Source organism: Leptospira abararensis, assembly GCF_016918735.1.
Classification (GTDB): Bacteria; Spirochaetota; Leptospiria; order Leptospirales; family Leptospiraceae; genus Leptospira_A; species Leptospira_A abararensis.
The window spans coordinates 57,672-115,342 of sequence record NZ_JAFFPR010000054.1 but is presented as its reverse complement, the minus strand read 5'-3'; the positions used below and the strand labels follow the sequence as shown (position 1 = coordinate 115,342).

Below are 57,671 nucleotides of genomic sequence, written 5' to 3'. Positions count from 1 at the left end.
ATCGTATTTTTGGTTCGCAAATCCAATCCTAAAAAAATTAAAGATTGGGATGACATAGTAAAACCAGGAGTTTCTATCATCACTCCCAATCCAAAGACCAGTGGTGGTGCTCGTTGGAATTATTTGGCAGCATACGGATTTGCAAAACGCAAATACAAGTCAGACGAAAAGGCAACAGAGTTTATCAAAGCACTTTTCAAAAATACATCGGTTCTTGACACAGGGGCTCGCGGGTCCACAACTACTTTTGTCCAAAGAGGAATTGGTGATGTGCTTATCACTTGGGAAAATGAAGCAAAACTTTCCCTAGATGAAGAAAAAAGATCAGGAAAAAACACTTTAGAAGTTGTGTATCCATCAGAGTCAATCAAAGCAGAAACACCGGTTGCTGTTGTGACTAAAACTGCTATAGAAAAAGGCAATTTGGAAAAAGCGACCGCTTACTTAGAGTTCTTGTATTCAAAAGAAGGACAAACTATCATTTCCAAACATTTTTTTAGACCTACTGACCCTGCGACTGCAAAAACTTCTGCCAAAGAATTTCCTAACATCAAACTATTTACCCTATCCGATTTAGGAGAAACTTGGGATTCTGCACAGAAAAAACATTTTGCAGATGCAGGTGTCTTTGATGCCATCTACAAAACTAAGTAAAATATGATAGAGACGCGGCCGTATAAAAAATTACATTTTGGAATCAGTTTAGGACTGACAGTTTTTTACTCGTCCGCGGTTGTCATCATCCCCCTTCTAGGACTCTTCTTTCATTCTCTCGGGATTGGAGTTTCAGGAATCCTAGAAGTGTTTTCGGATGAAAGAATTCGCTCTGCCCTTTTTTTAAGTTTCAGTGTGGGAATCATTTCAGCCATTCTCAACCTCTTCATAGGATTTTTATTTGCCTGGGTTCTTGTCCGTTATAACTTTCCTTTTAAAAAACTCCTCGATACCTTAATCGATTTACCTTTCACTCTGCCGACAGCAGTTGCCGGAATTGCCCTGACCACCATCTATTCGCAAAAAGGAATCATTGGATCTTTTTTTGATTTATGGGGAATCAAAATTGCATACACTCCCATTGGCATTGTCATCGCACTTGTCTTTATAGGATTTCCTTTTGTGGTGCGAACTGTGCAACCTGTAATCGAAGAGTTACCGAAAGAATTAGAAGAAAGTGCACGTTGTCTTGGAGCCACTCCGTTCCAAACATTTTACAAAGTATTACTTCCAGAACTTTGGCCTTCTATCTTAGCTGGTACGGGAATGGCCTTTGCCAGAAGTATTGGTGAATATGGATCTGTTGTTTTTATTTCAGGAAACATCCCTGGCAAAACAGAAATCCTGCCTCTACTCATTGTCACCAAACTAGAACAATACGAATATGAAAAAGCAACTTCAATTGCTCTTGTGATGTTACTTACTTCTTTTCTATTTATGTTTTTGATTAATTTACTCCAAGACCGGGCATCTAAAAAATTAACATGAAAATTAAAATTTTGCCGATTTTCCTGGTATTTTTAGCTTATATCCTTGCGGGGATCATTCTACTTTTACCCATCTATACTGTTTTTTCGGAAGCCTTTTCCGAAGGGATCCCTAAATACATTGAATCCATCACAGGAGAATATGCCCTCTATGCGATTGGACTTACTGTAAAAGTATCCGTAGTTTCAGTCATTTTAAATACAGTTTTTGGTGTGACGGCAGCTTTTACCATCACCAGGTTCCAATTCCCTGGTAAAAATATTTTAGTTACGATCATTGATTCACCCTTTGCTGTTTCTCCCGTTGTGTCCGGGCTCATCTTTTTATTGTTATTCGGTAGGCAAGGTATCTTTGGAGACTTTCTTTCCACACATGGAATCAAAATTGTATTTAATACACCAGGCCTTATCCTTGCGACTGTATTTATTACCTTTCCCTTTGTTGCACGAGAACTCATTCCCCTTATGCAAAGCCAAGGAAGAGAAGAAGAGGAAGCTGGTCTTTTATTAGGTGCCAGTTTTTTCCAACTTTTGAAACGTGTCATACTTCCGAACATTAAATGGGGTCTGTTATACGGGATCATTCTTTGTAATGCTAGGGCCATGGGAGAGTTTGGCGCGGTTTCCGTACTCAGTGGACATATCCGAGGAAAAACCACTACACTTCCTCTTCATATAGAAATGTTATACAATGAGTTTGATTCGGTAGGTGCTTTTGCCTGTGCCACCTTACTTGTGTTTCTCTCTCTACTCACACTCATCTTTAAATTGATTTTGGAAAAACGAACCGCGAGTCAAAAAAATGCCGATTGAAATTAATAACGTTAATAAAACCTTTGGGTCGTTCACTGCTTTAAAAAGTGTCAACCTCACTATCCCTGATGGAGAACTTGTGGCCTTACTTGGTCCTTCGGGATCTGGAAAAACCACCTTACTACGAATCATTGCAGGCCTAGAAGAACCAACTTCAGGCAAGGTGGAGTTCGTTGGTGAAAATTTATCCAAGTCCAGAATTCAAAATGGGGAAGTCGGGTTTGTTTTCCAACACTATGCTCTGTTTCGCCACATGACCATTGCGGAGAACATTGGTTTTGGTTTGGAAGTAAGACCCAAAGTCCTCCGACCTTCCAAAAAAGAAATTCGGGAAAAAGTTTCGAAATTACTCACCCTCATCCAACTCGAAAAATTCCATAACCGTTACCCACATGAATTGTCAGGTGGGCAACGCCAACGTGTGGCCCTTGCCCGAGCCCTTGCGATCGAACCAAAATTTTTATTACTGGATGAACCCTTCGGTGCTCTTGATGCCAAGGTAAGAAAGGAACTCAGAAACTGGCTCCGCCGCCTCCATGATGAAATCCATATCACGAGTGTATTTGTCACCCATGACCAAGAAGAGGCACTCGAAGTGAGTGACCGCATCGTCATCTTAAACCAAGGCCAACTAGAACAAGTAGGAAGCCCGGACGAAGTGTACAACAAACCCAAGTCCCCTTTTGTTTTCCATTTCCTCGGAGATGTAAATCTCTTCCATGGCCGGATCGAAGAAGGGAAAACCAAAATTGGAAACTTTGCACTTGAGAGTTCGGAACACCAGGATGTAAAAGAATCCGTAGCTGTTGCTTATGTTCGCCCTTACGACGTTGAAATTGTCAGGGAAGCGGACCAAGGCATTGCTGCCGAAATCCAATACATCCATTCCACGGGAAGGAATGTGCGAGTGGAGCTGAAACGAATCGATACAGGCACTCTCATCGAGTCGGTTTTGGAACAGGAAATTTACCGGATTTTAAACCTTTTGCCAGGGGAAACGGTCTATTTAAGGATTAAAAAAGCAAAAGTTTACGTAGAAGACTTCTCTATCTAGTATTTTCCGCTAATATAGTTTACAAATCGTCCAATATACAAAACATTGGACGGTAGGATTGGAAAAAAATGGGAAATTTGGAAGTTTTGACAGAAACCTATACCTCCCTCTCGCTCGAACAGGGTTTACGACAATTGAGTTTGGACTATCCAAAAAAAGTCGTTTTTACGACAAGTTTCGGATTGGAAGACCAGGCCATCACGCACGCTATCCTCGAAAACAACATCGATATCCGCATTGCTACACTCGATACAGGACGCCTCTTTCAAGAAACCTATGATGTTTGGCAAAAAACAAATATGCGTTATGGGGCAAAAATCGAAGCCTTTTATCCAAGCGAAAAAGAAATTAAGGTCTTTGTAGAACAAAATGGTCCCAATGCTTTTTATGATTCTTTAGAATTAAGAAAAGAATGTTGTCGGATTCGCAAACTCGTTCCGCTTGATCTCATTTTAAAAGACACAGAAGTTTGGGTCACTGGTTTAAGAAAAGACCAATCGGGCTTTCGAACGGAAATGTCTATTTTCGAAACCGATTCACAAAGAAATTTAATCAAATACCAACCATTACTTTTATGGTCCTTTGAAGACACTTGGAAGTACATTCGCGAACACAATGTACCTTACAATCTATTACACGACAAAGGTTTCCCTAGTATCGGATGTGCTCCGTGTACACGTGCCATTGAACCGGGAGAAGACTTTCGTGCAGGGCGTTGGTGGTGGGAACAAGAATCAAAAAAAGAGTGCGGTTTGCACTGGGTAGACGGCAAACTCACACCGAAAAAAGGATAATACGTAACATGACCGACTTACATCGACTTTCTCATTTAGACCAACTCGAATCAGAAGCCATTTATATCTTACGAGAAGTGGCTGCCCAATTTGAAAGACCAGCATTACTTTTTTCTGGCGGTAAAGATTCGATATGTCTCGTACATCTTGCTCTCAAAGCATTTCGTCCAGGAAAATTTCCTTTTCCCTTAGTCCATATTGATACAGGGCATAACTTTGATGAGGCGCTCAAATTTAGAGATGATTTGGCAGAAAAAACGGGTGAAAAACTAGTGGTTCGTTATGTGCAAGATTCCATCGACCAGGGAAAAGCCGTGGAAGAAAAAGGAAAGTTTCCCAGTCGAAACGGAATCCAAGCAGTGACACTTCTCGATACCATTGCGGAATTCAAATTTGATGCTTGTATTGGGGGAGCTCGACGGGATGAAGAAAAAGCTCGTGCGAAAGAAAGAATTTTTTCGGTAAGAGATGAATTTGGATCTTGGGATCCAAAACTCCAACGCCCTGAACTCTGGAATATTTATAACGGAAAAATTCATGTAGGGGAAAATGTGCGAGTTTTTCCCATCAGTAACTGGACCGAACTTGATGTTTGGGAATACATCCGTAAAGAAAACATCGAACTTCCTTCTTTATACTTTTCTCACCAAAGAGAAATTGTATGGCGAGAAGACCTAGTGTTTCCGGTATCAAAATTCATTAGTTTGGACAATTCCGATAAAGTAGAAACAAGAACGGTTCGGTTCCGAACTGTAGGTGATATGACTTGCACTGCGGCAGTGGAATCAGAAGCCAATACTATTGATGATATCATTCGCGAAATTCAAGTTTCAAGAACCACAGAAAGAGGATCTCGTTTGGATGACAAACGTTCCGAAGCAGCAATGGAAGATAGAAAAAAAGGTGGGTATTTTTAATGGATATTTTACGTTTTATTACTGCAGGTAGTGTGGATGATGGGAAATCAACTCTCATCGGTCGATTGTTATACGATAGTAAATCTATTTTTCAAGACCAACTAGAAGCCATTGAAAAAGCCGGACAAGTGAATGGACAAATTAACTTAGCCCTTCTCACTGATGGACTAAAAGCCGAAAGAGAACAAGGAATCACCATCGATGTTGCTTATAAATACTTTTCAACACCGAAAAGAAAGTTTATCATTGCCGACGCACCGGGCCATGTCCAATACACAAGAAACATGGTAACAGGGGCATCTAACTCGGATCTGGCGATCATTTTAATTGATGCTAGAAAAGGGGTAATCGAACAAACCTATCGCCACTCCTACATAGTATCACTCCTTCGAATTCCATATGTCGTTGTATGTATCAACAAAATGGATTTGGTAGATTTTTCAGAAGAAGTATTTTTAAATATCAAAAAACAATATTTGGAATTTGCCAAAGACTTAGATTTAAAATCTATCCACTTCCTACCCATCTCGGCACTCAACGGAGATAATGTGGTAGATCTATCAGCGTCCATGCCTTGGTGGAAAGAAAAATCACTTCTTGGGTTTTTAGAAGACATCGAACTACATACAGAAGAAGAGTCTCCGGCTCCAAGATTTCCCGTACAAAATATAATTCGACCACAAACAACGGAATTCCATGATTACAGGGGTTATGCGGGACAAATCCGCAGTGGCCACTTTACTGTAGGGGATTCCATCACAGTTTTACCGAGTGGACTCAAATCCAAAATCAAAGCCATTGATACCTATGCGGGTTCTGTTCCAAAAGCCTTCGCCCCTATGTCTGTGACCATTCGATTGGAAGATGAAATCGATGTGAGCCGCGGAGATATGATCGTTGTCAGTGGTCAGGAGCCAACAACCTCTCAAGATTTGGAAGCTCATATATGTTGGATGGACCAGAAAGTAATGACTCCTGGATCTAAATATCTACTGCGTCAAACAACCAATTCCGTAAAAGCATCCATTCGTTCTTTGGAATACCGAGTGGAAACAAGCACTCACGAAAAAATAGAACAGGCAAACTTAGGTCTCAATGAAATTGGAAAGGTTACGATCCGAACAGCAAAACCTGTAGCTTACGACCCCTATTCCAAAATTCGTGGGACAGGAAGTTTCATCTTGGTCGACGAAGGGACCAACCAAACCGTAGCAGCAGGAATGTTATTGTAGAAATTTTGTTCAATATAACAGAATTTATCTTGATTTAAATCTACCCGGTTCGTTAAACTGGCAATTATATGAGCCAAACGACCTCGACTGCCACAAAATGGATCAGAAAATCTTTCCTCGGGGAGACCAAACTTCCCCTTGTTTATGAGCCCACAGAGGAAAAAGAATTACTCGATCTCACCAACTGGGTCAAAAAAAACCAGAAGGAATGGAGAGAGGACCTAAGGACTTACGGCGCCATACTACTACGTGGTTTTCCTGTCCACGAGGCAACGGACTTCCAATCCATCCTCTTTGCAACTGATGAAAAACTGGGAGAATTTTATTTAGGAACCTCTCCCCGAGATCAGGTCGTGAAACACGTGTTTACTGCAAGTGAACTCCCTCCCCACTATCCAATCATGCAACATGCCGAGATGAGTTTTCTCGACAATCCCCCGAAACTTTTATTCTTTTATGCAGAAAAGGCTTCGGAATTTGGAGGCGAAACACCCCTCACCGATCTTCGTGAAATTTATAAAGAGATCGATCCAAAGATCAAAGATAAAATTCAAAAACTTGGGATTCGTTACAGAAGGAGATACGATGGCCCGTCCACAACGGCGCGTTTCTCGTTATGGAAAACCAAACGTTGGGATGAAATGTTTGGTACGACCAATCTTACGGAAGTAAATAAAATCTCTGAAGAAAATAGATTTCAATTGGATTGGTCTGGAGTGGATTCCTTAACCATCACTAACGAACAATCAGGGTTTCGTATCCATCCAGAAGCAAAAACGATCGCCTGGCACAACCATTCCCAAACCTTTCATTACCAAGCAGCAGTGAGTGAAGTTTGGAAAATTTTCAAACGACAAAAAACATTTCGTTCTCTTGGTGTTGCATTGTTACTCACACTGCTCACTCTCATCAAACGAATTTCAGGTCAAGAATCACATGACGTTCATGTCACCTATGGAAATGGAGAGGAGATCACAACAAAGGAAATGAAATCAATTTCAAACTTATTTTGGAAACATCTAGTCGCGATTCCATGGCAAACAGGAGATGTTCTTATCATTGATAATTTTTCGGTTTCTCATGGAAGGTTGCCCTTCACTGGACCCCGCAGAATCCTTGTAGGTTGGTCTGAATAAATGGATATCAATGCAGTTCGCCTTAACTTTAACAAAGACTCAGTCTATTTAATCAATGCTCTTATTGGTTTTATTATGTTTGGAATTGCCTTGGAACTAAAGTTGCAGGATTTCCGTCACCTTTTGCGTTATCCCAAACCAGCGTTTGTTGGTCTGTTTAGCCAATACATCTTGTTACCAGTTGCCACTCTCCTCATCATTTGGGTAATCAATCCCCATCCAGGCCTTGCCCTGGGGATGGTGCTTGTAGCCTCTTGTCCTGGTGGGAATATGTCCAATTTTTTCACCCATTTGGCAAAAGGAAATTTAGCGCTATCGGTGAGTCTTACTACATTCTCTTCTGCATTTGCATTTATCCTAACACCACTTGGATTTTTCTTTTGGGGGAATTTACTGCCAGTCACTCGGGAATATCTAAAGTCGATCTCCGTTAGCCCATATGAGATTTTGGTTTCTGTCACTTTACTGTTACTCATTCCATTGATACTGGGAATTCTATTTCAAAAACTATTCCCCAAAATTACCCACACAGTTAAACGTGGGGTGCAAAGGATTTCCATTTTACTACTCGCTTTCTTTATCGTGGGAGCTCTTGCCACCAACTGGAAATTCTTTAAAGAATACATCCACCTTCTCTTTGGACTTGTATTCCTTATGAACTTAGCGGGGCTTTCTCTCGGGTATTACTTTGCGAAACTTTTCCGATTGCCTCTCGGAGATAGAAAGACTGTGGCGATAGAAACAGGAATTCAAAACTCAAGTCTTGGACTTGCCATTGTTTTTAATTTTTTTGATGGTTTGGGAGGAATGGCAATGATATGTGCTTGGTGGGGAATTTGGCACCTGATTGCCGGTGCCGCGATTGCTAGTTATTGGAACAAAACTTCTCCGAAGGAGTTGGAATCTTAATTTAAGATTCCAATTCGATTGATATAGTCTCCAAAGGATTCTTTGGAATTTCTTTCTTTCGAAAACCTGCCAAAGAGTCCATCTAACTCAAGTAAGATTGCCGACTCATCCAAATCATCTTTATACTTTTTATTGAGTCGGTATCCTTCGGCATCTGCACCTAAGTGTAGGTTATATTTACCGTAAGACGTTCCCACAAGACCAATCTCTGAGATATAAGGCCTTGCACATCCATTCGGACAACCGGTCATTCGAATCGATACTGGTTCCTCAGATAGTCCATGTTTTCCAAGGATGGGTTCAATTTTATCGATAAGGCTAGGAAGGTATCTTTGTCCTTCGGCAAGTGCCAAGGAACAAGTGCTAAGTGCCACACAAGCAATGGAATTTTTGCGAATGGGTGAAATTTCCTGAGTTTTGCGATGAACCCCAAACTTCACAAGAATGGACTCTATGAGATCCTTATCTTTTGGAAAAATATCAGAGAGAATTAGGTTTTGGTTACAAGTAAAACGGAATGTAGCCCTTCTTGTTTTAGAAACTTCGAGTAGTGCCGTTTTTAGGTTATATCCATGTTCGTCACATACACGACCATTCTCCACAAACAATGTATAATGCCAGTTTCCTGCCACATCTTGTTTCCAACCAAAATCATCCGATCTTTGTGTGAATTGATATTCTTTTGCTGGTTCAAAACTAATCCCAACACGTTTTTCCACTTCTCGTTTGTAAAACTCAACACCTAACCGATCCAAGGTGTATTTTAAACGAGAAAGTTTTCTGTCTTCGCGATTTCCAAAATCTCTTTGGACTGTTACAATTTCATAGACAACTTTTAAGATGTCTTTTTTAGGAATATAACCAAATACAGTTCCGACTCTTGGGTAGGTATCCGCATTTCCATGAGTGGTTCCAAGACCCCCACCAACTGCTACATTGAATCCAAGCAGTTGTCCATTTTCAATGATGGCAATAAGCCCAATATCATTGGTAAAAAGATCCACATCATTGTAAGGTGGGATGGCAATTGCGATTTTAAACTTACGAGGAAGGTATACATCCTTATACAAAGGGTCTTCCGGTTCTTCTTTTTCTGCTAAAAGATTTTCATCCAGCCATATCTCATAATAGGCTCTGGTTTTTGGTAAAAGAGAACGACTGATTTCTCCTGCGTATCCAAAAACTTCTTTGTGTAAGGGACTTGTGGCAGGATTGGAAGTACAAGTTACGTTACGATTCACATCCCCACAAGCCGCAATCGAATCTAAAAATACGGAATCAAAGGCTTTGATGGTAGGTTTGATTTTCGATTTTAAAATCCCATGGAGTTGGACAGTTTGCCGTGTTGTGATTTTGATAGTGCCAGTTGAATTTTCACCTGCAACATTGTGTAAGGCTTCCCAATGAACCGGACCAATCATTCCCCCAGGAATTCGTAAACGGATCATAAAGGAATACAAACGTTCTAATTTTTTGGCGGCACGTTCCTCTCTGCGATCCCTATCATCTTGTTGGTACATCCCATGAAACTTCAGTAATAGTTGGTCATCAGAACGTAAAGATCCAGTATGTTCGTCTTTCAAACTGTCAACAAGTGATCCTCTAAGACCTCGACTGAGGCGTTTTACTTTTTCTGCTAATGTTTCTTTTTTTTGTTCTGCCATGATTACCTCAGTAAACGTCCTTAATGTAGCGACCCATTTCTTCCAATTCTTTTAGATAATCGGAAGCATCTTTTTCTGTATCAAACGTTCTCTCTGTTAAAATTTCAATGAGTTTGCGGTCGACGTCTTTACTCATAGGATCTTTGGAGCCGCAAAGATAAATCACTGCTCCGTTTTCGATCCACTTCAAAAGTTCTGCTGCATTTTCACCCATACGATCTTGCACATACACTTTTTGTTTTGTATCTCTAGAGAAGGCGGCATTTAACTTATGCAATACGCCCGTATCCATTAATTCCAAAAGTTCTGTTTGGTAATAAAAATCGGAGACAAAGTTTCGTTCTCCAAAAAATAACCAGTTCCTTCCATTCCCAGAATTTTGTTCTCTTTCAAATAAAAAACTTCGAAAAGGAGCAATTCCTGTTCCTGGTCCAATCATAATGATATCTGTATCGGGACTTGGCAATCGGAAGGAATTGTTTCTTTGGATAAAGAAAGGAACCACATCCCCTTCCTTTAATTCCGCTAAAAATCCAGAACAAAAACCAGATTTAAGGCCAGTAAAGGTTTCGATTTCTACTTCAGCAACTGTTAGGTGGACTTCATCTTCACCATGGGCAGATGGACTGGAAGCGATAGAATAATATCGAGGTACAATCGGTTCTAAAATATCTACTAATGATTGTAGTTCTAGTTTATTTTCCGAAGTATGTAGGGTGAGAAGTACATCTAAGTCTGTTTTTCCAGAAGGGATTTCTTTTCCCACAAGTCCTGCATATTTCTGAATGACTCGATCAGGTAAAAAACGAACTGATACTTTTTTTCGGAACAAATCATAAGCCATCCATGTTTCCCCTTTATAGGTAACACGAGTCTCACGATCAGTTTTTAATAAAGATAGAATACGATTCACTTCTTCATCACGATTGTAAGCAAGAAAACCTGCACTGTCTCCTGGTTGGTAATCGATGGGAACAGTTGTTTTGATTTCGATATGTCTTGTGGATTTACTAGCCCCTACATCATTTAAAACAATATTGGTAACCACGGAACCTTCATAAACCACCTTTCCTCCAGACGCAGGTTTCGCAGCAGGAGCTTGTGTTGGTTTAGAAGTTTGTGAAGTGGCAGTTTTTGAGTGAGTATTTAGTTTGGAAATAAGTTCACTCATCCAAGGTTTAGCAACAAGATCAAAATCAACGTCACATTTTCCAAGAGGTTGGATTCTTTCTGCACCTAATTTGGAAAGCATCGAATCTACATCTTCACCGGTTTGGCAAAATAATGGATAACTCGTATCACCTAATCCTAGTACGGCGAATTTAACTTTTGATAAGGATTCTTTTGAGTCTACCAAAATTTGGATGAATGGTTTGGCTGCCTGCGGTGGTTCCCCGTCTCCATGAGTGGATACAATGACGAATAAATACTCTTCTTCTTTTAGGTCCTTGGCTTTGTATGTATCTGTACTTTTGAGTTTTGCCGATACACCTAGTTCTTTTAATTTTTTAACAAGCTCTGTTCCGAGTTTTTTGGAATTTCCGGTTTCTGTTCCATACACAACGCTGCATTGGATGGGTTGGGTTTTTAAATTTCCTTCCGTTCCCGAATCAATGCTTACTGGAGGGGTTAAAGAAACATCGACACTGCTCCCCGCAATGCTTGCTTGGGTAATGGCAGCCAAGTATCCAGACATCCATACCCATTCGTCTTTTGTGGATTCCTTCAGTAATTGTAAAAATCGATTGCGTTTCTCATCGGATAGCATAAAAACCTATTTTTGATTTGGATTCCAGTAAAACATCCAAAAAGTCTGATAAATTGAATCTTTCCCCAGAGATACACCCCGAGTAAACCAAAAAAATGGAGATTTTGTAGAAATAATTAGCCATTCACTTGACTATTTATAACAATATCGCAAGGTATAACAGATATGTCCTCCAATAAGACAGAACATGGATTTGTCAGTTTTGTGAGTGGTGGCCCAGGCCCTATCGACCTTTTGACCCTCCGTGGCCGAAATCGAATCGAATCCGCCGATGTCATTCTCTACGATGCCCTGCTTGACCCCGAATTTTTAGACCTATTTCCAGAGTATGCCCAGATCCTTTATGTGGGAAAAAGGGCAGACGAACACTCCCGCACCCAAAAAGAGATTAATTCTTTATTAGTCGAATTTGCCTCCCAAGGAAAACGCGTGGTGCGCTTAAAAGGGGGAGATGCTTCCATTTTTGGGAGGCTTGCCGAAGAAACCCAAAGCCTGGAAGAAGCAGGGATTTCTTTCGAAGTCATACCCGGTGTGAGTTCTGTAACCACGGGTGTCGCTGACTTAGGCCTCTCTCTCACCGTTCGTGGGATCTCCAGACAAATCATTATCCTCGATGGACATACCATCTTGGAAGATGAACGGAGTTGGATCGGAATGGAAAATTTTTTAGGAACCATTGTCATTCTTATGGGTAGTAAAAAAACAAGGGAACTTGCAGAACGACTAATCCAAAAAGGAATCAAAGGAACCACTCCCATTGTGCTTGCGGAAAATGTAGGAAGTTTAAATCCAACTTATTCCGCATCCACTCTCGCAGATACTCTGTTAGATGGTATTCAAAAACAATCATCCGGACCTGGAATCCTGTACGTGGGAGAAGCAATTCGTCCCTTGCTTGATAAAAAAGTTAAAATTCAAAAATCTACAATCACAAGTTTATTTGCAGAATGAATTTCAAAAAATATCCCATTTTTTTAAACTTAGAAAACAAAAATATTTTGATCGTTGGTGGTGGGAATGCTTGTTTAGAAAAATTGGTCGGTCTTGAATTTACTGGAGCCAAACTCCATGTGATCTCGATTGATTTCAGCGAAGAAGTAAAATCCTTTTTAAACAAATACCAAAACATCACAGTAGAACAACGTGCGGTTCTAGAAGAAGATTTAAACCATCGTGATATTATTTTTTTAGCAACAAGTGATCCCGATACCAATCGAAATTTTCGAAAAACTGCCAAAGAAAAAGGGATTTGGGTAAACTCCGTGGACGATCCCAAAAATTGCGATTTTTACTCCTCCTCATCGGTATCCATTGGTCCTGTTCAATTTGCAATTTCAACCGATGGGAAATTTGCAGGAGTGTCTTCTACTTTACGTAAACTCTTTGAAGAAATTCTTCCCGAAGAAGACCACGAACTTATGGAAACACTTTTTCTTATGCGAAGGAACTTAAAAGAAATCCTTCCCGAAAATGCGGAAAGAAGAAAGGTTTTAAAAGAAATAGTTCAAAATTTAAATTCTAAATACTTTCACAAACCTTAATTCGAATCTGGATATATCTGAATTGTTGTTAGTTGGTGTTCACTAGCCCAAACGGAATGTAAGGGAATATTCACAATCATCTTTTCGTTACTGTCTAACCTTGCCGTCCACTCACCCGGAGTCCTTGGGTCTGCAAATTTTACTTTTTTAATGGGAAAGGGAAACTGGACTTCAAACTGAATGAATTCCACAAGAGTATTAAAGCGAAGTAAATCATCTCTAAGTTTCGCCTCTTTTAAAATAGAATCAATTTCCTCTCGGTTGATTTCCAAAGCTTTCAAAAGTGGAGAGGACTTACTTGTATCCACAACCAATTGGATTTCTTTTGTTTGGTCTTCTGTAAATTCAATGAACCGAAATCCGGGAGGTAGTATATGGGTATAATTGGAAAATTGATAAGCCCTCTCTTTGATACTGATCTCCAGTTCGCCGACAGGTTTTAGGCCGGAACCGAAGAAAACCCCTGAAGTTTTTTTTGTAATTTTTTTCTGATATAAAACGAGATCACCAGAGAGGTCAGGCCGAATCTTTATTTTAATATTCCCACCGGCACAGGCACAAAACAATAGGCAGAAAATTAAGGTTGGTGGTATCAGTTTCATATCACCAATGGAAACACCGGTGGTCAGTTTGCAGAACTAAAAAATGATCTATCCAAAACAGTTTCACGGAAAAGCGAAAGATGTTTCGCTCGAGTCCCATTTTTACAGCCGTTTTTCCAAGGAAATCCGCATTCCTTGTAATATCTATTATTCAATCACCCTCATCACTCCAGATGTCCCTATGCGAGAAATCGACTTCCTTGTGGTCTCACTATACGGGGTCATCACCATCGAATTAAAAAATGGGAAGTGGAGGCAAAAAAAAGGGGAATGGGAATTTTATAATGTGCGAGAGAGAGATTGGAAATCTGTCCAAGGTAAGGCTTACACAAGTCCCATCGAACAGGTGGTCACCCAAAGGGATCTAGTCCGGGAGTTTTTTAAAAACCACAACCAACTAGTGGATTTGTTTCCTATCGATTATTATGATAGTGCTATCTTCTTTTTAAAAAATGAAAGAAAAGAATTTCACTTACCAAATGACAGACATTTGTATGTGTTTGGTGGGAAAGAAGTAGAAGATGGTATCGATTTAAATTCAATTCTGGAATCGATTCTCTTTCGTTACAACAGAGAACCTCTGCCAGAGTCAGTACTTGTCAAAGCCCATGAGATTATCAAAAAAAATCTCAACTTTTTCCAGACCTTTCGTTCACAAAAAGAAAAAGAAGAAGAGAATTTGTTATTTTTTACAAAAGAACAATTTGAATTGGTGGACGGAATCAACAACTACGCACACAATCTTGTGTTTGGAAGTACAGGCTCAGGAAAATCGATCCTTGCTGGAGAGTTAGCATTAAGAAATGCTCGTATTGGTAAAAAAGTATTGTTGTGGCAAGGAGCCAAAGCACTTTACGAAATTTGGAAAGAGGAGCTAATAAACATTCCAGAAAAAGAAAACATTGAACTCATTAACAAAATTACAGAAATCAATCATAACAATTTTGATCTTCTCATTTCAGACGGGATTGAAGAAGTTTTAGATCAAACTCCTGAAAAAGAAATTTTTCTATATCTATCTAAATACTTTTGGGAAAATAAAAATTGGATCCTCTTTATTTCTAGGCGATTCAAATACCTAGAGTCACCAATGTTAAACTATTGGAATTCACTTCCCATTCATGTTTGGGATATTAACCGCAATATAAGAAACTCTCCCGAAATAGTTAATTTTGCCAATACTCTACTCAATGATTTTTCAGAATCCCCTATACAGAGTAACCTTTCCGACATCCAATTCATAAAAGCAGATGAAGACCTAACGGATCAAATTCGATGGTGTTTTGGATATGCAAAAAAAGTTTTGGAAGTGGAAAACGATGAAATTGTGGTTATCTATCCATCAGATGAATCAATAGCAAAAACTGGATTAAAACAATTTTTAGATGAAAACTCTATGAGAAATTATTCATGCCAAGAATTTGTTGGTATGGAAGAAACCTGTGGTGTCCTTATTGGATTTGAGAGCTGGGACAAAATGGAAACCAGAACTCTTTTAGCGGAAACAATTCTAAAAATCAGAAGTTTGGTTTGTGTATTCTATCCACCTAACGAAGAAGAAGTGATCCAAACCATTTTAAAAAAAGGTGACTCTGGCCCATAAGCCGGATTCTGTTCTATGCGATCATTTATCTAATGCTCTCTACCCACAACCTGGCGGGACAAGCTCATAACGGTTGTTTACTTGAGATTGCACATCGGAGGGTTTACCAAGCCTCTATTTTTACAAATAGAGCGGTGGGCTCTTACCCCACCATTTCACCCTTACCTACCGAAGTAGGCGGTATCCTTTCTGTTGCACTTTCCGTCCCTCAGGCCCCATTTCTGGAATCCGAAAGCCCAAGTGTTACTCGGTCCGATTGTCCCCTAGTGTCCGGACTTTCCTCCCCTTTCTCTCCAGAAGGAGAGAAAAAGGCGATCGCTCGGCCAGAGTCAGTTTCATTGGAAAGTTAGATACAATATCGTCTATGAGTATTTCTTCTAATTGGCACAAAATATGCATTCAGTATCCCTAGGGAGTCAGTGAGGCTCCGATTGTATGATCAAATACCAAACTGCTATACTTTTCATCATATCCTTTGGTTTGCATGCAAATCCCGTCCTGGATGAATCTGCCGAAGACATCCTGAAAACCACTCGATTGTCTCGCATTCCTACTGTGATTGCGAGCCTCGAAGAAAGAGCCATCCAGAAAATGGAAACCAACGAACTGATTTCCGCCAGAGAAGATTTAAAAAAAGCCATCCAACTCAAACATGCCATCGGAATGAAAGAATCCGAGGGGAATGCGGGCCTTCTTTTACAAATTTCTAAATTAGAATCTCGGCTGGGAAACCGGTGTGAGGCAAATCAGTATTCCCACCTTGCCAAACGGATTGCCCTTCGCATCGGAGTCAATTTGGGTGCCGTAGTTCCCGATAGCCGAAAGCCAGAGGGTTGTATCGAGGTATCCTGGCTAAAAGAGTAACCCGAACCTTTTTCCCTCAGACCAGATCAGATGGAACCGGCAAAACCCGATTCCGGATCTTTTTTTAAACTTCTCTCTGAAACTTAAGAGAAGCTGAATTCACACAATACCGTAACCCCGTTGGTTTAGGCCCGTCAGGAAATACGTGGCCGAGATGTGCCCCACAATTCTGGCAGTGGATTTCCGTCCTTACCATCCCATGGCTCTGGTCAGTATCTGTTGCCACAGCTTCTTTTCGAACCGGTTCGTAATAACTCGGCCAACCGCTTCCTGAGTCATACTTAGCATGAGAAGAAAATAATGCTTCTCCACAACAAACACAAAGGTAGGTTCCTTTCTCTTTATGTTCGTAGTATTCACCACTAAACGGTCGTTCGGTGCCCTTTTCACGTGTTACTTGGTATTGTAAGGGAGTGAGTTTTTCTTTCCATTTTTCTTCGCTCATAATCATCCATTCCTCATTAATTGAGACTTAGTTTCAATATCATATTTTATTTTTTTAGAGACTGACAATCTTGTGACAGTTGGAACTCTGTATTTGATAGAATAAATTTATGTGGTCAAACCTGATTCTATTACATTCAAATGATCCCACTAATAACTCTTTAGACGAAGCAGGTCTAGAGGTTTGGCAAACATGCCAAAGATCCATAGCATTTGGGGACCGACGATTGTTTCCGATTACGGAATCCGAACGTTTTTACAAAGGTTATGAAGTTTTTCACGGATTTGAGGCATACCGCTTTCTCTTAGAAGTGGTTTCAGGACTTAGATCCAAACTCTTTGGAGAATCAGAAATCCAAGCTCAGTTTCGAGATCGATTCCGAGAAGAAAGAGCAACTGAATCTACATTTGCACTCTCTCTATTACGACTACGCGATCAAATTTTAGAACATACAAAACAAATTCGCTCCAAATACTTAACTGGAATTGGTAGACAAACTTATGGCAGCGTGGCTGATTCTTATCTACAAAAACATAAGTCAGTAACTCTACTTGGAACAGGCAAACTTGCCAATTCCATCCTTCCTTATCTTGTTTCCAAAGAAAAGGAAGTTCGCCTCATCGGTCGAAACCAAACAAAAATGGCCGAATTACAGAAAGAATATTCTATCACGACTCACCATTGGGAAGACTACAAACCAGGTGTGGAAGCCATCGTAATTGCCTCTAGTTTTCTACCGTTTAACTGGGATTTGATGATCAAAAATTCATCATTAATTTTAGATTTCCGTGAAACTGCATTGAATGAATCCAATTATAAAAACTATATTCCCCTTTCAAAAATTCTAAGTGATCTACAAGATACAGATGAACAAATCCAATCAGTAAAAATGGACTTACAATTCTTTCTTACGGAACTCACTCGGGAACGAGAGGAGGAACAAATACATATAATGAATGGATGGGAAGATTTACTTGTCTGATATCATCAAAGTCGGAGGAAGATCCTCTCTTCTTTCTCGAATTCAAATTTTTTCTGTTATCAAAGCCCTCCAACAAAAAAACCAAACCAAAGAATTCCAAACGGTATTTCGAGAATCTGCGGGTGACAAAGATCTGAAAACTCCGCTTTGGCAGTTTGCTGGCCAAGGAATTTTTACCAAAGATCTGCAAGAAGACCTACTCAATCATAAAATAGATATTGTCATCCATTCTTGGAAGGATATGGATCTCAGAGATCGTAAAGAGACAATCCTTGTTCCTATCTTACCAAGAGAAGATGTTCGTGATGTTTTATTATTTAAAAGAAATAAATGGATTTCGGCACCAACCGAAATTACAATCCTTACTTCCTCTCCAAGAAGAGAACATCACATTCGTGATTTTGTAAAATCCTACTTCCCAACTCCCATCAATTCCTTCCAGGTAAAAATTGAGTCAGTCAGAGGGAATATCCAAACTAGACTCAAGAAATATTTGGAACATGAAAATGGTGGAATCTTAGTAGCAAAAGCTGCATTAGATCGAATTTTAAGTTTTGAAGACGAAGAAAACCTGATCCCTGAATTAAGGGAAGTGAAACAACTGATCAGAGAAACTATAAACCTTTCTTTGTTTATGGTAATGCCTTCCTCCATCTTTCCCAGTGCACCGGCCCAAGGTGCACTCTGTGCAGAAATTAGAAAAGAAGACAAACATCTAGAATCGCTACTAAGAGAAATCTCTGATGTAAATGCAGAACTGACTGCAAATGAGGAAAGAAAAATATTATCCAAGTATGGTGGTGGTTGCCATCAAAAAATTGGAGTTTCAGTATTAACTAGAGATTATGGAAAAATAACTTTTGTTAGAGGGGAAACCGAAGATGGAAAAACCTTATTTACAAAAGAATTATCTGATACTCCAAACCTAACTTTTGATCGCAAAGAAGTTTGGCCACCCAATGCAAAAATGGCCGCAAGACAAAGAGAGAGACTTACTTACTCCATTCCCAAAGATGTAGATGTATTTGTATCTCGGGGTTATGCTTTTCCCCTAGATTTGTCCGTAAACCCAACCAATCAAATCCTTTGGTCAGCCGGACTTTCAACATGGAAAGATTTAGCCCTTAGGGGATTTTGGGTGAATGGAACTTGTGATGGATTAGGCGAAAGTGAACCTCCCATGATTGACTTACTTCTGGGAAGAAAACCAAATTTCATAAAACTCACTCATGTAGATTCTGACAAACATAATAGTATTTATCCAGTAGTTCCAACCTACTTTGTATCTGCACCGGAAATTCCAGTTCCTTTTGATACCTCCAAAATCAAGGCTGCTTACTGGCGTAGTGGTTCTGAATTTGACATTGTCACCAAACGATTTCCAGAATTGTTAGATGTCATCCATTTTGTTGGCCCAGGATCCACATTTAAAAAAATTAAACAGACGATAGGTGAAAAGGCCACAGGGAAAAGAGTTTTTGTATCATTATCTTTTGATTCTTGGGTAGAAAGGTATATAAAACCATGAAAAAACAAACACTTCGACTTCGTTCCAATCAATATTTAAGAAACTTAGGAGAAACAGGATCGCTTAACGTAAACAAGATGATCCAACCACTTTTCCTAGCAGAAGGTATCGACGAAAAGGAACCAATCAAAGGTTTACCTGGAGTTTTCCGTGATACTAATCAATCCATTTTCCAACAAATTGAATCTGACTTAAAAGCCGGTGTTTCTCAGTTTTTATTGTTTATGGTTCCGAAAGACAAATCGGATACAGGTTTTCCAAAAAACTTTTACCACACCAATATCAGTGCGATCAAAAAAGAATTCCCAAACATGTTTCTATGGCTTGATACTTGTATCTGTTCTGTGACAACGACAGGTCACTGTTGTCACTTCCACAAATCAGGAACCATTGATCTAGAACTAACGCTCAAACGTCTGTCTGACCTTGCCCTCATTTATGCAGATGCAGGTGCTGACGGAATTGCACCAAGTGATATGATGGATGGCCGCGTCGGGTCTCATAGAAAAATTTTGGATGCGAACAATCATTCGATGGTTCCTATCATGAGTTATTCGACAAAGTTCAAAAGTAATTTTTATGGACCATTCCGTGGTGCCGCAGATTCTTCCCCACAATTTGGAGATAGAAGTGGATACCAACTGGATGTAAGAGATCGTGATACCGCCATTCACACTTCCATTCGTGATAAAGAGGAAGGTGCTGACTTACTTATGGTTAAACCAGGAATGACTGCCATTGATCTCATTGGTCCCATCAAAGAAAAAACAGGACTTCCTACCGGTGCTTACCAGGTGAGTGGCGAGTATGCAAGTCTTGTGTATTTAGCCAAGGAAGGTTTTTTGAATTTTGAGGAAGGATTAAAAGAAACCTGGGATGTATTCAGAAGGGCTGGTTCTTCCTATTTAATTACTTATGGTGCAAGGATAGCACAAAGGTTGTATTCATGAATTCAGAAGAACTATTTCTTCGTTCTAAACAAGTGGTTCCTGGTGGGGTGCACAGTCCTGTTCGTTCCTTTGCATCGGTAGGTGGAACTCCCGTTTTCTTTAGTGAGGCGAACGGCGCCTACTTAAAGTCAATCGAAGGAAAAGATTATATCGATTATTGTTTAAGTTTCGGACCTCTCCTCTTTGGTCATAGACATCCAGAAATCCAGGAAGTAGTCGAAGATACAGTAAAAAAGGCCTGGTCCTTTGGAGCTTGTGAGCCGTATTCCTTAGAGCTTGCCGAGTTTATCACAAGCCGCATTCCTTGGGCAGAAAAAATCCGGTTTGTCAACTCAGGAACAGAAGCAGTAATGAGCGCTCTTCGTGTAGCAAGAGCGGCGACTGGCAGGAGTAAAATTTTAAAGTTTGATGGTTGTTACCATGGCCACTTGGACCAACTGCTCGTTAAAGCAGGTTCTGGTCTTGCAGGTCTTAGCTCAAGTGATAGTAAAGGGATTGGTCCAGAAATAATACAACATACCCTTGTATTACCGTTAGACGATGAAACGGCTTTAGAGGAATTATTTCAAACACAAGGAAAGGAAATTGCTTGCCTTATCATCGAACCAATTCCAGCAAATTACGGACTCCTACCTCAAAGAATCGAATTTCTAAAAAAATGCAGAGAACTCACAACAAAATTCGGCGTATTACTTTTGTTTGACGAAGTGATTTCCGGTTTTAGAGTTTCCTTCCAAGGAATGGCAGGTCTTACAGGAATTGTTCCTGACTTAGTGTGTTACGGAAAAATCATCGGCGGTGGTTTTCCTGTCGGTGCTTATGCCGGCAAAAAAGAACTTATGGATTTAGTAGCACCCAGTGGCCCGGTTTACCAAGCAGGAACCCTGTCCGCAAATCCTATCGGTATGCGCGCCGGCCTAAAAACTTTAACCAAAGCATGGAACGAAAATCCATATCCAGAGCTGGAATCTAAAACAAAAAAACTCACTGCTGGCATTTTAAAACTTTTAGCCGAATTCGGTGATTCCAATTGGGAAGCCGTCACTTACGGAAGCCTCTTTTGGCTCAAAGGAAAAACAAAAGATCCCATTCGAACTATCGCAAACATTCCCCATGATCATAAAACAAGATTTGCTACATTCTTCCATAAACTTCTAAATCACGGAGTGTATTTAGCACCTAGCGGGTATGAGGTTGGATTTTTATCCACGGCCCATAGCGACGAAATTATAGAAGCCACATTAGATAAGACCAAGAAGGCGTTACAGGAAGTAAAATGATCACAACACAATTTAGAAACGAAAGATTTGCCAATGCCTTAAATTTAGTTCCGCAAGACCTTCCTCCTATTTGGTTTATGCGCCAAGCTGGACGGTATCACTCTCATTACCGTAAACTAAAAGAAACTCATAGTTTTATGGAGTTGTGCAAACAACCAGAACTTGCGGCAGAGGTGGCTCTTGGACCTGTCCGGGAATTTGGTTTTGATGTGAGTATCTTATTCTCCGACCTTTTATTTCCTTTGGAAGCTTTGGGTATGGGTTTAACCTATGATCCAGGTCCAAAACTTTCCTTTTCTCTTACTTCAGAAAATGATTTGTTAAAATTAAAATCGCCTGAGGAAGCCATCGAAGGACTTAAGTTTCAAAAAGATGCAGTCTTGCGAACAAGAGAAGTTTTACCAAAAGATGTTTCCTTAATCGGATTTGTGGGTGGCCCCTTTACCCTAATGACTTATGCAAGTATAGGGAAACACGACGGTAACTTATCTTTTATCAAAACCAACCAAAACTTTGTAGATCAATTTTATTCACTACTTGTCCCTCTCCTTAAAGAAAATATCGAATTACAATTGCAAGGTGGTGCAGAAGTGGTCATGATTTTTGACACTGCCGCTGGAATGTTAGACCCATACAACTTCCAACGTTATGTGACAGACCCAATTACAGAATTTGCCCAACTTTATCCAAAACAAATTGGTTATTATGCTAAAAATTCAACAGAAGAACAAGTCAGACAAATCCAGGACATTCCAAATTTAGCCGGATTCGGTGTGGATCATCGATTTTCGATTCAACAGACACTAAAAGACTTTGGTGGAAAAGGTTTTATCCAAGGAAACTTTGACCAAGAACTCTTATTTGCGGAAACATCCATTCTCAAAGAAAAAATAAGAGAATATCTTTTACCAATTAAAGATATGGGTCCAGAAGAAAGAAAAGGATGGGTGGCTGGCCTTGGACATGGTGTTCTTCAATTCACACCAGAAAGTTCCATCCACCTACTCATTGATGAAACAAGAAAGGTATTTGGGAAATGAAACACCTACTTGAAAAATATGATACACCCGCACCTAGGTATACAAGTTACCCTACTGTTCCTTATTGGACCGATTCTCCTACACTGGAAGAATGTATCCAATCACTGGAAACACACCTAACACCGAAAGAATCCAAGCTCGCACTGTACCTACATATACCTTTTTGTGAAACACTTTGTACTTTTTGTGGATGTAATACTTCTATCACAAAAAACCATACAGTGGAAGAACCCTATGTGGCAGCTATCAAAAAAGAATTACAATTATATTCAGAGAAAGTAACGAGCTTCAATGGGAAAAAGCTAAACGAACTTCATTTAGGTGGAGGAAGTCCCACTTATTTATCAGATTATCACCTTCAGTCAACCATTGAGTTTATTCTAAACAAACTAAACCCCGCAGAAGACCCGCAGTATTCCATTGAAGTTGATCCAAGAAGGACTAGAATCTCTCAACTAAAACTCTTACAAAAACTGGGATTTCGAAGGATTAGTCTTGGAGTTCAAGATTTTGATCCAGAAGTACAAAGACTCGTCAACCGCATCCAACCCTTTGAACTCACAGAAAACATTACCTTAGAAGCAAGGGCCTTGGGATTTGATTCCATCAATTTTGATCTGATTTATGGACTTCCCAAACAAACTTTGGACTCCATGAAATTTACAATCGAAAGAACGTTGGAACTAAAACCAGATCGAATTGCTTTTTATTCTTATGCCCATGTACCTTGGATCAAAGCATCCCAAAGATTATTCACCGAAAAAGATCTTCCAGAAGCGACTGTAAAACGAGACTTATACGAATTAGGCAGATCTTTATTGGAAAAAGAAGGTTATAGGGAAATTGGAATGGATCATTTTGCCCTTCCGCATGACAAACTATGGAAGGCCTTCGATACAAACAAACTTCATAGAAATTTTATGGGTTATAGTGAATCCAAAACAGATGTTATGTTGGGGCTTGGTTCTTCTTCCATTTCAGAAACACCCGATCTTTTTTTCCAAAACCAAAAATTAGAAATGAAATATCGTAAGTCCATACTCGACGGAATCATTCCCATCCTCCGTGGACACAAACTCACAAAGTCTGATCAGATTCGTAAACAATTGATTTTAGATTTGATGACTTCTTGGAAAGTTTATGTTCCCTCTGACATGAAGCCTCATGTATTTAACTTCTTACAAGAAATGGAATCGGACAATCTGGTCCAGTGGAAAGGAGATACACTCACTGTATCTGAGCGTGGAAAACCATTCTTAAGAATCGTAGCCATGGCCTTTGATGAAAAATTACAACTGAGCCAACCAACAAAACCTGTTTTTTCAAAAGCTATATGAGGGAAGAGGTTCATATCATAGGAGGAGGAATTACTGGATTATTTCTCGCCTATCACCACACAAAACGAGGAGACAAGGTAACACTTTATGAAAGCTCCGATCGATTAGGTGGATTGATTGGAACAAAGGTTGTAGAAGAAGGCTTAGTGGAACTTGCAGCCAATGGAGTTTTACTCACAGATGCAATGAAATCTATGTTAGATGATATCGGGCTTACCCCACTTTATCCTAACCAAGCTTCCAAAAGAAGGTATTTTTGGATCAACAGAAAACTTTCAAGACTGCCCATTTCTATTTTTACTGGGTTAAGACTACTCTACACGGTTTGTTTTAAAAAGTTAAAATTTTATGAAGAACAAAACTTCGAAACTTGGGCAAACCAAATGTTTGGAATCTCCGTCACAAAAAATATTATAGAACCAGCCATAGGTGGAGTGTATGGAACTAGACTCGACTCACTCCAAGCAGAATCTATTTTTTCTAAATGGGACGGTTCGGGAAAAAGTACGATCCTAAAGGAAGTGAAAAAGAACAAAGCAAAAACATACGGGACTGTTTCTTTTCCAAACGGAATGGAGGATTTAGTAACTCATTTGGTTGCGTATTTAAAACCAAAAATACAAATCAAAACCCAATTTCCATTGGAAAGTTTGGAAGACATCTTACAATGGAAAGGGAAAATCAGACTTTCTTTGTCCTTAAAAAATCTAATCCCACTCCTCGGCAATCGAATCGAAAAAGAAGAATTCCCTAATTTACTTTCCATCACAACAATCACAAGATTCGGAAATAACCACCTAACAAAGAAACCATGTTTTGGAATTCTTTTTGGGAAAAACGAAGGAATCCATGCTCTTGGTGTTTTATCCAATTCGGATATTTTTCCAGACCGAGCCAACAAAGGTCTCCATTCTGAAACTTGGATCTATCCAAATCTGGCAAAAACGGATGAAACAATTTCTTGGGAATCCATTCTCGAAAAAGATAGAAAACTAATTACAAAAAAAACAGATACTCCGAAGGCAGTGTATGTAACTTCCTGGAAGGGAGCTTTTCCGGCTTACGATCGGAAATTATTTTTATTCAACAAACGGTTGGATGTTTTGGAATCGAAGTGGATGGCCGAAGGCATTGACATTCGATTTTTGGGAAACTACCGAAAAGGAATCGGACTTCGGTCTCTATTTGAATCGACAAGTAGGGAGTGACTCACCACCCATTTCCTTACAGGTACAATGGCGGATGGCTGTATCTGCATTAAGAACTCTCTCTACCAAATAATCAAGAAACGGCAGATAAGTGCCAAAGGCGGGAATTCGAGTAAATGATTTTGCACCAGATTCTAACGCAAGATCCTTAAACTGCTCTCCGATTTCTTCTAATGTTTCTAAATGATCACTCACAAAACTAATGGGATAAACAGCGATTTGTTTTCCCTCTTTGGCAAGGGACTCGATCATCTGCAAAGAACTTGGCTCTGTCCACTTTGCCGGACCCACTTTACTCTGGTAAGATATATGTGTTTTTCCGCGAAATCCAATCAAACGAAGTTGCTCCGTAATTCCTTTTACAGAAGATTCAATTTCTTGCATATACTGATCACCCTTGTGGATGAGGCGCATCGGAACACCATGTGCCGAAAATACCAAATCCAAATTCTTCCAATCCCCATCAAATTTTCTTTCGGGAAAATGTAAAAAATCTTTTGGCTTCAAAAATCCACCAAAGAATTCAGAAATAAACCTAGCGGTGATTTGGTGAAACTTAGGATCGGAGGCAAAACTAGGGACATATCCACCACTTCCCACAGGGCATTCCTTGAACTTTTTTTCTAAATGATTCAGTGTGGAAAGTACTGTAGACCTAGAATACTGAGGGTATAACGGTAGATAGATGGTGTTTGCATTTGGTTTTTCAAATTCTGGATCTCTGATATGAGGGAAACCACAGGTCATCGCCACTTTCACTGTCCAATCGATATCTGTTTTTTGATTTAATAACTTTTCTAGTGTTTTGGCTTGTTTTTCTGTTTCCGAAACTAGAGGAGAACCACCACCAAATCCCATAGACTCATAGACTTTTTTTACCTTGGGAGTTCTTTTCTTAGCGATAAAACGGGCAAGAGGGAGACGCAAAAATTCAGGTAGAGGCAAATCAAAAACAAAAGGGTCAGTAAACAAATCCGTTAAAAAAACTTCAATTTCCTCTGTGGTTCTTGGCCCACCTAAATTGACAAGGATGAGAGTTTTCTTTTGTTTATGGTTCATAGGTAATGTAGTCACAGTGCGGGTAACGGGAACAAAAATAAATGGTTTTTCCTTTTTTTCCTAGTTTGGTTTTAACTACACCCACTTTACACACAGGACAAAGGTTTGAACCTTTTAGACTAAGAGGGGATGAAACAAAAGGTTCTTTTTCTTTTTTATTAGAAATACTTTTCTTTAGAGAAGATTCTTCAGGGACTTTTTCAATTTCTTTTGAATGAGAGTTGTAGGAAGCCTGGTGTAATTTTTTTCTAGGACTTTTTAAGATCCGCATCAACCCTTCATAAAAATTTTGGATGAGAGTGACGCGTGATTCTTTTTTGTCTGTGACTTGGTCTAACTTTTCTTCCAAATCTTTCGTAAAGGACTCACCAATCATATCGTGAAAGTTAAGAAAAAGATATTCATTCACTTTCATTCCCAGAGCCGATGGCCCAAGGGACTTATGATATTCGACGATGTACTTCCGAGTTTTTAAAGTTTCGATGATACTTCCATAAGTAGAAGGCCTACCCACTCCCGTATCTTCCATTTTCTGGACAAGTTTTCCTTGTGTGTAACGAACAGGAGGTTCTGTTTGTTTTTCTTCTACCGAATAGGACTCATAAATAAAACGATCTCCCAATTTCCAATCCAAGCGTTTTTGCGGCTTTTTCTTTTCTTTGTCTGTAAAAGCTTTAAAACCTGGGTCTGTAATGAATTCATTCTTATAAACAAAAACATGTTTGTCTTTTTGAAATTCAAAAACCGTTTCTTCCCCTAACTCCGGCTTCATCAAAGAAACTAAAAAACGCTCCCAAATGAGCTGATAGAGTTTTCTTTCATCAGGTGACAAATAAGAGGCGATCGAATCAGGACTAAAATTGGGATTTGTGGGAATGACAGCTTCGTGCGCATCTTGAGAATATTTTTTTTGTTTTTTGGGGATAAAACTACCTGCAGAAACTAAACCAGGGAAATGTTGATTTAAATATTTTTCACCTAACTTACGTTTTGACTCCGATACACGGGTACTGTCGGTTCGCATATAGGTAATGAGCCCAATCCTCTCGCCAGAACCAATCCGCTTCCCTTCAAAGAGCATTTGCGCCAATTTCATTGTTTTTTTGGAATCAAAACCCAAAACACGAAAGCTTGTTTCTTGCAAACTTGCAGTAGAAAAGGCTGGCGACGGATTTCTTTTGATATTTTTCTTTTTAATTTGGGATAAGGTTATTTCTTTTAACCTGGTTGGTTGGGGTAGGATTTCTATTTCCGAAAGGAGATTTTGTATAGATTTAGAATCCAACCTATCTTTAGTTTGGTGGTCTAAAACTACGGGTTCGTTGTATACAAAGCCCTTCAATTTTAATTGGTAATAGATTTCTTTTGAGAAATTTTGAATTTCGATTTCCCTTTCACAAATCCAATGTAAGACGGTAGATTGCACTCGACCCGCAGATAAAGAAGAAATCTTTAATTGTTTCCACAAATCAGGAGAAACTTCAAAACCAAAAATACGATCCACTACTCGTCTTGCAATTTGTGATTCAATTTCTGCTAAATCTAGTCCAGACTTTAATTGGATCTGGCGGTTTACTTCCTCTTTAGAAATTTCTTTCAAACGAAGCCGAAAGATTGGTTTTTTTAATCTTAGCAATTCATCATAACAATGTTTGGCGATGATTTCCCCTTCACGATCGGGGTCACTGGCAATGTAAATGATGGAGGCTAATTTGGCTTTGGTTTTGATGGCAGAAAAAACTGTTTTTTTTCCTTTTAGCCATTCGTATTCAGGTTCGAATTGATTTTTAAAATCTACCCCATAAGATTTGGGTGGTAGGTCTTTGATATGACCTTTGGTCGCAACAACAACCCAGTCCTTATCTAAATAGGATGCGATTGTTGTTGCTTTTGTCGGTGATTCGACTATTAGGAGTTTGGTGATTTTAAAATCCTACTAAACGAACAAACCTTCCACAGAAAGGTATCTCTCTCCTGTGTCATAACAGAAGGTAAGAACCTTAGAACCTGCTGGAATTTCTTTTAGTTTTTTGGAAACGGCAGCAAGACTTGCACCAGAAGAAGTTCCAATAAAGATTCCCTCTTTTTTCGCAGCAAGGACGGCCATAGTGAAGGCTTCGTCTTTACCGACAGTAATGATTCCATCTAAAAGTTCTGTTTTACAGTTTTTAGGAATGAAACCTGCACCAATTCCTTGGAGAGGATGGGGTCCCGGCTTTCCACCGCTAAGAACAGGAGAACCTTCTGGTTCTACAGCAAATACTTTGAGTTTAGGAAATCTTTTTTTCAGGTTTTCTGCACATCCAGTGATATGACCACCCGTACCCACTCCGGTGATGATATAGTCTAAACCATCAGGGAAATCTTTTGCAATTTCTTCTGCCGTTTTTTCTCTATGGACAGCAATGTTCGCTTCGTTTTCAAACTGTTGAGGCATCCATGCATTGGGATTTGCGGCAACAATCTCTTGCGCTTTAGCAATGGCTCCAGGCATTCCTTTTTCTCTGGGAGTAAGTTCAAACTTAGCACCATAAGCTGCCATAATTCTTCTTCGTTCCACAGACATATGTTCTGGCATAACAAGAGTGATGGCATACCCTTTAACAGCTGCTACCATAGCCAGGCCAATTCCCGTATTGCCAGAAGTAGGTTCTACGATAAAAGAATCTTTTTTTAATTTTCCTGACTTCTCTGCTTCTTCAATCATTGCAAGAGCAATCCGATCTTTGATAGATCCACCAGGATTTTGTCTTTCGAGTTTCATATAGACTTCATGGTCGGTTCCAAAAAGTCGCGACAATCTAACGTGAGGTGTATTTCCGATGGCTTCTAGAATGCTGTTTATTTTCATAATTTCTCCGCTCTGTCACATTTTAAGAGAAAAAGCGGATTTGTCCACAATGAAAATTAGGAAAACTTAAGGCGTATGAATGGAAATTAAGAACTGGTAATCGGATTTCATTTGTTTCAGGACTTTAGAGTCATTTTCAGATTCGATCACCTTTTCTAAGTAAGGTGCCGAGATTCGGAAGTCCAATCTTCGCAGTGCCTCCGAAGCTTTTGCCCGAACTTGCGGATCTTTATCTGTTAATGATTCTAAAATGGCTTTGTAATTTTGGTTTGGCAATCGTTCCAATCCCGCAAGAGCCGATAGAATGGAAATTTTTGCATAAGGAACTGTTTCTTTACTGAGTGAATCAGATAAACTAGCGAGGACCTCTTTTTTTCCGGAAAGGTAAAGTGCATCGGCAGCAGAACTGCGAAGATAAAAATTGGGACTAACAAGAGCCGACTTGATGGTGGACTCCGATTCCGCTGTTTTCGGTAGAGAACCTAAAGTCCGTAAGATTTCACCACAAGCTAAAGCGATGGGGATCTCACCCTCTTCGTAAAAGTAAGGACTAGAAAGCGAAGTACTATCGGCAACTCCGTCTTTCAAAGTCCTTGGTTTTGGTGGATTGTGTTCGGAAATTTTTACAGATTCTTTTTGGTAGGTTTTGATTAAATAAGGAACGGCAAGTTTGTCTCCCTTGATTCCCAAAGCCTGTGCTGCATAAAATTTCACAGCCGGTGCATTTCCGGGACTTGTCGGAAAATGGGGAGATCCTTCCATAGCGGAGATGATGTCACGGATTCCCTGATTTGATTTAACGAAGGTTAGTTTGTCGATAGCATCACGAATTTCTGAGATATTAGATGAGGACAGTCTTGTGCGTTGGATCTCAAAAAACCGTTCCTCACTCTCAGCAAAAATTGCTACAGGTACAATGAGAATATATAAAAACCAAACAAACTTTCGAATCATTCTAAACCACCTCTGTTTTGGGACGGTCATTCTAACCGATTTCTTTTAATTTTCTTTTAATTTTTCTGCGACTTCTTTTAATTTTTCGGAAAGATCACCCAGGGTAGCCTTATCTTCTTCCAAAATGGACTGACTGAATTTTTCCAAATCCCTTTGGATTTGTTCCTTTTTTTCACTGGCCCGGGAAGCCATTTTTCTGAGTAAGTCTTCTCGGTAGTGACTAAAATCTGCTTCCTTCAATTCCCCCAGTTCTACCATGGATGTCACAATTTTTTCTAACCGTTCTGAGGTTAGATAGTTGGCACCGATGCCTCCCAGGATCAATCGTTCGAATAGTCCAGAAACATCCCGGCCCGTTTCTCTAATCAGAGAAGTTAACATAAAATTTGAAAAATCTTCGTTTCGTTGTCCTAAGCTGACTTTGAGAAAGGTTTGACCCAAAATTTTAGGAGTGATGTCTTCTCCTGTCATATTGTCTTGGACTTTGATTTCTTCTCCCCCGATGATCATCTTGGCCACATCTTCCAATGTGATGGTGGAACTAGTTTCTGGATCATAGAGTCTGCGGTTTGCGTATCGCTTAAGGAGCTTCATCGGAGATGCTTTTTAAAATGACTTTCAAGCCTAGGGGGTCAACTAAAATACAATCGTAATGGACTCTCTATTCGGTGCTGTTTTGACACAACTTCCCGACGCAGAAAAAAACCTGATTGTAACATGGTTACAAGTACAAGGGCTCGTCGTAAAAGAATGTACGCAGAAAACTTGGAAAGACCATCCAAATTCCATTCGACTATTTTCCAAACCAACATCTGAAATAGTACAAGAGTTATTAGATTGGAGCATCGAACCGATATTATGTGGTAGTTTCACAAACGAAGAAAAAGAAATTTATAAAAACTTGGGCGCTTCCCTATTATGGGAAAAATCATATTCAGAAATTCACACTTTGCCATATAAAACCTTACCTATGTCAAAATTGACTTGGGTGGTATATACAAAAAACCAAATCCTAGACAAACACCTGTCAGTATTTTTAAAATCCATGGGTCAAACAGTTTTTACAGAAGGAAGTCTGGATTTTCTTCTCAAACGAATCCAAACAGGACCTTGCCATTTTCTCATTTTAGATTGGGATGTACTGGATCCAAAAACGGTAATCCCAGACCTCTCCAAACTCAAAAGGGAAAAGCAGTTTTTATCCATTGGAATCAAGGACTTTATGAAAGAACATCTCTATAGAGATTTAAAAACAGGAATCACGACCATCTCGGAAGTCCTTGTTTCCCAGTCAGATTTTTGGAATGTTTTACTTCATAGTTTCCCCATGTCCGAGGAATCAAAAGAACAGGAAACTTGGAAAGAAACTTCTAGGTCGGTTTCAAAACTTAGTTTTACCTTCCAAGAAAAACAAATTCCCATAACGATGCAATTGACGGAAAACACCGTCTTTAAGAAAAAACTAGCCCACCCGCAAATTCAAAATCTATTAGATCTCTTTCACTGGTTTTTATAAAAACTATAAGGTTACTCAAAGAGTAACATATCATCGCTCGAAAGTTCGCCTGCTCCGCGATTTGGGAAGGCTTGCTCAAAAAAGAGGGCTGCTAACAAATCAAAGTCTTCATCTTCTTCTCGATTTTCTAATTCCCAAAGTTCATTTCTGCGTTTGATAAGAAGTGATACCGTGGCATCTTCCAAAGCAAATTCTATCTTCAAACGATTCAAAGTGCGAATGAAAAAATTTAAATTATAAATTACGTAGTCTCGAAAGTAAGTAAGACCTGCAATCGTCGGTTCATATTTTAAGAGTGCTTCTGTCAAATAACAGGCAGTTTTTAGATCTTCAGTGGCACCTGTTTCTTTATAAGCTTTGAAGATATGGTGTACTGTTTCATGCATGGAGATTGTGGAGTGATACGAGTCTTCAATGAGACGAATGGATTCCGGGTGCGATTCCATATAAGCAAACACATCCACGATTTCACGATTGGCCGCTGCCCGTTTTCTTTCTGCATCGCAGGGATCCTCCGTGATTTTTGGATCCACTAGCAGGATAAAAAGATATTTGGTTTCAAAAGCAAATCGTGATTCTTTAGGAATGTAATACTCAATCCAAATGGGTTCTTTGTAGTAATCAACGGATTCTTGGAAACTAAGTTCTGGAGTGACTTTGAGGGATTTGAGTTTTTTTACATCATCAGTGATGACCTTTTTTCCTTCGACCCGAGTTTTACTGCGTTTGATTTGTCGGAGTTCCGACTTATTCAAAAGCGGTTTGGGTTTGAAGGAAGAATCCATGTTATATCATCGACAGATTAGAAAAAGCGCAAAAGAAAAGTACGAAGCCAAAATCCAATCGGACTTAAAATCCCCGTGTCAGAAAACACAACCCTTCCTTCTTCATTCAAAAAAACCGTTGTGGGGTATGCAGAAATTCGCCATTCCTTTAACATTCTGTAGTCTGCGGCGTAAACGGGATGTTTGGCTTCTGGTGTGAGTTCTGCCAAAATTTCTTTAGTCTCCTCCGAATCTTCGGCTTCGAGGACAGAAAGGAATATGGTGGACTTTGGTAAAAACCTTAAATTTGCCTCTAGAATGGGTGCATAAGCTTTACAGATCGTGCACCAAGTGGCCCAAAAGTATACCACCTTAGGGTGGCCTTTCCAGGAATTAGCTTCTGTGGGTGTGGTCGCAAGGATTTCAATAGGAACTCCGGGCCTTGTGTCCCTTCCCTTAAAATAAGCAAAACAAAGGGTGGTCGAAAAAAAGAAAACAAAGGCGGAGACCACCTTCCATCCGTACGGTAACTGCTTCCAAATTTTCATAGTCTTTATTGTAAGACTGGTAGTTGGCCGGATATGTTCCCAAACATCAAAAATAAGATGAGGAGTAACCAGATAAACCCAGAAATCAGAACACTTACGTCAGTGAGGATGGCTTTTGTGGGGTTATGACCCATGTTCTTGATATAAATGATGTAAAGAGACCGAAAGATCGCATAAACCACAATGGGAACCGTATACACCATATAAGGAGTTCCTAAACTTTTCGCCGTTTCTGGACTTACCGTATACATTACATAACTCACAAGAGTGAGTGTAGCAACAACGGCCATCATCAAATCCAAAAACTCAATGGAATACTCTTCTAAAATTTTTCTATGTTTGCCAGCATCAGTTTTTAGGATATTGATCTCACCCCTACGTTTGGAAAATCCCCAAAATAGGGCCAACATAAAAGTACAAAGCAATAACCAATGCGAAAACTCCACTCCAATGACAACTGCACCCGCAATGGCGCGTAACACAAATCCAATGGAAATACTCATAACATCCAAAATCACAATATGTTTCAGGACTTTGCTATACAACATATTGAAAAGAAGATAAAAGATCGTAAGATAAAAGAAAATCGGGGACAGTTTGTACGCACCAATCAAAGCAATGGGTAAAATCACACCAGTGATGGCTAAAGCAATTCCGGAATCGAGTTCCCCACTAGCAAGCGGTCTATGTTTTTTTTCGGGATGTTTTGCGTCTTCTTTTTGGTCTAAAAAATCGTTAAATACATATTGGCAACTCGCAACTAGAGAAAAACAAAGAAAAGCTAAACAAACTTTCGTTAACGAAGGAAGTTCAAAGATTTTTTTAGAAAAAATCAGTCCGGCAAATAGGATAATATTTTTCACCCACTGAGGGACTCGCATCAATTTGAGGTATAGGTAGATCATTTTTTCTTCACTTTATGGGCTTCAATGTATTTCATTTTCAATTTAATGGTTTTTGCATCCATGAGTAGGGGGAATACTAATTGGATTTGTGGATCACTGCCAGTGGTGATCATTTCGACTAGTTCACCTGGGCTTTGTTTGCCGGCAGTTTTGACATCCAATATCTTAAAAAAATCTTGATAGTCTTCTGGTAGTAAGTTTGCACTCACTACCATTTTTTTGGAATAGATTTCTTTTCCTTTGGAATCTAAAATACTAATTTGATCCAAAACAAATCGGATTCCTCTTTGCTCCAAAGGATCAATCCTAAGCCCACCAAATGTGGACATAGACTCAGGGAGTTCCCATTCATATTCTACCCAATTGCCAATATCTTTTTTAAATACAGGTTTGGAGACCATCATCGAATCAGAAGTTTCCGGTTTCTCTTTGCTAAGAAAGCTATACAATTTGATCGATTGGTCTCTCATCACCGGGAACTTGTATTGGTTATAAATGTATCCAGTCGCACTTAAAAGAAAGATGGCACTCAGGAAAAAAAATCGAATTTGTCGAATCAATTGAAACTGGTCCATAAGAGTCAGATAACGCGTTTTAAACTCTTTTTTTGATTCATATAAAAGAAATTCGTAAGTATCGATGGCCTCGGACAAAATTTGGTCCATTTTTTTGGCATCCAGTGGAGAGATCCTATCCCAAGAATTCAAAAACTGAAATGGTTTTTGTTTTCTATCTGATTCTGGAATTAGAAAACCCTTCAGGTCTTCCTCAGTAAAAATTTCTTTTTTGTTGGTTCTTTGTAATTGAAAGTTTACCAGGTCAAAAGTTACGGATCGAAATAGTAGTTTTGCGTCTTCTAACTTCTCGTTTGACAAAAGGAGTTCAATAGATTCCAATCGGGATTGAATTTGGGCCAAAACTCTTTTTTGAGATTCTTTTTGTTTCTCGAATTCCAACTCTCCAGGTTCCAAAACAGGAGTCTTCCATGAAGAAAACAATAGATCTCGAATGCGTAATTTCACAAATACCAAGTCTGAACCATCCTCAAAATACTAAAACTGATTTTTATCTCCATTTTAACCGACTTGGATTTTCACACCATCATCCACAGTTCCCATCTTAGGAACCCCAGAGTGGCCCGTGGCAGCAATGAGAACGGTAAAGATTCCCACTCGGCCTACATACATCACCGCCGCATAAAATAACTTTTCGATGTCTCCCAACTGGGAAGTGAGGTTCAAACTAAAACCAACGGTCGAAAAAGAAGAGATCAGTTCAAAAAAGATAACATGTAAAGAATGTTGGTTTTGGTCCAAAATTCCAAGGAATATAAAGATAAATGCCAAAGCAATGGTCGCAAGGAAGTAGACTCGAATGGCAACAGCGACCGAATTTTTAGATACAGTTTCTCCAAATAACATTACCGGTTTTGAGGGTTGGATCACGTTTTTCAAATAAGCAAGTAACAAAACAAAGGTGGTAATTTTAATACCGCCAGCAGTTCCTTGCGGTCCCCCACCAATAAACATAAGAACGGTAATGATGATAACCGTGGCATCGTTTAAATGACCGAGATCCATAGTGGAAAACCCTGCTGTACGAGAACAGACAGACATAAAAAAAGCATTGGAAATTTTATCAACGAGAGCCATTCCATGAAAAGTATGTGGATTGGACCGTTCTAAAAAATAAATCCCAAGAAAACCAAACAAAAGCAAGGCGGAAGATCCATAAACTAAAACTTTGGACTGGATCCTTGTGGTTTCCCCCCGCAAATGTTTGTTATAGTCACCGATGCGATTTTCTAAAAACGCAGAAAACTGTGCGGGAAGTAATAAAAGTCTTGGAACATTTCCTGTTTTTAGAGCTTTTTCCATCATAAGAGTTTCTGCCATCACTTCTATGCGGTATACAATCCGAACAAAAACCGTAAGTAAAAACTTTTCCAAAAGAATGATCACAGGGAATCCAATCCCTCCAAAAATCACAAGTCCTGACACAATGTATAAAGAAAAGGGATCCAAACGTAAGGCACTCAAATCATCTGTGATCGAAAAACCAGCGTTATTAAAAGAGGAAATTGCTGTAAAAAGGGAAAAGAACCATCGGGTATTTCCCCCTTCTGCCCCGTCCGGCATGTGGAGGTAGAGTCCAATGGCACCTAAGATTTCAATCGAAAAGGAAATATTGATAATAGAGAGTAACATCCGATTCACCTCGTTAGTCGCAAGCGACTCGGTTTCAGCTTGGGTATCGATGGCAGCCCCCACGAAAGCATTAAAACGAGCATTCCTAGAAATTCCTTGGGTGATGAGAAATCCAACAATTACGGTAAAACTAATGATCCCAAGCCCCCCCAGTTGGATGAGAAAGAGCATAATCCATTGGGTAGATGGATTGAAGCCAGAAAGAGGAACCGGAGAGAGCCCGGTCACACAAATCGAGGAAGCAGAAAGATAAAAACTATCCACATAAGAAAGTTCCCCTTCTTCCGAAATATAGAGGGCGATTGATCCGAGAAGGATGGCAGCAAAGAATCCCAGACAGACTAGCCTTGCAAAGGACAAAGTTCGAAAAAATCGCTTCAAGCGCGCTAGTGGCATATTCCCCTAATCTCTACTTTCTCCAGGATTTTCCCTTTGACCAAAAATCCCAAGTACTTTACAAACGCAGTCCATTTCAGATTTTGGTAGAATCAATTCAACTTTAACCATTATTTTGAGGAAAATATGACCTCTGCGACAGAAACAAAACGCGACCCTAAATTGGACAGAATCCGTAACATCGGAATCTCTGCTCACATTGACTCTGGAAAGACAACTCTTACCGAACGTATTTTATTTTATACGAACAAAATCCATGCTATCCACGAAGTTCGTGGTAAAGACGGTGTGGGTGCTACTATGGATAGTATGGATCTCGAAAGAGAAAGAGGGATCACAATCCAATCAGCGGCAACTTATGCTACTTGGAAAGATATCTCCATCAACATCATTGATACTCCGGGCCACGTAGACTTCACCATCGAAGTAGAACGTTCTTTGCGTGTTCTTGACTCTGCGATTATGGTTCTTTGTGGGGTTGCCGGTGTACAGTCCCAATCCATCACTGTTGACCGCCAGATGAAACGTTACAACGTTCCACGTGTTGCTTTTATCAATAAACTAGACCGTACAGGTGCTAACCCTTGGAGAGTGATCGATCAACTTCGTGAAAAACTCCATTTGAATGCACATGCAGTACAACTTCCCATCGGTTTGGAAAATGATCTGAAAGGGATTGTTGACCTTGTCGAAATGAAAGCTTATTACTTCGAAGGTCCTAACGGCCAAGATATCAAAATTACTGATATTCCTGATGAATTAAAAGACCAAGCAAACGAAAAACGCGAAGCACTTCTTGATGCAGTTTCTCTTTTCAGTGATGAACTCACCGAAGAGTTGTTAGAAGGAACTCCTTCTGAAGCGCGAGTCAAAGAAGCAATCCGACGTGGTGTTCTTGCTCTTAAATTTGTACCTGTATTTATGGGTTCTGCCTTCAAAAACAAAGGGGTCCAAAGACTTCTTGATGGAGTTGCGGATTACCTTGCATCTCCTTATGATGTTGATAACAAAGCAAAAGAAATCGGAAACGAAGAAAACGAATTCAGTTTAGAATCAGATCCAGAAAAACCATTAGTTTGTCTCGCATTCAAACTAGAAGACGGTCGCTATGGTCAGCTAACTTATGTTCGAGTTTACCAAGGTAGACTCGAAAAAGGGATGACGATCTACAACTCTTCTAACAACAAACGCCATAACATTGGACGTCTCGTTCGTATGCACTCAAACGATATGGAAGATATTGCGAAAGCAGAGGCAGGAGATATTGTAGCTCTATTCGGTATCGATTGTGCTTCCGGAGATACTTTCACTGATGGAAAAGCAAAAGTGACTATGGAGTCCATGTTTGTTCCAAACCCGGTGATCTCCCTTACGATTGAATGTAAAGAATCAAAACAACTTCCAAACCTTGCGAAGGCTCTTAACCGTTTCACCAAAGAAGATCCAACCTTCCAAACAGAAATTGATAAAGAGTCTGGACAAACCATCATCAAAGGGATGGGAGAACTTCACTTAGAAGTATACATCGAACGTATGAAACGGGAATACGGTGTGGATCTTGTCACTGGCGCTCCACAAGTTGCGTATCGTGAAACCATCACTAAGTCTGCAGAATTTGATTATACCCACAAAAAACAAACGGGTGGTCAAGGTCAGTTCTCTCGAGTGGCTGGTTTTATTGAACCAATTCCACAAGAAGAAGGAAAAAATTACGAATTCGTAGATAAAATCGTGGGTGGTTCCATCCCTCGCGAATACATCGGATCTTGTGACAAAGGTTTTCGTTCTTGTTTAGAAAGAGGATCACTGATTGGATTTCCTATCATTGGAGTTCGTTGTGTGATCAATGACGGTGCTTACCATGATGTGGATTCATCGGATATGGCTTTCCAAATTGGTGCTCGTTACGGTTTCCGCCAAGGATTCAGTAAAGCAGCTCCGATCATTCTCGAACCGATCATGAGAGTGGAAGTCGAAGGTCCTACAGAATTCCAAGGAGCCATCCTTGCCTCTGTGAACCAAAGACGTGGTATGATCTTAAATACAACTGAAGAAAACGGTTATGCAAAGATCGAAGCCGAAGTTCCTCTTGCAGACATGTTCGGTTACTCCACAGTGCTTCGTTCCTCCACACAAGGAAAAGCAGAGTTTGCAATGGAATTTTCCAAGTATGCTCCAGTGCCTAGAAACGTAGCGGATGAGCTCATGAAAAAATACAAAGTCAACAAGTCAGAAGAAGAATAAATCCTTCTTCGTCAGACTTTCGATTTTGGAAAAGGCGGGTTCTCCCGCCTTTTTTATTGCCCCTCCACTTCACACATGTCGATACATTTAGAAGGGATACCGGATGCGAAGACTGCCATACATTCTAATTATTTTGGGTTTCTTTCTTTTCTTCCCCCTTAGTTCCAAACAAAACGTAAAAACAGAAATCCCATCCTCTTACCGAGTGACCAAAGGCGATTCCTGGTATGGAATTGCTAGAAAATTCAAAGTTTCAGCTGAAACCTTAGCCAAGTTAAATGGCCGTAACACTAAAGAGAATTTATACGAAAAAGAATTACTTCGAATTCCCAAAGGGGAGGAAAAAGTTTCTATAGCTCCCGAATCCCTTCTTTTAGAAAAACCAACTTATCCCTTGGTGCAAAGAGAAAAGGTGGTAAAGAAATTTTCAGAACTCACCTATGACCCCCACAAAGGAATCCAATTCCAACGAGGTACATCTTCTTTAGTACGGGCAAGCCTTCCCGGCAAAGTGGTTCACGTGGATTATATGGATGGGTATGAAAACTTTGTGATTTTAGAGCACCAAAACGGACTATATTCTGTCTACGGAAACTTAGAAAGAATCCAAGTGACGGAAGGCCAACAGGTTAAGTCAAAAGATAGGTTAGGAATTCTGACAAAAGACAAAGGCCTCTACTTCCAAGTGAACAAACAAAAACTCAGCATAAATCCCGAAAGAATTTTGGAAAGGGGTATCTAATGGCGAATTCCATCCTCTTCCAATCAGGTTCAGTGTATCGGAATGGAAAATTAGAAACAAACGACCTTCTCGTGGATGGAGAAAAAATTTCTGCGATTGACACAGACTTACCACAAAACGAAAAAGCGGTGACAGTCTCCCTTAAAGGGAAAAAAATCTATCCTGGATTTATTAATTCCCATGACCACTTACTTGCCAGTTACCTTCCGAAAGTTGGTGGGACAGAAAAACACCAGTCTTGGTTGTCTTATGATAATCTCTATAAAAGTTCAGGAGTTTTTGCGGAACGCCAACAAGTGGATCCAGAACTATTATACTACCTTGGTGCTTATAAAAATCTCTTTGCGGGTGCCACAACTGTCTTTGATCATATTCCTCATCATGTACAAAATCCATTTAGAGGCATTTTACCAGTCAAACTGATTTCCGATTATGCCCTAGCCCACTCCGTAGGAAATTATAGTTTGGGTTGGGGGGAAGGACCAGCCTTAGAGTATAGAATGGCAGAACATGCGGGACTTCCTTTTGTGACTCATCTAGCAGAAGGAGTTGATGATGATTCGAAACATTCACTTCGCCTACTTGAAAAAATGGATGCTCTTGGCGAACATTCTGTACTCGTTCATTGTTTGCCCTTTGGACAAAGAGAGGTTGAAAAAATTTTGGAGAAAGGTGCTTCTGTAGTCTGGTGCCCAACTTCCAATCTTCATATCTTTGGAAAAACAACTAATATCAAACTCTTTTTAGATATGGGAGTTAATGTATGTTTGGGGACAGATTATTCTCCGAGCGGATCGGTTCATCTACTCGAAGAATTAAAAACAGCGAAGTCTATTTATTTTGGATTGTATGGGGAAGAATTAGAAGAGTCCACTCTTTTGAAGATGGTCACAGAAAATCCCAGAAAGGCTTTTCGATTAGGAAATCCTAATGCACTTATGCCTGGTCTTTCGGCGGATTTACTCATAATCAACGATGATAAAAATGCAAAGGAGATCAATGTATCCGACCTTTCATGGAAACACATTGATTTAGTTGTGATCGATGGGTATCCCATTTATGGGTCTTCAGAATACAAGTCACTCTTTCTTCATTTCGGTTTAGAAACAGAAGAATTTTCCATTGATGGTAAAACCAAGTTGGTTGCTGGTTCACCAAAAAAACTCTTGAAACAAGTTTCTGACAGTGTCGGTTATAAAAAGAGTTTGGCTTTTTTACCTAATTTTTGAAAATGAAGCGCAAGCGAGGCATGAGTTGTCAGGTCCCATAGTTCGTAATTACAAAGGAGGTTCCATCGTCTACTTCGAGAAAGACAAGGCGGAGGATATCTTTGTACTACAAAAAGGTCGTGTTGTACTAACTTACACGAATATCAACGGTGTGGAGCTGAAAGAGGATGTAAAACTCGGTGAGTTTTTCGGAGTTAAGAGTGCCATCGGTCGTTACCCAAGGGAAGAAACAGCCCAAGTCATTGGAGCCGCTACAGTTCTTGTTTTTAAAGTCCCCGAATTTGAAAAATTTGTCTCAGACAAAACTCATTTAATCATCAAAATGCTAAAGGTGTTCTCAAGCCAACTCCGGCAAGTCCACAGGCAGGTTAGGGAAATCCTCGGGCAAGGCGAAGCCAAGAACCCAGCCTTTGAACTCATGAACGTGGCCGAAGTTTTTTATAAAAATGGCAACTTTGAACACGCAGCCTATGCATTTGAAAAGTATTTACAACACTATCCGGACGGAATGTACGTAGACCGAGCAAGGCAGCTTATGGATCTTGCTCGTAAAAAGACGCCTTTCCCTCTCACCATACAAGAATTAGTTTATAAACCCGAACCAGGCGCCCAATCAGGGAAACTGCAAGAGATGCTAAAAACTATGGCAGTTCCCACCCAGAACTCCACCTCTAGTGTAGATCCAAACTCCATCCTTTCCCAATACGACAAAGCCTCTACTTTTATGAACGCGGGAAAGTATGCAGATTCAATTGATCTTTTTAAACTGGTTTCAGAAAGGACAGACTCTGTGACTCAGGAAGAGGAACAGTTTGTTGAAAATTCAATGTTTTATATGGGTAAGTCTAGCTTCAAAGCAAAAGACTATCCGAGTGCCATCGCACACTTTTCAAGTTATATTAAAAAATACCCAAAAGGCCTTCTACTCAAAGAGAACCTTTACCACCTAGCACTTGCTACAGAGGCATCCGGTGATAAAGAAAAATCCAAACAGTTATTCCAAAAGGTAACTCAAATGCCTCCTTTGGATGATAGTATCTCTGAAGATGCTAAATCCAAACTCAAAGGAGGAAAGTAGTGAACGACCAAATGTTGGAAGCTATGTTCGGGAAATTTGGGAAGGTGTTCCAACCAAACGAAGTATTATTTTGTGAATATGAACCAGGAAACGACTTTTACCTCATTAAAGAAGGGAAGGTCAAAATCACAAAAACAATTGGAACGAGCATCAAAACCTTAGATGTTTTGGAGTCAGGAGATATTTTAGGAGAGATGGCAATTTTAGAGGAACAACCTCGTTCCGCTACAGCCATTGCTGTGACGGAAGTGAAGGCACTGAATTTCAATCGTGCCAACTTCGAAATGCTGATGACCAAAAACCCGGCACTTGCGATGAAACTCCTTCATATTTTTTCCTTTCGCATTTATGACCAAAAACGCCGCCTCATGATTCTCCTTATGGATGATATTATTGGAAAGGTTTGTGACGTCTTTGTGATGTTATACGAAAAACAGTATAACAACGATGTTTATAATGAAATTATCCTTTCAGCGACTGTAGATGACATTGCCAATTGGTGCGCCCAACCTGTGGGAGAAGTGCAAAAGGTGCTGATGCAGTATGTAAAAACAGGCAAACTAGATCTCTATCCGGATAAAATTGTTATTCACAATATCTCCGATTTCCAAAGGATAGTGAATCAGAAACGTAAACCTACGTAAAAAAGCTCCCATAGCTCAGGTGGATAGAGCACTAGTTTCCTAAACTGGGGACACAGGTTCGAATCCTGTTGGGGGCAAAAGATATGGCGGAACTACCAGGAACCCTACTTTATTATTTAAAACGGTCTACAGAATTTCTGGAAAAAAAGGAAATTCCGAACCCACGTGTGGATGCCGAATGGATCCTCTCTGACTTATTAAACCTTCCCCGAATTAAACTCTACTCACAGTTTGAAATGCCTCTTGGCCAAAAAGAAATTGACCTCTACAGAGAACGAATCCTCGAACGAAGCAAACGAAAACCAGTAGCCTATATCACAGGTAAAAAAGGATTTCATAAATTTGAATACTTGGTAACAGAAGATGTTCTCATTCCAAGACCGGAAACAGAAGAACTTGTGGACTACCTTTGGAAAGGGAAGGAAAACCTAAAAAGAAATACAGCTGGCGAAATCCAAATTTTGGATTTATGTTCAGGGAGTGGTTGTATTGGCCTTAGTCTTGCCCAACTTTTAGAATCCAGTATTGTGATTCTTTCCGACCTTTCTGAAAAAGCAATTGAAGTGAGCAGACGTAATGCGGAAAAATACAATCTAACAGAGAAAACATCATTTTATGTTTCTGATTTGGACTTGGCGCTCCCTAAAGAGTTACAATTTGATTTGATTGTCTCGAATCCCCCTTACATTCCAGAATCAGAAAAATCGGAAATTATGCCGGATGTATTAGATTATGAGCCGCATATGGCTCTTTTTGTTTCCGATTTTAAAGCATTCCACAAACGATTGTTATCTGCCGCAAAAACCAGACTAAACCCAGGAGGAAAGCTGATGATGGAAACTCATCCCTTGTATATGGATGTTTTAGAATTATTGGCCACAGAACTAGGTTTTGTATCCCCAAAAAGAATTTTAGACAGTTCTAAGAAGGAACGTTTCTTTTTTGCCGAAGCCCCTGCTCTACCTTAAGTTTTATTTTCCTTTGATTCCAATTGAACGGAAGATTGGATTTTAAAAAGAAGGAGATACAGATCTCTTTCTTCAGAATCACTTAGATCCTTTCGAAACACCTCATCGGCAGAAGTTATAATGGGTAGTCCTTTCTCCCAAATCTCTTTTCCTTTTTTGGTAAAGCGCAAAATGTAAAACCGTTTGTCAGTTGCGGAAACTTCTCGTTTCACCCAAGCTTTTTTGACCCAGCCATCCACAAGCCTTGATACTGTTGTTTTGTCTTTTACCAAACGATCACTCAGATCTTTCTGGCTTACCGTTTCGGATTCCACTAAAGGAAGGAGCTGGATCCATTCTTCAAACCGCATCCCAATTTCTCTTTTTGTAAATTCGTTCGCTAAAAACCGCCTCATCAGAAGCAAGGTTTCGCTCATATAAATTCCCAAATAAATAGAGAGCCCTTTCACAATTCCACTTTCATTTTTTTATTTGAACTCTTCAAGCTTTTTTTAGTTGCAATATGCAACCATATAGTTGCTAATTACAACTATATGGAATTTTATCTTTTTTTAGAATTCTAGGAGGTATGAATGGTGGATTGGAAATACCAAACAATCGAAAGAGAGGGATTTGCTCTCCAAGTGGCTAGGAACAAAACGAATGGCCCAGCACTATTTTGGATCGGTAGTGCATTATACTATCCACGAGTGATTCCGGAGGAGATAGCAGAGATATACCAAATCACAGTCGTAGACCACAGAGGTTTTGCCAAACGGACCAGTCCACTAGAGGAATCGAGAGAAGATTACACCCTAGAGAAACTTCTAGAAGATTTTGTTTTCATCCAAAACAAGCTAGAGATTCCAACCTGTCCTGTGATCGGCCATTCAGGTCATGGATATATGGCTCTTGCTTATGCGGCTAAATTTCCAACCAAAGTCTCCCACTTGCTGATGATTTCCACCGGCCCAAGTCACGGAAGTCACCTTTCAGAAGCAGAAGTTTATTTTCAAAAAGAAGCCTCTGATCTGCGAAAGGCAGCGCATGCAGAAAACCATATTCAATTCCAAAAAAATATAGAAACATCCCCTGAAGATTTTTTTATCCATTTCTGTGTAAGCCAAGAAGCTAAAGGTTTTTACCAAGTTCCTTTTCCTTCGAGAGAGTTTTGGAAAGGGATCCATACAAACAAACTAGCGTTTGATTCTCTTTTTGGAGAAGTGTTTCGAGACATTGATGTATCAGAATATTTAAAAGAAATTTCTGTACCCGTTTGGATTTGTATGGGAAAAGAGGACTTTCAGGTAGCACCTTATTACACTTGGGAACCGATCTTAAGTTGTTTTCCGAAAATCAAAATGACAGTTTTGGAAGAATGTAGTCATTTGCCTTTTTTAGAAAGACCTGAAAAGTTTTTATCCCAAATGCAAATTTGGATGCGGTGAGAAAACTGAAAAAGCGAATCGGTTAAAATGATTTTTATAAAATCCTCATTTTTTACAATATGAGAATCAAAAATCCCCTCACCCACCATTCTTAATCAAAAATCCATCTGGATCCGCTTCAAACTCCAGGTAGTCTTTCTCAGTAATAAAAACTAACTTGGCATTTGGAAATTTAGATTTGAATTTCAAAAGTCCCTTGTTTGATTTTTTGCGACCACTCTTTACTTCAATGGCATAGAGTCTTCTGCCATATTTGTAAATAAAGTCGACTTCATCATTTCCCTCTCTCCAGTAATACAATTCACCTTGTAGGCGCTGGAGTTGTGCTCCGACTACCAATTCAAAAACCCGACCTTTTTCCTCAGCAGTATACTCATCAAGTACGGTCGAATAATACAGACAAGGTGCCATGGGAAGGATTTTTGGAGAAGAAGTTTTTGTGATCACTCTCTTTTCCGAATATTTGGAGAGAGTTTTAATCAGAAAAGCACCTTCAAATAGAGCGATGTAATGTTTTACAAGTTCCACATTTCCCTTGTCTTGGATTTGTCCCAGAATTTTTGTATAGCTGATTTCCTGAGCAGGATAGGAAATCAAAATTTCAAAAGTCTGCCGAAACAAAGCAGGTGATTTGACCGTATGAAATTGAAGAATGTCTTTTTCGATAACAGTTGTAAGGATCGATTGATTGAGATAGGTTTTCCACTCATGACTACCCTTCAAAAAATAAGAACCTGGATAACCACCAAATTTTAAATAATCCTCAAAACGCAATTTGTATCCCTTTTTGGATTCTGCATAATTCCAATGATAAACCGGAATTAGTTGGAACCTGCCTGTTAGGCTTTCGGAGAGTCCTTTTTGTAAGTGTAAAGAACTTGAACCGAGTAGTATACAAGTCACAGGATTTTTTTTGGCTTTTGATTCATCCCAGAGCATTTTGATCACTTCGGACCAATTTTCACACTTTTGGATTTCGTCGATGGCTAGGATTTTATGATTTGCCCTGGCAAAATTCCACTGCTCCACGATCCACTTCTCGGTGGAATGAAAAACAGTGTCGGCGGAAACATAGTGATACTTCCCCGAATGACTTTCTTCCAGATACTTTAGGAGAGTGGTCGTTTTGCCAACTTGTCTTGGGCCAATGACCACTTGAATCAGATCATTGAAGCTTTTTAGATTTTTATCCAACTGCACAAGGAATGGCAAACTAATCACTGATTTCATTTTTAACAGGTCAACCTATCATTTTTGATAGGTCAACCTATTATTTCTGATAGCTCCATTTTGCAAATACTCCAAATACCCGCATAATGCCCCAATATCGAAAAAACTAAAACATTAAAGTGTATAAAAAAACCCGCCACCTTTCGGTAAGCGGGTTCTTTCAACAAGTAGTTGAATGATGAAAATTAACCAAGCATGTCTTTCACTTCGTTTCTTTCTTCTTTCAATTCATTGTGAGTGATATCAAATTTTTCCTTACCAAAAGCATTGATCTCAAGGCCAGTTACGATCTCTACTTTTTTGCCATCAGACTTGAGTGGGTATCCAAAGATAAGGCCTTTGTCCACACCATACTCTCCATTGGAATGGCAAGCAGCACTGAACCAGTCGCCGGCTTTCGTAGGAGTGACAATGTTATGCACTGTATCAACTACTGCGTTTGCAGCTGATGCTGCAGAAGAAGCACCGCGTGCTGCGATGATGGCGGCTCCCCGTTTTTGAACGGTAGAGATAAAATCACCTTTTAGCCAGTCATGATCAGAGATCACATCTGTTGCTACTTTTCCTTTGATTTTTGCATTGTAAAAGTCTGGGTATTGAGTAGCCGAGTGGTTTCCCCAAATAGCAACATTGGAAACATCTTTTACAAGAACTCCTGCTTTCCCAGCCAATTGTGTTTTTGCACGGTTTTCATCGAGGCCAGTCATCGCAAACCATCTGTCAGACGGAACCCCTTTTGCATTGTTCATTGCAATGAGGGCATTTGTATTACAAGGGTTACCAACAACGAGAACTCTTACGTCACTTGCAGCATTCTTTTCGATTGCTTTTCCTTGTGTTGTAAAGATTCCACCATTGATCTTGAGTAGATCCCCTCTTTCCATTCCTGCTTTTCTAGGAACAGAACCAACAAGAAGTGCCCAGTTGATGTCACGAAACGCCTCATCAATGTTAGAAGAGACAGATACTTTTTCCAAAAGAGGAAATGCACAGTCATCTAGTTCCATAATGACACCTTTGGCAGCAGGAAGGGCTTGTTCTAATTCCAATAATTGGAGTTCCACTGCAGTGTCAGGTCCAAACATTTGTCCTGAAGCGATACGAAATAGTAGTGCATATCCGATTTGTCCGGCGGCACCAGTAACAGCAACTTTTACTTTTTTGCTCATATGATTTTCCTTTTTGATTTATAATCTATTATTGTTTTAATTCTTTTTGGATGATCTCATCAAAGTTTTCGAAAGGTAATGCTCCCGAAACAAAGATCCCATTGATAAAGAATGCAGGCGTGCCGCTCACACCGACTTTTTGTCCGTCTTGAATGTCCGCATCAATTTCTGCTTTAAGATTCACTGCATTTTTCATACAAGCTTGGTACTTATCTTTTGGCATCCCAGCTTTTACAATGAGAGTATCTACATTCGATTTACCTAAGTTTCCACTGTTTTCAAAAAACAGATTAAACACATCCCAATACTTACCTTCTGCAATGGAACAATTCGCAGCCATATGGGCGTACATAGCATCTTGGTGAAAAGGAAGTGGAAAATCGCGGAAAACCCAACGAATTTGGCCTTTGTATTTCTCGCGAAGTTTTTGATTCACATCTTGGCTTCTTTTGCAAAATGGACATTCAAAATCAGAAAATTCCACAATGGTAATTTTTGCGTCTTTCGGCCCAATGGAAGGGTTATTTTTTTCTTCCACAGTCACTCTTACTGCTTCTGGTTCTTTAATCAAAAACTCAACAGGGTATTTGGTCACAATGTCTCGATAAACAGTGCGGCTATGTTCTTGTTCTTGTTGGTTTTTTAAGAATCCAATAATTTTATCTTTTGTCTCATTCAGGGATTTTCCACCTAACTGGGCTTTATTGGACATATATACATTGATAATTTCTTCTTCTGATGGGTCTCTAGGAGCGAAACCTTGGGTTAATACTTCCGAAGGTTTGATATTTTTGTCTTTCGCAACTAGTTCAAATAGTTTGTCCTGAGCAAATTCGCCGAGAGTGTTTTTGATAAGTCCTTTGTATTCCGATTGAAATTTTGAATAAGCAATCGGAGAAGTTTCTTTCACATCGCTAAGGTCATATTTTTTTCCGCCGATACTGACTGCATCTTGGGTAATGTATTCCCGAACAAAGGAAGGAACACTGACAATAAAGAGAAGAGCGAAAACGAGGTTAGTCGCAAGGACGATTTTGGAGATGGGGTTTTCCATCCACTTTTTAAAAATATTTTCCATCCCTGCCAGGTTCCCGGCCATAAAGCGGGCAATCAAACGGAAAAAACTGAAAAAAATAATCGTTTTTCGCTAAAGCCTGCCTAGAAATATCCGAAGATCTGAGGGAGGGAAAAGGATATTTTTTCTCAAGAGAGCTGATCCTGAACACGGAGGTTTGGGAAAAATGAACACAATTAATATTCAAGGAAACTCGCACGTTTCGGTCCCCCCCACGATTCCTACCCAAACTGGGAAACAATCGGAGGAAGGTAAGGAATCCCTTCCCGAAAAGTCGCAAAACCTACGACCGACAAAAAAGGTGGAAGCGGAAAGAGAAGCGAAGCTAAAGCCAGAAGATTTGGTATTAAAACCAACTCCTGCTTCTCTGGAAGAAAAACTAAACCAAATCATTTCACCGGAAGAAGTGAAAGACTTACTTTCTCTAGTCACAAGAACTCCTCTACCGGAGCCAAAAAGCCATAAGGTAGATACCAAAAGGTAAGTTTGTTCCTTAGCATTGCCATTCTTGATAGTTTTATCCTAGTTCTTAGCGGAGTTTTGACCATTTCCGTTTTGGGGCTAGGACTTGTTGTGTACAACCAATTCATCCATCCCGTCATCTCCAGAAAAGAGTCAGACCGCTTCATTCCCGTCCAAACTGGTGACAAATACGATCTGGTTGTTGATGAACTTAGCCGATTTGCCACCTTCCAAATTGGATGTAAAACAGGACAACTAGCTACTCGGTGTAATGCGATCTCGGAAGATCATCTCATCTTTCAGTTCAAAAAAAGTCGCGATAGTGAAGACTATACGATTACTGTTTTAAAGAACGGACCCACTTTCTACAAACCTCCACGAATGGAACATTACGGAAAGATGGAATCCAAAGAAAGTTTTGAATCGTATGAAATCATTGGCCACCCTGCAGAATTTCGAATCTCCGATAAAATTGCCAAAGAGAGAATGGTAAACTACATTGAAGTTTCTCTCACCTCTTCTTTTTACTTCAACAGATCAGGAAAGGAACGAATGAAATTTACATTTGAAGTCGGAAAGATCCAACCTGGGATTAACAGAAAGAGCAGGTTTCGTGGTGATGTTTACGGATTCGGTAAAGAAGAAGGAGCGGACGAAGACTAAACTACTTGGTTTGGATACGAACCCCAAGTCCATCGGGTTTCACACGTTTAAATGTATACGCAATGTTTGCGGCTCCCATCACTTGAGATATCTTTTCCTCTAATTCTAATTGATTCCTTTTTACTGCCTTTCGTTCTAAAAACACAAGTAGGCTTGGCCCAGATCCAGACAAACAGTATCCTATCCCAGCTTTTGTGAAGGTTTCTGCCAAAGGATACAAAGGAGAAGACTTTGGAATTCGGTAAGGCGTATGCATTTTATCTTCCAAACCAACAAGAAGATCACCGAACTTGCGTTTGTCTAAAAAATGCATCCAAGCACCAATTCTTGATAAATTAAAAATGACATCAGCGGTGGCGTAGGTTTTCGGAAGTGCCTTCCTTGACTCTTCTGTGGAAACATGAAACTCTGGTGTTAGAACAAAAATAGCCACGGATGAGGGAAATTTTTTCCGGAAATATCGCAGTTTTTCACCAAACGTAGAATAGGCGAAAACAAATCCACCTAGATAAGCCGGCAGAGTGTTATCAGGATGGCCTTCAAATTCTGCCAGATACTGAGTGAAGTTTGGTTCTGTTGGCAGCGTTGTCGGATCCAATCTTTTATGCACTTCCCTTGCTAAAGAGAGGCCCGCGACAATGGCGGAAGCGCTGGAACCAAGGCCCCCTTTTAAAGGCAGAGACAAAGTCATTTTACAATGGTAAGGCGGTGCCGATCTGCCTGGTAAAAATTTTTCGAAGTAGGAAAGATAGGATTGATACACCAAATCTTCTTTAGCAGAAAACGGTAACTGTTGGCCGTTTTTTAATTCTGTTTTGGATTCGGTAATTTCTTTTGAAAAACTAAATTCAAATTCATTACGAAGATCTAGAGCAAGGCCCATAAGGTCAAAACCGGGGCCCAAGTTGGCAGAGGTTCCCGGCACTTGGATGAGAATCTTTGGAAGGCGAATCATCGTTTCGCCCAGGCTCTAAGACCTGTTTCCAAAATCAACCTCTCTTTCGATCGAAGTATTGCTCTACCGCATTGAGCCCTCCCATTACAACAGCAGGAATTCCTTGACCTGGATAGACGGTATCTCCGGTAAGAAGTAGGTTCGGATCTTCGGAACAGTTCCTGATCATTCGAAAAGGATTAAAAAAATAAGAACTTGGAATCCCTCCCACTCTCCCAAATTTTCGACCAGTCCAAGTCTGCCATGTAACAGGTGTTGCAGAATGCAGAAATAGAATCTTTTCTTTTTGAAACCAGGGAAACTCAGCTTGCAAAGTTTGTAAGATGATGGTTTCTAATTTTTTCTTTTTTTCCTGATACAATGCATCTCGAACCCAGAACTCTGGATTTCCAATATGGGTGGAAACTGAAAGGATACGAATTCCGTTTGGCGAACGAATGGGATCATCTAAATGAGATAGGGAAAGGAAAATAGAGTTTCCGCCACCATAGGGTAAAGGTTTCCTGAGATGGATTTGGTGGTGAAGGCATTCGGATGCAATCGATAGATCTAAGGGATCTGTTTGGATGGCGAGACCCATAGTAAAGGCACCCCAGATTCCTTTTTCGAACTTTTTAACCTTAGATTTTAATTTGGGTAGGTCTTCAGTGATTTCTGTGAGATTCCAAATGGGAAGATTCGAGACTACCACTCGACCAAAAAAACGAAAGTGTTCTCTATGTTTCGTTTGGATCTCCCAAAAGGTTTTCAGAGACCCCTTGGAAGAAGCAAACTTAGAGAGACCTGTCACTTCTTGTTTATAAAGAATTTTTCCTTTGTTGGATTCTATTTTGCCTAGAATGGTTTCCGCAAGAGATACCATTCCCCCTTTCACTGCATAATTTTGTAATTGCGGGTAGGTCAGTCCTACAGCCGCCATAGCGAAGGGGGCTTTGTTTGTAGTAGTTTGGTTGGTAATTAAAAGTTGTTCATCTAAAAATTGAATCCATTCCTTGTTGTGCCAAAGTCCTAAACATCTGAGAACAAAACGTACGGATACAAATGAGAAAACTAAAGGAATCAAATCGCGAAGTTGGAATTGAAAAATGGTTTTGCCCACATCAGAAAAATTTCGGAAAGGGAAAAATTTGTATCTTGCAGACAAACTCCAAAGAGAATCCGAAACAAAATAACAAAGTTTCCAAAACATGTGCATCCGCCAACCACCACCAAACATCCGTTTTGCCTCAACGATCCACTCCAAAGGATCACGATGTCTTTCGATAGTTTTGCCATTCAAATGTACTATCATGGAGCGTTCCAAAGGATAGAGAGGAAATTGAATTTGGAATTCGGTGGAAAGTTTATGGAGAGGAAGGCCCGGTTCAAAACCTACAAGAGTGGTGGCTCCCGATTCAAATAAGTACCCATTCTTTTGAAAGCTAGAGGCACAACCACCAGGAGAGGTGCCCTTCTCTAGAATCAAAACTCGTTTGCCTTTTTCTGAAAAAGACAAAGCGGCACTGAGGCCCCCGAGTCCAGATCCTAAAACAACAACATCCCAAAACGTATCCATCCTCTTGTAGACCGGCAAAGGATCGAGGATGGAGAAAAATTAAAAAAGCCCCTTCACTCCGACCAAAGTTTTTTCAAATCACTGGCAATGTTCTTTTGCATCGCTTCGTTTGTACCACCACCAATACTAAGTAAGATAGCATCTCGGTGCAAACGTTCTACCGGATATTCCCTGCAATACCCATACCCACCTAAAACCTGAATGGCATTCCTTGAAACACGTTCCGCCATTTGCGTGGCAACAAGTTTTGCTGATGCTGCACCAAGTGAATTACGCACATCTGGTCCAAGCTCACTAGCTACATGGTAGACAAGAGCTCGTGCTGCTTGGTAATCAGCATATGACTCTGCAACCATTCTTTGGATTTGACCAAACTCCATCAGTTTTTTCCCAAAAGCTTCTCTATGACGAATTGTATAATCACACATGATATCGATACAACGTCTCGCAATTCCCAAAGACTGGGCCGCAAGAGTCACACGTTCAATTTCTAAATTGCGCATCATATGAGTGACAGCACCGTTTTCCACACCAAGTAAATTCTCTTCGGGAACTTCCATATCTTCAAAAACAAGTTGGGTGGTAGGAGAGGAGCGCATTCCCATCTTTTCTTCTTTTTTTCCCACCGAAAAACCTTTGTAAGACGATTCAATTACAAAAGAGGTCATCTTTTTTCCATTTTTTTCAAGCTTCGTATAAAGAACAAAAACTTGACCAATGGATCCGTTAGTGATGTATTGTTTGACTCCATTGATGATATAACGATCGCCCTTCTTTAAGGCGTGAGTTGTCATCCCAAGAACGTCGGTTCCCGCACCAGGTTCGGTCATTCCCATCCCACCTATCCATTCACCGGTGATGACCTTACTCAAATAACGAGCTCTCTGCGAAGGGTTGGAGCTATAGAAAAAATTATTCACAAAAAGTACTTCGTGGGCTAAATAAGAAAGAGTAAACCCTGGATCAAACCGAGACATCTCTTCGTGGATGATAACTGAGGCAAGTGGATCTAGGCCATGACCGCCATCAGCTTCAGGAACCGTAATCCCAAAAATTCCAAGTTCGGAACCAAGTCGTTTGAAAAGCATAGTATTAAATGTTTCTTTTTCATCATTTTCCTTGGCTTGTTCATCCATCTCCCGTTCTGCAAAAGATGCTACAGACTCTCTTAGTGCGAGATGATCTTCTGTAGGATTAAATAGATCCAATGATGATTTTTTTGTCGAAAGCGTACTCATATAGATAATTTTTTCGTACTTTTCCTTAGCCTGTAAACGAAAAAACAAAGGCAGATTGCGACTCAAAGATTGAAATCGCTACAAAAACGAACAGTTTTTCATAGATGGGAAACAGACATTAGATCAAATTTCATAATATACATTAACGAGAGTTAATTTGTCCCGATTCCATTGACACAAAGTATAATAAGATAAAGCAAAATCCACAATCACTAACAGAATAACTACTTATAACTAGTGATTATCCTAAGAGGAAATTCCTATGTAGTAAAAAGTAATAATGAAATAAAGGAATCGATTTACAATTTATTGATTCTATATAATCATCACCATAACATCAGGAATATCTTTCGTCTATAAACAGAAATTACAATGAGCACTAACGATACAAACACAGTACCAACGGATAAGCTCGCCAAATTCGAGTTAACCGAAGAATCTCTAAACAGTTTCCGCAAAAACAAAAACATCCCTCTCGACCTTTACAATAAGGATGGGCAAATTCTCATTCATAAAAAAAGAAATCCTACCGAAGCAGATTTTGGGAAACTCCTTAAATTCGAAATGCAAGGGGTATACTTCCTAATCTCCGAATTAAAAAAAACAAAACCGAATGGAAATGGTAATTCTTTTCTCGAACCTGGCCGAACCACGAAATTATTTGACCAAGAGAAAACAGCTCGTTTCGCAAAACAATCTCAGTCTCTCATCGAAGATTTACGCAAATCATCCTTCTCTTCAGACCAAGCTGTTTTTGTTCAGAACTCAGTGAACGAACTTCTCACCGATTTCACAAGTAACCCCGATTTCGAACTTGGTATCTTTAATATTTTAGAAATCCTTGGTGTGGCCGGAGTATCTGTAGAATCAGAGCTTATGACCAAACGAACCGTAGTTGCCATGGGAATGAAAGTTCGAACAAAAAAAATTGTCAACGAAGGTAAAGAAGAATCCAATAAAAAAGATCATCTCAGTCTTATGATGGCAAGTTATTTGGCAGATGTTGGGTATTCCAGGCTCGAAATCAAAAACAATCCAAAACTCACAAAGGAAGAGTATGCCGTTGTCCAACAACACCCTATCATCAGTTATCTGATGACCTTACCTGCTCCAGAAATTGACTCCCATGTACGCACACTCATTTTAAACCACCACAGACCTTACCGCGGCAACGGAGTGAATAACAACTTCCCAGATCCAAGATCCCTGTTTACAAAACTCATGTCAGTTCGTGATAAATACAATAAAGAAGTGGGAAAGGAAAGAATCACTCAAGACATCGAACTCCAACTCCACTTACAAGAAAACAATGTGACCTCTTCAAGTTTCGAAGAGGATATTGCTATACTCTCGCTTGCCAGTGAATATGCATCCCTTACTTCTAACCAACCATGGAGGCCTGCATTCAAATCTGCCACTGCATTAAAAATGATTTTGAATGATTCTTTTTTCTCTTATAGCAATAAAAACATCAGACATCTTTTAGATTATGTTGGAAGTTCTCTCACGAATAACGAAAACATTGTGAACTTTGGTGACTTTGTCATTACAGCTTCGGTGGATTCAGAAAAACGTGCTCATTTCGATGTTTGTATTGTTTTGGATGTCGGTCGATACCAAACACGCCCAAAACTCCAAAGGATATGTAGCATCAATCCTGTTTTCCAAAAAGGAAACAAATTCAAAATTGCCGACTTTGATTTACATAGCATCAAAATTGATCGAAGAAAAGCCATTATGGACTTAGCCTTACAAGCGGGAACCACTCGAGTCATTTATATTATAGATCCAGAATTAAATCCGGCTCTACACGAAGCAGTTTACAAAATTAATATGGCCTCCTAAACCATGTTTGATGAATAAAGATGAATTTTTTGTTCTCTTCCCGATAAAGCCACAGATTCTTTTTTATCCCAACCTGATGGGGAACCAATTTCTAACCAAACTGCTTCTGAGATTAAAAAAGAGACTCCTAGGTCCTTACAAGCTGACTCAATTCTTGAAGCAGTATTGACTGTATCACCAATGACAGTGTATTCCATTCTTTCTTCCGAACCAATACTTCCGCAGAACACTTCCCCTGCATGAATTCCGATTCCAATTTCAATTTCACCTAAACCTTCCGCCTTTCGTTCTTTGTTCCATTGCATAAGTTCACTTAACATAGCCTTTGCGGCAAGAACTGCATTACGGGAATCTTCTCCCACCATTTCCGATGCAGAAGGTGTTCCAAAAGTTGCCATCACTGCATCTCCAATGAATTTGTCTAAACTTCCTTTGTATTGAAAAATCGCACGCACCATACGACGTCGAAACTCTGTTAAGAAAATGGAAAGTTCTTCCGGATCCATAGGTTCAGAAAACTGAGTAAAACCTCGAATATCACTAAAGAGAACGGTTACTTTTTGGCGTTTGCCTTTGGCAATGACTTCTGGTTCAGAAACAATTTCAGAAACTAAATCAGGGGAAAAATATCTTGATAAGGTGTTTTTTTGAGATTCCGCAGCTGCAAACTTGAGTAACATCCGTAAACTTCGAAAGATGGCATAAGAAATAGCAAAGACTAAAACAAGGTAAATGGCAGGTTTTGTAACCAAGGCGTCAGCCAAAATAATTTGGTCTCCCAAAACATAACGATACCAATCCAAGGAAGCAACAGCCTGAGAATCCGCTACTAATGCGTAAACAATGAACCCGTAATAACTAATCAAAAAACAAACAAAAGAAAAGTTCACAAGAGAAAATCGGTATTGGAACAAACTAAGAGACAAAGGAAGGAGATAAAATACAACCAATGGAGATTTGACAAGGAAGTTAGGATTTCCTTCCCCTTTCAAAAGATACCAATTGATAATTGTGATAGAGATAAGAAGATTATCTACGAATAAACTAATATAGTCATATTTCGTTTTCCAATGGCCTTTGCTTTTTTTTAGAATTTGAGCATGAAGGAAGGTATTGAGAAAGTAAAACCCAAGGGCCACAAAATTGATTAAAAAACCCGACAAAGAATCTGTATTACTCAAATTGGCGACGGCACTGGCAGCTAAAGCTAGACCAATCACGTATCGAAATCGAACGACAAATGAGGCTCCCATTTGTTCTTCTTGGAATAAGAGCTCCGACATATAACGAGGGAACTGATCCCGAATACAATATACAGATCGAATGGCACTAATCATAGACTGGAACATAGGCCAACATTCCACCATAGAAAGTTTTACTGGCAAGGGAATTTTCTTTTTGCCAAGCTAGAAACTTTATGTTCCTATGAATGATGTGCCAAAAAGGATATTTGATGCAATTAGGAAAACTAAGTTCCTTTCTGGCTCTGGATGTACTTTTCTCCCTTTCTGCAAACCTTTCTTTTTTTTCCCTCTATCGGAATGAAAGAATCCGGCCCACGTTGTTTTTGTTTTATCTAAGCTCTGTTTGGGCCCTTTATCTGGCGGACCATTTATGGGATGCATTTCGAGAAAAAGAACCACTCTCGGAGCGGACTACCTTCTATTTACAATTCCGCTATTTCATTGTTAGTTTGGTTATCATCACTGTAATTGTTTCTTTAATCATTGGTTTCTACTTTGAATTCGTTTTCCTAGGAGATCATCTTTTCGTTTTAGTTTCCTTTGTTTTATTTTTGGTTTTAACAGTGATGAAACTTTCCCCCCTCCCCAAAGAAATTTTGGTATCAGGATTTTACACTTTGGGAGTGCTTCTCCCCTTTTCTTTGTTTGGCGGTTCGGACCCAATGGTTTGGATTTTTTTTCTCCACATATTCGCCAATGTCCTTCTCACCTACAATATAGACCGCGAGTTTGACCAAGCGCAAAAAACCTTTACCCTGATCCAATATGGGAAACCAAAAACGGTAAAAATGGGAGCCTATTTCCTTTTAGGAATTGGGATTTGTTTCCTCCTTTGGGTTTGGATTTTTCAAAATCACTCTCTAGTATTTCTGGTAGGAATGAGTTTCACCTATCTTTGGCTCGGTCTTTGTAGTTTCCAAAAGGGGGAGGGCTTTGGATTTAAGTCCCTCTGTGAACTTTCCTACCTGCCAATGTTTTTGCCCCAGATCTTTTTTTTCTTCTCCCTACTTCCTTCCTAATTAGGGTGGGTTTATGTGGTTACTCATAGTACATTTGCTCGCACTTCTTCTCTTTGCCTTACTTTACTCCTTCCGATTTCGAAAATTAGTGCCAAATCCCGAACAAAATATCCTCTTACAAATCCAAGCTGCCTCTAAAGACTGGAAATCCACTCCCTACCTGGTTCTCCTCATTGGTTTTGCCCTCTTTCTCCTCCTCCCACTCACCTTGGGATTTTCCTTTTTCCTCCGAACGGATGCCAATGTCGTTGTCGTCATCGTTTGGATCATTTGGGCCTACAATTGGAGTAAATACACGTTCTGGAGAGAATAATTTACTTCCCTTATCACTTCGCTCCCGTTTTCTGGTCTTAGGTAATCCACGATAACGGGGTTAAGGAATGAAAATTGTTGTTCTAGTAAAGCAGGTTCCGGATACGGAAACCAATATCAAGGTCGGTGACAAATCGATCAACGAAGCTGGCGTAAAATGGATCATCTCTCCTTATGATGAATTTGCAATCGAAGAGGGAATCAGAATTCGTGAAAAAAGCGGT

The 57,671-nt window shown here is 39.8% G+C and carries 55 protein-coding genes, 1 tRNA gene, 1 other RNA gene and 1 pseudogene (2 of these 58 cut by a window edge); 35 read left to right on the top strand and 23 right to left on the bottom strand.

The window, feature by feature from the left end:
- From JWG40_RS16100 to JWG40_RS16060, 9 genes are all read left to right on the top strand, one after another.
- Positions 1-654 carry the 3' portion of a sulfate ABC transporter substrate-binding protein gene (locus tag JWG40_RS16100; protein WP_205286795.1) on the top strand. Its footprint begins 384 nt before the window's first position, so the window shows 654 of its 1,038 coding nt (coding positions 385-1,038); its start codon lies beyond the left edge, outside the window; its stop codon occupies positions 652-654.
- A 3-nt stretch (positions 655-657) separates the two neighbouring features.
- Positions 658-1,482 (top strand): sulfate ABC transporter permease subunit CysT, encoded by an 825-nt coding sequence (cysT, locus tag JWG40_RS16095; RefSeq protein ID WP_205286794.1) that lies wholly within the window; start codon positions 658-660, stop codon positions 1,480-1,482.
- A complete protein-coding gene (gene cysW, locus JWG40_RS16090; protein ID WP_408611539.1) occupies positions 1,473-2,294 on the top strand; it encodes a sulfate ABC transporter permease subunit CysW in 822 nt (273 codons plus the stop codon). The genes cysT and cysW overlap by 10 nt, the downstream gene beginning before the upstream one ends.
- Positions 2,284-3,348 (top strand): sulfate/molybdate ABC transporter ATP-binding protein, encoded by a 1,065-nt coding sequence (locus tag JWG40_RS16085; protein WP_205286793.1) that lies wholly within the window; start codon positions 2,284-2,286, stop codon positions 3,346-3,348. The genes cysW and JWG40_RS16085 overlap by 11 nt, the downstream gene beginning before the upstream one ends.
- A 68-nt stretch (positions 3,349-3,416) precedes the next feature.
- Positions 3,417-4,142, top strand: coding sequence for a phosphoadenylyl-sulfate reductase (locus tag JWG40_RS16080; RefSeq protein WP_205286792.1), 726 nt, complete (start codon positions 3,417-3,419; stop codon positions 4,140-4,142).
- Between the two features lie 8 nt (positions 4,143-4,150).
- Positions 4,151-5,059 carry a sulfate adenylyltransferase subunit CysD gene (gene cysD, locus JWG40_RS16075; RefSeq protein WP_205286791.1) on the top strand — a complete coding sequence of 303 codons (909 nt, stop codon included), beginning with the start codon at positions 4,151-4,153 and terminating at the stop codon, positions 5,057-5,059.
- On the top strand, positions 5,059-6,291 hold the full coding sequence (locus JWG40_RS16070; RefSeq protein ID WP_205286790.1) for a sulfate adenylyltransferase subunit 1: 1,233 nt from the start codon (positions 5,059-5,061) through the stop codon (positions 6,289-6,291). Before cysD ends, JWG40_RS16070 begins: the two co-directional genes overlap by 1 nt.
- 68 nt (positions 6,292-6,359) lie before the next feature.
- Positions 6,360-7,427, top strand: a complete 1,068-nt coding sequence (locus JWG40_RS16065; protein WP_205286789.1) for a TauD/TfdA family dioxygenase — start codon at positions 6,360-6,362, stop codon at positions 7,425-7,427.
- The gene (locus JWG40_RS16060; protein WP_205286788.1) at positions 7,428-8,336 is read left to right on the top strand and encodes a bile acid:sodium symporter family protein; all 909 of its coding nucleotides are present in this window, start codon (positions 7,428-7,430) and stop codon (positions 8,334-8,336) included.
- On the opposite strand, the gene JWG40_RS16055 is transcribed toward JWG40_RS16060, so the two are convergent.
- Complete coding sequence (locus JWG40_RS16055; RefSeq protein ID WP_205286787.1) at positions 8,333-10,000, bottom strand: NADPH-dependent assimilatory sulfite reductase hemoprotein subunit; 1,668 nt, start codon at positions 9,998-10,000, stop codon at positions 8,333-8,335. The two genes, JWG40_RS16060 and JWG40_RS16055, sit on opposite strands and share 4 nt — an antisense overlap.
- A 7-nt stretch (positions 10,001-10,007) precedes the next feature.
- On the bottom strand, positions 10,008-11,768 hold the full coding sequence (locus tag JWG40_RS16050) for a diflavin oxidoreductase (protein WP_205286786.1): 1,761 nt from the start codon (positions 11,766-11,768) through the stop codon (positions 10,008-10,010).
- A 165-nt stretch (positions 11,769-11,933) separates the two neighbouring features.
- Here JWG40_RS16050 and cobA point away from each other — a divergent pair, with 165 nt between their 5' ends.
- Positions 11,934-12,719 (top strand): uroporphyrinogen-III C-methyltransferase, encoded by a 786-nt coding sequence (gene cobA, locus JWG40_RS16045; protein WP_205286785.1) that lies wholly within the window; start codon positions 11,934-11,936, stop codon positions 12,717-12,719.
- On the top strand, positions 12,716-13,309 hold the full coding sequence (locus tag JWG40_RS16040; protein WP_205286784.1) for a precorrin-2 dehydrogenase/sirohydrochlorin ferrochelatase family protein: 594 nt from the start codon (positions 12,716-12,718) through the stop codon (positions 13,307-13,309). Before cobA ends, JWG40_RS16040 begins: the two co-directional genes overlap by 4 nt.
- Here the strand turns inward: JWG40_RS16040 and JWG40_RS16035 are convergent.
- Positions 13,306-13,911, bottom strand: coding sequence for an LBF_1134 family protein (locus tag JWG40_RS16035; protein ID WP_205286783.1), 606 nt, complete (start codon positions 13,909-13,911; stop codon positions 13,306-13,308). The genes JWG40_RS16040 and JWG40_RS16035 overlap by 4 nt on opposite strands.
- Before the next feature lie 43 nt (positions 13,912-13,954).
- On the opposite strand from JWG40_RS16035, the pseudogene JWG40_RS20170 reads away from it, so the two are divergent.
- Positions 13,955-14,302, top strand: a pseudogene (locus JWG40_RS20170) (nuclease-related domain-containing protein); the annotation flags it as partial.
- A 1,193-nt stretch (positions 14,303-15,495) separates the two neighbouring features.
- On the opposite strand, the gene rnpB reads toward JWG40_RS20170, so the two are convergent.
- Positions 15,496-15,845, bottom strand: an RNA gene (gene rnpB / locus JWG40_RS16025) — RNase P RNA component class A.
- A 104-nt stretch (positions 15,846-15,949) separates the two neighbouring features.
- Here rnpB and JWG40_RS16020 point away from each other — a divergent pair.
- Entirely contained in the window at positions 15,950-16,378 is a 429-nt protein-coding gene (locus JWG40_RS16020) for an LEPBI_I1174 family sigma 54-regulated protein (RefSeq protein WP_205286782.1), read from the top strand.
- 64 nt (positions 16,379-16,442) lie between these two features.
- On the opposite strand, the gene msrB is transcribed toward JWG40_RS16020, so the two are convergent.
- Complete coding sequence (gene msrB, locus JWG40_RS16015) at positions 16,443-16,823, bottom strand: peptide-methionine (R)-S-oxide reductase MsrB (RefSeq protein ID WP_205286781.1); 381 nt, start codon at positions 16,821-16,823, stop codon at positions 16,443-16,445.
- A gap of 109 nt (positions 16,824-16,932) precedes the next feature.
- Here msrB and JWG40_RS16010 point away from each other — a divergent pair, with 109 nt between their 5' ends.
- From JWG40_RS16010 to JWG40_RS15980, 7 genes are read left to right on the top strand one after another with little or no spacing between them, the layout of a single operon-like run.
- Complete coding sequence (locus JWG40_RS16010; protein WP_205286780.1) at positions 16,933-17,805, top strand: NAD(P)-binding domain-containing protein; 873 nt, start codon at positions 16,933-16,935, stop codon at positions 17,803-17,805.
- Positions 17,798-19,333: a hydroxymethylbilane synthase gene (gene hemC / locus JWG40_RS16005; protein WP_205286779.1), complete on the top strand. Its 1,536-nt coding sequence runs from the start codon at positions 17,798-17,800 to the stop codon at positions 19,331-19,333. The genes JWG40_RS16010 and hemC overlap by 8 nt, the downstream gene beginning before the upstream one ends.
- Positions 19,330-20,283, top strand: coding sequence for a porphobilinogen synthase (gene hemB, locus JWG40_RS16000; protein WP_205286778.1), 954 nt, complete (start codon positions 19,330-19,332; stop codon positions 20,281-20,283). Before hemC ends, hemB begins: the two co-directional genes overlap by 4 nt.
- Entirely contained in the window at positions 20,280-21,563 is a 1,284-nt protein-coding gene (gene hemL, locus JWG40_RS15995; RefSeq protein WP_205286777.1) for a glutamate-1-semialdehyde 2,1-aminomutase, read from the top strand. The genes hemB and hemL overlap by 4 nt, the downstream gene beginning before the upstream one ends.
- Entirely contained in the window at positions 21,560-22,603 is a 1,044-nt protein-coding gene (locus tag JWG40_RS15990; protein WP_205286776.1) for a uroporphyrinogen decarboxylase family protein, read from the top strand. The genes hemL and JWG40_RS15990 overlap by 4 nt, the downstream gene beginning before the upstream one ends.
- The gene (gene hemN / locus JWG40_RS15985) at positions 22,600-23,940 is read left to right on the top strand and encodes an oxygen-independent coproporphyrinogen III oxidase (RefSeq protein WP_205286775.1); all 1,341 of its coding nucleotides are present in this window, start codon (positions 22,600-22,602) and stop codon (positions 23,938-23,940) included. The genes JWG40_RS15990 and hemN overlap by 4 nt, the downstream gene beginning before the upstream one ends.
- On the top strand, positions 23,937-25,148 hold the full coding sequence (locus tag JWG40_RS15980) for a protoporphyrinogen/coproporphyrinogen oxidase (RefSeq protein WP_205286774.1): 1,212 nt from the start codon (positions 23,937-23,939) through the stop codon (positions 25,146-25,148). Before hemN ends, JWG40_RS15980 begins: the two co-directional genes overlap by 4 nt.
- Here the strand turns inward: JWG40_RS15980 and hemH are convergent.
- The 5 genes from hemH to JWG40_RS15955 all read right to left on the bottom strand — a co-directional run bounded on the left by hemH (position 25,122) and on the right by JWG40_RS15955 (position 30,606).
- Entirely contained in the window at positions 25,122-26,207 is a 1,086-nt protein-coding gene (gene hemH, locus JWG40_RS15975; protein ID WP_205286773.1) for a ferrochelatase, read from the bottom strand. The two genes, JWG40_RS15980 and hemH, sit on opposite strands and share 27 nt — an antisense overlap.
- Entirely contained in the window at positions 26,197-28,086 is a 1,890-nt protein-coding gene (gene topA, locus JWG40_RS15970) for a type I DNA topoisomerase (protein ID WP_408611538.1), read from the bottom strand. Before topA ends, hemH begins: the two co-directional genes overlap by 11 nt.
- A gap of 57 nt (positions 28,087-28,143) precedes the next feature.
- The gene (gene cysK / locus JWG40_RS15965) at positions 28,144-29,058 is read right to left on the bottom strand and encodes a cysteine synthase A (RefSeq protein WP_205286772.1); all 915 of its coding nucleotides are present in this window, start codon (positions 29,056-29,058) and stop codon (positions 28,144-28,146) included.
- 66 nt (positions 29,059-29,124) lie between these two features.
- The gene (locus JWG40_RS15960; RefSeq protein WP_205286771.1) at positions 29,125-30,012 is read right to left on the bottom strand and encodes a HEAT repeat domain-containing protein; all 888 of its coding nucleotides are present in this window, start codon (positions 30,010-30,012) and stop codon (positions 29,125-29,127) included.
- A 45-nt stretch (positions 30,013-30,057) separates the two neighbouring features.
- On the bottom strand, positions 30,058-30,606 hold the full coding sequence (locus JWG40_RS15955; protein WP_039926971.1) for a polyhydroxyalkanoate synthesis regulator DNA-binding domain-containing protein: 549 nt from the start codon (positions 30,604-30,606) through the stop codon (positions 30,058-30,060).
- A 58-nt stretch (positions 30,607-30,664) separates the two neighbouring features.
- On the opposite strand from JWG40_RS15955, the gene JWG40_RS15950 reads away from it, so the two are divergent.
- The gene (locus JWG40_RS15950; protein WP_205286770.1) at positions 30,665-31,528 is read left to right on the top strand and encodes a hypothetical protein; all 864 of its coding nucleotides are present in this window, start codon (positions 30,665-30,667) and stop codon (positions 31,526-31,528) included.
- Between the two features lie 11 nt (positions 31,529-31,539).
- Here the strand turns inward: JWG40_RS15950 and JWG40_RS15945 are convergent, their stop codons facing one another.
- The 5 genes from JWG40_RS15945 to JWG40_RS15925 are packed head-to-tail and all read right to left on the bottom strand — an operon-like array spanning position 31,540 to position 36,348.
- Entirely contained in the window at positions 31,540-32,313 is a 774-nt protein-coding gene (locus tag JWG40_RS15945; protein ID WP_205286769.1) for a hypothetical protein, read from the bottom strand.
- Positions 32,314-32,330: 17 nt separating this feature from the next.
- A complete protein-coding gene (locus JWG40_RS15940) occupies positions 32,331-32,840 on the bottom strand; it encodes a TlpA family protein disulfide reductase (protein ID WP_205286768.1) in 510 nt (169 codons plus the stop codon).
- 5 nt (positions 32,841-32,845) lie between these two features.
- On the bottom strand, positions 32,846-33,745 hold the full coding sequence (locus JWG40_RS15935) for a decaprenyl-phosphate phosphoribosyltransferase (RefSeq protein ID WP_205286767.1): 900 nt from the start codon (positions 33,743-33,745) through the stop codon (positions 32,846-32,848).
- The gene (locus tag JWG40_RS15930) at positions 33,742-34,776 is read right to left on the bottom strand and encodes a hypothetical protein (protein WP_205286766.1); all 1,035 of its coding nucleotides are present in this window, start codon (positions 34,774-34,776) and stop codon (positions 33,742-33,744) included. Before JWG40_RS15930 ends, JWG40_RS15935 begins: the two co-directional genes overlap by 4 nt.
- 45 nt (positions 34,777-34,821) lie before the next feature.
- Positions 34,822-36,348, bottom strand: coding sequence for a TrkH family potassium uptake protein (locus tag JWG40_RS15925; protein ID WP_205286765.1), 1,527 nt, complete (start codon positions 36,346-36,348; stop codon positions 34,822-34,824).
- A 126-nt stretch (positions 36,349-36,474) separates the two neighbouring features.
- On the opposite strand from JWG40_RS15925, the gene fusA reads away from it, so the two are divergent.
- From fusA to prmC, 7 genes are all read left to right on the top strand, one after another.
- Positions 36,475-38,592 (top strand): elongation factor G, encoded by a 2,118-nt coding sequence (fusA, locus tag JWG40_RS15920; RefSeq protein WP_205286764.1) that lies wholly within the window; start codon positions 36,475-36,477, stop codon positions 38,590-38,592.
- Between the two features lie 103 nt (positions 38,593-38,695).
- Positions 38,696-39,334, top strand: a complete 639-nt coding sequence (locus tag JWG40_RS15915; protein ID WP_205286763.1) for an LIC_10271 family cell wall hydrolase — start codon at positions 38,696-38,698, stop codon at positions 39,332-39,334.
- Positions 39,334-40,563: an amidohydrolase family protein gene (locus tag JWG40_RS15910; protein ID WP_205286762.1), complete on the top strand. Its 1,230-nt coding sequence runs from the start codon at positions 39,334-39,336 to the stop codon at positions 40,561-40,563. The genes JWG40_RS15915 and JWG40_RS15910 overlap by 1 nt, the downstream gene beginning before the upstream one ends.
- A gap of 25 nt (positions 40,564-40,588) precedes the next feature.
- The gene (locus tag JWG40_RS15905) at positions 40,589-41,641 is read left to right on the top strand and encodes a tetratricopeptide repeat protein (RefSeq protein ID WP_205286761.1); all 1,053 of its coding nucleotides are present in this window, start codon (positions 40,589-40,591) and stop codon (positions 41,639-41,641) included.
- Positions 41,642-41,652: 11 nt separating this feature from the next.
- Positions 41,653-42,285, top strand: coding sequence for a Crp/Fnr family transcriptional regulator (locus tag JWG40_RS15900; protein ID WP_039936944.1), 633 nt, complete (start codon positions 41,653-41,655; stop codon positions 42,283-42,285).
- A 4-nt stretch (positions 42,286-42,289) separates the two neighbouring features.
- A tRNA-Arg gene (locus JWG40_RS15895) sits at positions 42,290-42,362 on the top strand.
- Between the two features lie 6 nt (positions 42,363-42,368).
- Positions 42,369-43,253 carry a peptide chain release factor N(5)-glutamine methyltransferase gene (gene prmC, locus JWG40_RS15890; protein ID WP_205286760.1) on the top strand — a complete coding sequence of 295 codons (885 nt, stop codon included), beginning with the start codon at positions 42,369-42,371 and terminating at the stop codon, positions 43,251-43,253.
- On the opposite strand, the gene JWG40_RS15885 is transcribed toward prmC, so the two are convergent.
- On the bottom strand, positions 43,250-43,669 hold the full coding sequence (locus JWG40_RS15885) for a MarR family winged helix-turn-helix transcriptional regulator (RefSeq protein WP_205286759.1): 420 nt from the start codon (positions 43,667-43,669) through the stop codon (positions 43,250-43,252). The genes prmC and JWG40_RS15885 overlap by 4 nt on opposite strands.
- Before the next feature lie 156 nt (positions 43,670-43,825).
- Here JWG40_RS15885 and JWG40_RS15880 point away from each other — a divergent pair, with 156 nt between their 5' ends.
- Positions 43,826-44,680 (top strand): alpha/beta fold hydrolase, encoded by an 855-nt coding sequence (locus JWG40_RS15880; protein WP_232369430.1) that lies wholly within the window; start codon positions 43,826-43,828, stop codon positions 44,678-44,680.
- A gap of 78 nt (positions 44,681-44,758) precedes the next feature.
- Here JWG40_RS15880 and JWG40_RS15875 read toward each other — a convergent pair whose 3' ends face one another.
- From JWG40_RS15875 to JWG40_RS15865, 3 genes are all read right to left on the bottom strand, one after another.
- Complete coding sequence (locus JWG40_RS15875) at positions 44,759-45,910, bottom strand: ATP-binding protein (protein ID WP_205286758.1); 1,152 nt, start codon at positions 45,908-45,910, stop codon at positions 44,759-44,761.
- 185 nt (positions 45,911-46,095) lie between these two features.
- Positions 46,096-47,079, bottom strand: a complete 984-nt coding sequence (locus JWG40_RS15870; RefSeq protein ID WP_205286757.1) for a malate dehydrogenase — start codon at positions 47,077-47,079, stop codon at positions 46,096-46,098.
- Between the two features lie 28 nt (positions 47,080-47,107).
- Positions 47,108-48,157: a DsbA family protein gene (locus tag JWG40_RS15865; protein ID WP_205286756.1), complete on the bottom strand. Its 1,050-nt coding sequence runs from the start codon at positions 48,155-48,157 to the stop codon at positions 47,108-47,110.
- Between the two features lie 163 nt (positions 48,158-48,320).
- Here JWG40_RS15865 and JWG40_RS15860 point away from each other — a divergent pair, with 163 nt between their 5' ends.
- Both JWG40_RS15860 and JWG40_RS15855 read left to right on the top strand, forming a co-directional pair.
- On the top strand, positions 48,321-48,638 hold the full coding sequence (locus JWG40_RS15860; RefSeq protein WP_205286755.1) for a hypothetical protein: 318 nt from the start codon (positions 48,321-48,323) through the stop codon (positions 48,636-48,638).
- Positions 48,639-48,640: 2 nt separating this feature from the next.
- A complete protein-coding gene (locus JWG40_RS15855) occupies positions 48,641-49,279 on the top strand; it encodes a hypothetical protein (protein ID WP_205286754.1) in 639 nt (212 codons plus the stop codon).
- A gap of 1 nt (position 49,280) precedes the next feature.
- Here the strand turns inward: JWG40_RS15855 and thrB are convergent, their stop codons facing one another.
- The 3 genes from thrB to JWG40_RS15840 are packed head-to-tail and all read right to left on the bottom strand — an operon-like array spanning position 49,281 to position 53,027.
- Positions 49,281-50,234 carry a homoserine kinase gene (gene thrB / locus JWG40_RS15850; protein ID WP_205286753.1) on the bottom strand — a complete coding sequence of 318 codons (954 nt, stop codon included), beginning with the start codon at positions 50,232-50,234 and terminating at the stop codon, positions 49,281-49,283.
- Between the two features lie 34 nt (positions 50,235-50,268).
- Complete coding sequence (locus JWG40_RS15845) at positions 50,269-51,789, bottom strand: phytoene desaturase family protein (RefSeq protein WP_205286752.1); 1,521 nt, start codon at positions 51,787-51,789, stop codon at positions 50,269-50,271.
- Positions 51,790-51,842: 53 nt separating this feature from the next.
- Positions 51,843-53,027, bottom strand: coding sequence for an acyl-CoA dehydrogenase family protein (locus JWG40_RS15840; RefSeq protein ID WP_205286751.1), 1,185 nt, complete (start codon positions 53,025-53,027; stop codon positions 51,843-51,845).
- A gap of 372 nt (positions 53,028-53,399) precedes the next feature.
- Here JWG40_RS15840 and JWG40_RS15835 point away from each other — a divergent pair, with 372 nt between their 5' ends.
- The gene (locus JWG40_RS15835; RefSeq protein WP_205286750.1) at positions 53,400-54,872 is read left to right on the top strand and encodes an HD domain-containing phosphohydrolase; all 1,473 of its coding nucleotides are present in this window, start codon (positions 53,400-53,402) and stop codon (positions 54,870-54,872) included.
- Here JWG40_RS15835 and JWG40_RS15830 read toward each other — a convergent pair.
- The gene (locus tag JWG40_RS15830; RefSeq protein ID WP_205286807.1) at positions 54,869-56,221 is read right to left on the bottom strand and encodes an adenylate/guanylate cyclase domain-containing protein; all 1,353 of its coding nucleotides are present in this window, start codon (positions 56,219-56,221) and stop codon (positions 54,869-54,871) included. The genes JWG40_RS15835 and JWG40_RS15830 overlap by 4 nt on opposite strands.
- Positions 56,222-56,325: 104 nt before the next feature.
- Between JWG40_RS15830 and JWG40_RS15825 the strand changes: the two genes are divergently transcribed.
- The 3 genes from JWG40_RS15825 to JWG40_RS15815 all read left to right on the top strand — a co-directional run.
- On the top strand, positions 56,326-57,135 hold the full coding sequence (locus tag JWG40_RS15825) for a UbiA prenyltransferase family protein (RefSeq protein WP_232369429.1): 810 nt from the start codon (positions 56,326-56,328) through the stop codon (positions 57,133-57,135).
- Between the two features lie 13 nt (positions 57,136-57,148).
- Positions 57,149-57,448, top strand: coding sequence for an LIC10362 family protein (locus tag JWG40_RS15820; RefSeq protein ID WP_205286748.1), 300 nt, complete (start codon positions 57,149-57,151; stop codon positions 57,446-57,448).
- A gap of 67 nt (positions 57,449-57,515) precedes the next feature.
- On the top strand, positions 57,516-57,671 hold the beginning of the coding sequence (locus JWG40_RS15815; RefSeq protein ID WP_002971965.1) for an electron transfer flavoprotein subunit beta/FixA family protein. It continues 606 nt past the right edge of the window; 156 of the gene's 762 nt are visible here — the first part of the coding sequence; it begins with the start codon at positions 57,516-57,518; its stop codon lies off the right edge, out of view.

Bases quoted from the DNA above. Each gene is read 5' to 3' on its own strand.
- cysT (WP_205286794.1), top strand. From the start codon at position 658: ATGATAGAGACGCGGCCGTATAAAAAATTACATTTTGGAATCAGTTTA.
- JWG40_RS16085 (WP_205286793.1), top strand. From the start codon at position 2,284: ATGCCGATTGAAATTAATAACGTTAATAAAACCTTTGGGTCGTTCACT.
- JWG40_RS16080 (WP_205286792.1), top strand. From the start codon at position 3,417: ATGGGAAATTTGGAAGTTTTGACAGAAACCTATACCTCCCTCTCGCTC.
- cysD (WP_205286791.1), top strand. From the start codon at position 4,151: ATGACCGACTTACATCGACTTTCTCATTTAGACCAACTCGAATCAGAA.
- JWG40_RS16070 (WP_205286790.1), top strand. From the start codon at position 5,059: ATGGATATTTTACGTTTTATTACTGCAGGTAGTGTGGATGATGGGAAA.
- JWG40_RS16065 (WP_205286789.1), top strand. From the start codon at position 6,360: ATGAGCCAAACGACCTCGACTGCCACAAAATGGATCAGAAAATCTTTC.
- JWG40_RS16060 (WP_205286788.1), top strand. From the start codon at position 7,428: ATGGATATCAATGCAGTTCGCCTTAACTTTAACAAAGACTCAGTCTAT.
- JWG40_RS16055 (WP_205286787.1), bottom strand. From the start codon at position 10,000: ATGGCAGAACAAAAAAAAGAAACATTAGCAGAAAAAGTAAAACGCCTC.
- JWG40_RS16050 (WP_205286786.1), bottom strand. From the start codon at position 11,768: ATGCTATCCGATGAGAAACGCAATCGATTTTTACAATTACTGAAGGAA.
- cobA (WP_205286785.1), top strand. From the start codon at position 11,934: ATGTCCTCCAATAAGACAGAACATGGATTTGTCAGTTTTGTGAGTGGT.
- JWG40_RS16040 (WP_205286784.1), top strand. From the start codon at position 12,716: ATGAATTTCAAAAAATATCCCATTTTTTTAAACTTAGAAAACAAAAAT.
- JWG40_RS16035 (WP_205286783.1), bottom strand. From the start codon at position 13,911: ATGAAACTGATACCACCAACCTTAATTTTCTGCCTATTGTTTTGTGCC.
- JWG40_RS16020 (WP_205286782.1), top strand. From the start codon at position 15,950: ATGATCAAATACCAAACTGCTATACTTTTCATCATATCCTTTGGTTTG.
- msrB (WP_205286781.1), bottom strand. From the start codon at position 16,823: ATGAGCGAAGAAAAATGGAAAGAAAAACTCACTCCCTTACAATACCAA.
- JWG40_RS16010 (WP_205286780.1), top strand. From the start codon at position 16,933: ATGTGGTCAAACCTGATTCTATTACATTCAAATGATCCCACTAATAAC.
- hemB (WP_205286778.1), top strand. From the start codon at position 19,330: ATGAAAAAACAAACACTTCGACTTCGTTCCAATCAATATTTAAGAAAC.
- hemL (WP_205286777.1), top strand. From the start codon at position 20,280: ATGAATTCAGAAGAACTATTTCTTCGTTCTAAACAAGTGGTTCCTGGT.
- JWG40_RS15990 (WP_205286776.1), top strand. From the start codon at position 21,560: ATGATCACAACACAATTTAGAAACGAAAGATTTGCCAATGCCTTAAAT.
- hemN (WP_205286775.1), top strand. From the start codon at position 22,600: ATGAAACACCTACTTGAAAAATATGATACACCCGCACCTAGGTATACA.
- JWG40_RS15980 (WP_205286774.1), top strand. From the start codon at position 23,937: ATGAGGGAAGAGGTTCATATCATAGGAGGAGGAATTACTGGATTATTT.
- hemH (WP_205286773.1), bottom strand. From the start codon at position 26,207: ATGAACCATAAACAAAAGAAAACTCTCATCCTTGTCAATTTAGGTGGG.
- cysK (WP_205286772.1), bottom strand. From the start codon at position 29,058: ATGAAAATAAACAGCATTCTAGAAGCCATCGGAAATACACCTCACGTT.
- JWG40_RS15960 (WP_205286771.1), bottom strand. From the start codon at position 30,012: ATGATTCGAAAGTTTGTTTGGTTTTTATATATTCTCATTGTACCTGTA.
- JWG40_RS15955 (WP_039926971.1), bottom strand. From the start codon at position 30,606: ATGAAGCTCCTTAAGCGATACGCAAACCGCAGACTCTATGATCCAGAA.
- JWG40_RS15950 (WP_205286770.1), top strand. From the start codon at position 30,665: ATGGACTCTCTATTCGGTGCTGTTTTGACACAACTTCCCGACGCAGAA.
- JWG40_RS15945 (WP_205286769.1), bottom strand. From the start codon at position 32,313: ATGGATTCTTCCTTCAAACCCAAACCGCTTTTGAATAAGTCGGAACTC.
- JWG40_RS15940 (WP_205286768.1), bottom strand. From the start codon at position 32,840: ATGAAAATTTGGAAGCAGTTACCGTACGGATGGAAGGTGGTCTCCGCC.
- JWG40_RS15935 (WP_205286767.1), bottom strand. From the start codon at position 33,745: ATGATCTACCTATACCTCAAATTGATGCGAGTCCCTCAGTGGGTGAAA.
- JWG40_RS15925 (WP_205286765.1), bottom strand. From the start codon at position 36,348: ATGCCACTAGCGCGCTTGAAGCGATTTTTTCGAACTTTGTCCTTTGCA.
- fusA (WP_205286764.1), top strand. From the start codon at position 36,475: ATGACCTCTGCGACAGAAACAAAACGCGACCCTAAATTGGACAGAATC.
- JWG40_RS15915 (WP_205286763.1), top strand. From the start codon at position 38,696: ATGCGAAGACTGCCATACATTCTAATTATTTTGGGTTTCTTTCTTTTC.
- JWG40_RS15910 (WP_205286762.1), top strand. From the start codon at position 39,334: ATGGCGAATTCCATCCTCTTCCAATCAGGTTCAGTGTATCGGAATGGA.
- JWG40_RS15900 (WP_039936944.1), top strand. From the start codon at position 41,653: ATGTTGGAAGCTATGTTCGGGAAATTTGGGAAGGTGTTCCAACCAAAC.
- prmC (WP_205286760.1), top strand. From the start codon at position 42,369: ATGGCGGAACTACCAGGAACCCTACTTTATTATTTAAAACGGTCTACA.
- JWG40_RS15885 (WP_205286759.1), bottom strand. From the start codon at position 43,669: ATGAGCGAAACCTTGCTTCTGATGAGGCGGTTTTTAGCGAACGAATTT.
- JWG40_RS15880 (WP_232369430.1), top strand. From the start codon at position 43,826: ATGGTGGATTGGAAATACCAAACAATCGAAAGAGAGGGATTTGCTCTC.
- JWG40_RS15875 (WP_205286758.1), bottom strand. From the start codon at position 45,910: ATGAAATCAGTGATTAGTTTGCCATTCCTTGTGCAGTTGGATAAAAAT.
- JWG40_RS15870 (WP_205286757.1), bottom strand. From the start codon at position 47,079: ATGAGCAAAAAAGTAAAAGTTGCTGTTACTGGTGCCGCCGGACAAATC.
- JWG40_RS15865 (WP_205286756.1), bottom strand. From the start codon at position 48,157: ATGGAAAATATTTTTAAAAAGTGGATGGAAAACCCCATCTCCAAAATC.
- JWG40_RS15860 (WP_205286755.1), top strand. From the start codon at position 48,321: ATGAACACAATTAATATTCAAGGAAACTCGCACGTTTCGGTCCCCCCC.
- thrB (WP_205286753.1), bottom strand. From the start codon at position 50,234: ATGATTCGCCTTCCAAAGATTCTCATCCAAGTGCCGGGAACCTCTGCC.
- JWG40_RS15845 (WP_205286752.1), bottom strand. From the start codon at position 51,789: ATGGATACGTTTTGGGATGTTGTTGTTTTAGGATCTGGACTCGGGGGC.
- JWG40_RS15840 (WP_205286751.1), bottom strand. From the start codon at position 53,027: ATGAGTACGCTTTCGACAAAAAAATCATCATTGGATCTATTTAATCCT.
- JWG40_RS15835 (WP_205286750.1), top strand. From the start codon at position 53,400: ATGAGCACTAACGATACAAACACAGTACCAACGGATAAGCTCGCCAAA.
- JWG40_RS15830 (WP_205286807.1), bottom strand. From the start codon at position 56,221: ATGTTCCAGTCTATGATTAGTGCCATTCGATCTGTATATTGTATTCGG.
- JWG40_RS15825 (WP_232369429.1), top strand. From the start codon at position 56,326: ATGCAATTAGGAAAACTAAGTTCCTTTCTGGCTCTGGATGTACTTTTC.
- JWG40_RS15820 (WP_205286748.1), top strand. From the start codon at position 57,149: ATGTGGTTACTCATAGTACATTTGCTCGCACTTCTTCTCTTTGCCTTA.